Origin of the sequence: Streptantibioticus cattleyicolor NRRL 8057 = DSM 46488 (assembly GCF_000240165.1) — a bacterium.
Taxonomy (GTDB): Bacteria; Actinomycetota; Actinomycetes; order Streptomycetales; family Streptomycetaceae; genus Streptantibioticus; species Streptantibioticus cattleyicolor.
Genome location: NC_017586.1, coordinates 739,463 through 795,378 on the forward strand (window position 1 = coordinate 739,463; position 55,916 = coordinate 795,378).

Consider the following 55,916-nt stretch of genomic DNA (forward strand, 5'->3'; position numbering starts at 1 on the left):
CAGGACAAGGACAACTGCCAGCTCAGGACACGAACCGCTGCTGGAGTCCCAGGTCTGTGTTCACGTCGCCCGCCAGCCGCTCCACCGGCGCACCGTCACCTCCACCACCGGCCCGGCCGGCGCCCGATTCGCGTACTGGTCGCGGTACTTGGCGGTCAGCAGCGCCACGTGGTGGCCGGAGCGTGCGCATTCGGCGGCGGGGAGCAGTACGCGGGCGTCGCCGTCGGCGCGGGCCCACCACAGTCGGTCCCATTCCTCGTGGTAGCCGTCGGCGAGCAGGCAGACGGCGGGGTTGGCGGTGATGTTGGCGAGGCGTTTGAGGCGGATGGAGCGTTTGGGTTTGTGGTCGACGGCGAGGACGACGGTGTCGCCGGTGACCGCGAAGACCACGGGTACGAGATGGGGCCGGCCCGCCGGGTCGGCGGTGGCCAGCCGGGCGACCCGGGAGGCGGTGAACGCCTCCCGGGCCTGATGTGGTGTCAGTGAGGGCACCGGTTCACCGGAAGCGGGCGGCGGTCCGCGCCAGTTGGTCGAGCCGGGCCATGGTCGGCCCCTCGGGTTCGGTGGGCAGGTAGAACAGGACCCGTTCGACGCCGAGGCGCAGGTACCCCTCGACGGTCGTCGGGTCGTCGGGGATGGCGTAGACGGTCACCGGCACGTCGCGGTCGGCGCGTTGCCGCAACCGGTCGATGCGCTGGGAGAGTTGGTCCGGTGGCAGGCTGTTGGCGAGCCAGGCGTCGCCGAGTTCGGCGACGCGGTGGAAGGCCCCCTCGCCGCCGCCGACGTAGATCGGCGGATGGGGCCGCCGTACCGGCTTGGGCCACAGGTAGACGGGGTCGAAGTCGACGAACTCGCCGTGGAACTCGGCCTTCTCGGCGGTCCACAACTCCTTGATGGCACGCAGCCGTTCGTCGACCAGCCGACCGCGGGTGGCCGGGTCGGTGCCGTGGTTGGCCATCTCCTCGCGGTTCCAGCCGACGCCGATGCCGAAGACTGCCCGGCCGCCGGAGATCAGGTCGAGCGAGGCGACCTCCTTTGCCGTGACGATCGGGTCCCGCTGGGCCACCAGGGCGATCCCGGTGCCCAGCAGCAGCCGTTCGGTGACCGCGGCGACCGCGGCTAGGGTGACGAACGGGTCGAGGGTGCGGTAGTAGATGTCCGGCAGTTCGCCGCCACCCGGGTAGGGCGACCGGCGCTCGACGGGGATGTGGGTGTGCTCGGCGATGAAGAGCGAGTCGAACTCGCGCTCCTCCAGCGCCCGCCCCAGCTCGATGGGGCCGATGCCCTGGTCGGTGACGAAGGTCGAGATACCGAACTTCACGGAAGCGCTCCTCGGGTCCTCGGTCGGTCATGACGGTACGCAGGGGTGGCTACCCGTAATCGCACTGTTTCAACGCGTGACGCGCGGTCATCCGGTGTGGTGGCCGGTGCCCTCGTGGTCCGTCGGGGCGCCGCCCATCATCCGCAGCATCGCCGGGCCGCCGGTACGCAGGAACCGGACCACCAGGGCGGCGGCGACCAGCAGGAACGCGATGTTCAGCCAGGTGGTGTAGTTCCACCGCACGCCCGACACGGGCACGGCCGCGCCGGTCCGGCCGGGGACGAGGCCCGCGGCGCCGAAGACCACCTCGACCACGTACCCGGCGGCCACGGCGGCGGCGTAGAAGGAGGCGAGCAGGAACGCGGCCATCCGGGCGCCGTAGTACTTCCGGTAGATGGTGAGGATGGGCACGATGAGCAGGTCGGCGAAGATGAAGGCGACCACGCCGCCGAAGCTGATGCCGCCCCGCCACAGCACGACGGCCAGCGGCACGTTGCCGATCGAGCAGACGAAGGAGACCACCGCGACCACCGGCCCGATCAGCGGGCCCCAGACCTTGGCGGCCAGCGGATGCCCGTCGAAGAAGAAGGCACGCCAGAACGCGTCGGGCACCCAGGCGGCGATCGCGCCGGCCACCAGCAGCCCGAGGACCAGGTCCTTGAGGATCGCCGCCCATTCCATGACGAAGACATGGGCCACCGAGGTGAACCCCTCGCCGGAGAACAGCCGCCGGGCGAAGGAGCCCTCCCGCCGCACCGACATGTCCATCGCCGCGTGGCCCTCCATCGACCCGGCCACCCCGCGCTCGGCCTGCTCCCGCGCCGCACGCAGCAGCCCGGGCCGCAGCAGCAGCCGGAAGACCACCGCCAGCACCGCGATCATCACCGGTCCACCGGTGAACTCGGCCAGCGTGAACTGCCACCCCATCAGCAGCGCCAGGATGACGCCGAGTTCCACCACCAGATTGGTGGAGGCGATCTCGAAGGCCATCGCCGCGGTGAAGTCGGCCCCCTTGCGGAAGAGCGAACGGGCCAGCGCCACCGCCGCGTAGGAGCACGACGAGGAGGCGGCGCCGAGCAGCGAGGCGAGCGCCAGCGTGCGAGGCCGGGCGTCGCCCAGCAGCCGTACGACGGTGCCCTTGCGCACCACCGCCTGCACGACCGCGGAGAGGGCGAAGCCGAGGACGAGCGCCCAGGCGATCTCCCAGGCCATCGACCCGGTGATGGACAGTGCGTGCACGATCGCGGACATGCCGGCCGCCTTCCCCGGTGCGAGAGGTGTGACACCACGACGTTATGCCCCGGGCGGGTATCGCGGGGCGCCCCTCGCCGACGCCGCGGCGCGGTGCGCGGTCTCGGCGGCGGGGCGCACGTTGCGTACTGTTTTCGCGTTGATCCACCCGTGACGTCCCGTCACGCCCATCGGTCCCAAGGAGCGTCCATGAGTCATCAGGTCCGTGCCGTCGTCGCCCTGGAGAAGTCCGCACCGGTCACCGTCGAGACGATCGTGGTCCCCGATCCCGGACCGGGCGAGGCGCTGGTCCGGGTGGAGGCGTGCGGGGTGTGCCACACCGACCTGCACTACCGGGAGGGCGGTATCACCGACGACTTCCCGTTCCTGCTCGGACACGAGGCGGCGGGCCGGGTGGAGGCGGTCGGGGCGGGCGTCACCGAGGTCTCCCCCGGCGACTTCGTCATCCTCAACTGGCGTGCGGTATGCGGAAGTTGCCGCGCCTGCCGCAAGGGTGAGCCGTGGTACTGCTTCGCCACCCACAACGCCACGCAGAAGATGACGCTGACCGACGGCACCCCGCTCACCCCGGCGCTGGGCATCGGTGCCTTCGCTGAGCTGACCCTGGTGGCCGCCGGGCAGTGCACCCCGGTGGACCCGGCGGCCCCGGCCACCGCCGCCGGACTCCTCGGCTGCGGGGTGATGGCCGGGTTCGGCGCCGCGGTGAACACCGGGGGCGTCGGCCGTGGCGACTCGGTGGCGGTGATCGGCTGCGGCGGGGTCGGCACCGCGGCGATCGCCGGGGCGCGGCTGGCCGGGGCCACCACGGTGATCGCCGTCGACGTGGACCCCCGCAAGCTGGAACGGGCCGCGCGGATGGGCGCCACCCACACCGTGGACGCCAACCGTGAGGACGTGGTGGCCCGGGTACGCGAGCTGACCGGCGGCTTCGGCGCCGACGTGACGGTGGACGCGGTCGGCCGGCCGGAGACCTTCCGGCAGGCGTTCTACGCCCGCGACCTGGCCGGCACCGCGGTGCTGGTGGGGGTACCCACCCCGGATATGACGCTGGAACTGCCGCTGATCGATGTCTTCTCCCGTGGCGGTGCCGTCAAGTCCAGCTGGTACGGCGACTGCCTGCCCTCGCGTGACTTCCCGATGATCACCGATCTGTACCTCCAGGGCCGGTTCGACCTCGACGCCTTCGTCTCGGAGACCATCGCCCTGGACGACGTGGAGCGGGCCTTCGCCACCATGCGCGACGGCGACGTGCTGCGGTCGGTGGTGGTGTTGTGACGGTGGCGGCGCCGGGCGGCCCGATACCGACTTGACGGCCGGCCGCCCGACTTGGGCGCCTTGACACCGCTTCGGGGCCGCCACAACACTGGCCGGGACCTGTCGCGCACTGCGCAATACGTTGCGCAAGACGAATTCGTCATACACATCGAGGTGTCATGATGATTCCCGTGTGCCGCCTCGCGGTCCGTCCGCGCGGTGTTGTGGTTCCCGGTGGTGCGGCGTGAGATGCGTGGCCGTGGTGGGTGCGTCGCTGGCCGGGCTGTCGGCCGCGCGCAGCCTGCGCCGGCGTGGGTACGACGGGCGGCTGGTGGTGATCGGCGCCGAGCCGCACCGTCCGTACGACCGCTCGCCGCTGTCCAAGGGGTTCCTGGCCGGCACCACCGAGGCGGCCGGGCTCGCGTTGGAGGCCGACGGTGAGGAGTTGGCGGCCGAGTGGCTGCTGGGCACCGCCGCCGTCGGCCTCGACCGCCGCGACCGGGCGGTGCGCCTGGCCGACGGCCGCCGCATCCGGGCCGACAAGGTGGTGATCGCCACCGGGGCCGAACCCCGTACCCTGCCCAGCCCGGAACCGCTGGCCGGGGTGCATGTGCTGCGTACCCTGGACGACGCGGTGACGTTGCGTCAGGCGATGCGGCGCGGCGGCCGGCTGGTGGTGATCGGTGGCGGGCTGATCGGGCTGGAGGTCGCCGCCACCGCCCGGGCGCTGGGGCTGACGGTGACCGTGGTGGAGGCGGCACCCGCCCCGCTGGCCGGGCCGCTGGGTCCGCGGATGGGTTCGGTGGTGGCCGCCCTCCACGCCGACCACGGGGTACGGCTGTTGTGCGGGGCGGGGGTGCGGGCGGTGCGCGGCGCCTCCCGGGTGGAGGCGGTGGTGCTCGACGACGGCCGGCTGCTGCCCGCCGACACCGTGGTGGTGGGGATCGGCGCCCGCCCCTGTGTGCAGTGGCTGGCCGGTTCCGGGGTGGCGCTGCGCGGCGGTGTCTGCTGTGACGCCGCCGGGCGCACCAGCGTGCCCGACGTGGTGGCGGTGGGCGACTGCGCCGCCTGGTACGACCCGGCGACCGGCCGTCGGCGGCGGGACGAGTACTGGTCGTGCGCCCGGGAGCGTTCCGCGGTGGCGGTGGCCGCGTTGCTGCCGTCCGGCCCGCCTCCGCCGCGCAGGCCGCCGTACTTCTGGTCCGACCAGTACGGGGTGCGGATCCGGTTCGCCGGGGACGTGGCCGGGGCGGACGGGGTGTCGGTGGTGGAGGGCGACACCGGCAGCCGCAGTTTCGTCGCCGTCTACCGGCGGGGCGAGCGGCCGGTCGCGGTGCTGGCGATGGACCGGGCGCGGTCGTTCACCCGGTTCTGCGCGGAGCTGACGGCTGACCCGGCGGCGCGGACCCCGGAACCGGCCGGAAGCGGCGCGTAGTCCGCGGCTCAGCCGGGGTGGCCGAGCCGGTGGCCGATCTCGTCGGCGCCGTCGACCAGCAGCGGTGCCAGCAGGTGCATGCGTTCCTCGGTGAACCGGTAGCCGGGTCCGGAGGCGCTGAGCGCGGCGACCACCTCTCCGTCCCGGGAACGGATCGGCGCGGCCAGGGCGTTGAGCCCGGGTTCGAGTTCGTCGCGGGTGACGGCGTAGCCGCGGGTGCGGACGAGGGAGAGTTCGCGTTCGAGCGCCGCCGGGGCGGTGGCGGTGTGCGGGGTGAGCCGGCGCGGTCCGGCGGCGGCGAGCAGCCGGGCCCGGTGGTCGGCGGTGAGCTGGGCGAGGAGCACCTTGCCGGCGGCCGTGGCGTGCGGCGGGGTGAGCCGGCCCACCCAGTTGTGCGCGGCCACGGTGCCGGGGCCGCGCACCTCGTAGAGGTTGATCACATGGTGGGAACGGAGCACCACGAGGTTGACGGTCTCGCCGAGTTGTCCGGCGAGGCGTTCGCAGACCGGGCGGCTCTGCTGGGCGATGTCGAGCCGGGCGGTGACGGCACCGGCCAGCCGCACCAGGCCGAACCCGAGGCGGTACTTGCCGCGTTCCCCCGCCTGTTCCACCAGACCACGGCTCTCCAACGCGCCGAGCAGCCGGAACGCGGTCGACTTGTGCACCGCCAGCTCCCCCGCGACCTCGCTGACCCCGGCCTCACCGCGGCGGGCGAGGATCTCCAGCACGCTGATGGCCCGGTCGACGGACTGCACGCCGCCCGCCGACCGGTCCCCGGTGTCCACGGGCGCCGTGTCGTTCCCCATGGCGGCACTATAGGTGTGAACCACTCGCCCCCTTCACCGGTCCGCCCGGCCCAACCCGCCCTGATTCCAAGGGAGTTGATGCGCCACAGGGCGCCGGCCGCCCCGTCGGGTGGACGGGGCGGCCGGCGCCCTGCGCGGAAAGATACCGGTGGTGAATTATCCGGTCAGTACGCCGAATTGACGTTGTCGATCGAGCCGTAACGGTGGGCGGCGTAATTGCACGCGGCGGTGATGTTGGCCACCGGGTCGTAGATGTCCCACGAGGTGCCCGTGACGTGGTACGCGGTGAACGTCGGCTGGATCACCTGGAGCAGGCCCTTGGAGGGAATTCCCTTGGCCGCGTTGGAGTCGGTCAGGTTGATCGCGTGCGGATTCCCGCTGGATTCCCGCATGACGTTGCGCTTGATCCCGTTGTAGCTGCCGGGAATTCCGCGCTGCGCCATGACCGCGAGGGACTGGCGGATCCAGCCGTCGAGGTTGTCGGGGTAGACGGTGGCCTTGACCGGGGCGGCGGCCGGCGTCGTGGTGCGGGCGGCCAGCGTGGTGACCCGCAGCGCGGATCGGGTGACGGCGGGCTGGGCGGTGGCGCGCTGCTGGACGGCTGCCGCCGCCTGCTGCTGGGCGGCCTGGGCCTTGGCGGCCTCGGCGGCCTTGGCCGCGTCGGCGGCCCGCTGCCGGGCCTCGGCCGCGCGGTGCGCCCGCTGCTCGTCCCTGGCGCGGCGGCCGGCCTGGTCGGACTGGCGGGCGACGCCGTCGTGCTGGAGCTGGGCGCCGGTGGCGGGGGCCTCCCAGGCGATCGACTCGGTGGACACGGTGGCGGCCTGCTGCCGCGGCTGGGCGGAGCCCGGCGCGACGGCGAAGGCGAGCGAGGCCGCTCCGGCGACCGCGACGACGCCGGCCGCCGATATCTTGTGCGAACGCGTCCAACGGGCTCGGGCATGTCTGGGCATGGTGGGCCGTCCTCTTCCGGTGACTCGACCGCAGTCCCGAACCGAGTCGAGAAAGCGCCGCGCGCATCGAGTGCGGCGGCGCCCTGCGGGGGTGGCCAATGTTTAACGGCCGGTAAAAGCGGTTGGCAATGATGTGACCTACTACCGGCCTTCGTGAAAAGGACGTCCCGGGTCGTCCGGCGACCCTGTCGGTTTCCCGGGTTTATCGCGGAATCAGGCGTACTAGGCGGCTTCGTATGTGACCTGCGCCCTATGACCAGGGTCACGCGATCCGGCGCAACCGGAAGCGCGTCGGGGTGTTTACCGATCACGTTTCCCGGTGGTGCGGGTCAGGCGGCGCCGGGGGTCACCGCTGGAGCGACGCGCGGTCGCCCATGACGATCACCGGGTGGTCGGCCGGGTCGAGCGCCCTGAGCAGTTGCACCATGTGTTCGCCGGCGAGCGCGACGCAGCCGTGCGTGGGCCCCTGGTGGTCGACGTGCACCCAGATCCCGGAGCCGCGTCCGGCGCCGATCGGGGTGCGCGGGTCGAGCGGTGAGGTGCCGGGGACGCGGTTGTAGTCGATGGCGATCACGTAGTTGAAGGAACCGGCGAGCGGTTCGCCCTCGAACCCGGCGCCGACCGCCTGGAACGCGGAGGACTGCTCGTACGGCAGCCGGGTGCCGGGGTCGGGTTCGAGGCCGCCGGCCGCGGTGAGGGTGAAGACGCCGATGGGGCTGTGCAGGTCGCCCTCGTGGTGTTCGTCGGTCCAGCCGCGCAGCGCGTTGTGGGCGGGCCAGGTGGGGCCCTGGAGCCATACGCCGTCGTCGCCGCGGTGCCACAGGGTGGCGCTGGAGCGCCAGGAGCCGGCGCCCTCGCCGGTCACCACCAGGGCCTGCCGGGTGTCCGCCGGGATCTGCGCGCTGGTGCGGGGGCCGATGCCGGGCAGTTGGCGGGGGCGCAGGTTGGGGTCGGAGAGTGGTGCGCGCTGGCGCAGCGGACGCTCCGCGGAGCCGCCCGGGCCGCCGGGCGCCGCCGCGGCCGACGGCGCCGCGACGGAATCCGTCCCCCCCGGACTGCTCTGCAACGCGTTGGTCCCCAGCGCCCCCACCCCCAGCAACGCCAGCACCAGCAACGGCAACCGCGCTCGCCGAGGCGCCCGATGCCGCCGGACCCGCCCGCCCTGCGCTCGGGTTTGTGTTTGTGTTCGCGCTTGCGTTTGCGTTCGCAGGGTCCCCACCCCATAAGCGAGGCCGGAAGCCGGCGGACGGGACGTACCGGTCACGCCCGGGACGGAGTGGTCCGGGCGGGCGCCCTGCGGACGGGGTGCACCCGTGGCGTGGGCATGCGGCGCGGTGCCGGGGGCACCAGCGCTCCCCGGCGAGCCGGGAGCGGCCGGAGCGGAACCGGACGGACGGGTCGCACCGGTCGCACCGGGGACCGGGCGGTCCGAGCGGTTGCCCGGCACCGGGCCGGAGGCGGCAGCGCCGGTCGCCGGCGGGCGGGACGGACCGGCGCCAGCCGGGGTCCCCCCAGTCCCCGGCGAGCCAGGCGCGGCCGGGGCGGAACCCGGCAGACGGGACACACCGGTGACACCGGGCACGGAGTGGTCCGGCCGCATGCCCGACCCGGGGGTCCCGGGTGCCCCGGCGACACCCGGACCGGAGCCCATAGCGGCGCCACCGAAACCCGGCGGGCCGGACGCGCCCGTTACGTGGCCGTCCGGCGTGGCGCTAGGAGCACCCACGGTCCCCGGCGAGCCGGCAGCGACCGAGGAGGAACCCGGCAAATAGGACGCACCGGTCACACCGGGGACCGGGCGATCCGGACACACACCCGACGCGGGGCCGGAGACCCCGGAACCACCGGAACCCGGCAGGCTCGACGTCCCGGTCACGTCGGGGGTCGGACGGTCCGCGCGGGCGTCGGACGCGGTGCGAGCGCCACCGTCGGCCCCCGGCGAGTCGTCGGCGTCGTCGGCGCACCCCGGCAGGCGGGACGCACCGGTCAACGGCGACCCCGAGGCGGGGGCCGCCGCGGCACTGACGGAACCGAGCGGGCGGGACGTACCGGCCGAGCCGGACGCCGGTCGTTCCGCACGGCCGTCAGCGGCTGCGGGGGCGCCTGCGGTCCCCGGCGTCCCCGGGGCGGGGTGCGACGGGGCGCACGCCACGCCGTCGGAGGCACCCACGATCCCCGGCGACCCCGAGACAGCCGGGGCCGGGGCCTGGGCACCCGCGGGGTCCGGCGGGGCCGGGGCGGCGGCGGGGGGTGGGGAGGGCTCGTCGTGGGGGGTGGCGGGGGGATCCGGGGGTGGCGGGGGGGTCGGGTTGCCGGAGTCGCCCTGGGCCGTACGAACCGAAGGACTCACCGCGGACAACCCTCCCGATCAGCCGGGTTCCGGGCCCCCGGCACGTACCTCGCGTTCCATCCCGGACCACGCGAATGTTCACCATAAGGGCGGCTCGCCCGATCATCGGCACCACACGCCGACCTGCCCCACGGGCGGGGGCATTCGCGAAACCCACGGTGTTGACGCGGCGTCAACCCGCGTCACTGGGGCGGGGTGGCTCGGGTCCGTCGGGGCCCACGCGGACGAGTTGCTCCACCCGGACGACGCGGAAGCGGCGGCCACACACCCGTACCTCGTCGCAGCGTTCGGCGCCCAGCCGGCGCGCCGCAGCCTCGTACTCGCCGCCCGAGCCGCCGGGCAGCGCCCGTACGTAGCGGGCGAGGTGGTCGCGGGCGCTCTGCGGACCGGCGCCGGGGCAGCTCAGCGTCCGCCACCGACCGCCGGTCTCCTCGGCCACCGAGAAGCCGGTGGGCAGCAGGACGCCACCGGGGTGGGTGGCCAGCGCCCGGTCTGCGTCGGCGCGTACGTCCTCGTGGACGCGGCCGGGCGGGTGGACCAGCGGCAGCAGTTCCAGCCGGAGCAGCCCGCCGCTGGGTCCGGTGGCGGCGGCCGGGTCGATGACGAAGCCGGCGGTGCGGTCGGGCGCCCGGTGGCCCTGGCCCGCCGGGGCCCCGTCGGGGTCGGTGGGACGCGGCGGTTCGGGGCCGTCGGGGCCGGTACGGGCGTAGGCGTCGGCCCGGATGACCCGGAAGCGGTGGGCGCCGGCGGCGACCTCGTCGGCCGCGCCGCCGGCCAGTGGCTCGGCCGCCGCCGCGTAGGCCGCGCGGTCGGCCGGGGCCGCGGCGTCCTCGGCCAGCCGCAGCAGATGGGCGTGGAGCCGGCGGCGGGCGGAGCGCGCGGAGGGTTCGCCCGCCGCGATCACCCGCCAGTGGCGGCAGCCGTCGCGGTGGGCGGGGAGTTCGGCCAGCCCGAAGACCGGGCCGACCACGACGACCTCGGGGTAGGCGTCGAGCGCCCGCCACGCGTCGTCCTCGGTGACGGCCGAGACCGGGTCGCTCGCCTGCGTGATCCTGATCGTCAGATGCTCGGGCACGTCGCCGCGGCTGAAGGTCATGGCTTCATTGTGCGCACCGCGCGCTCCCCCGCCGGGGCGCCGGAGGACGGTGGCGCGGCGTTGCGCCATGCGGTGGTAGGGGCGGGTGTCGCGGGGTGGGCGCCGGGGCTCACGGGGCCGGCGCGGCCGGGGCGCGCAGCCCCAGTACGGTCTCCACGGTGTCGGCCTGGTCGGGCGTCTTGTCCTCCCGGTAGCGCAGCACCCGGGCGAACCGCAGGGTGACCCCCTCGGGGTAGCGCGGGGAACGCTGCACGCCGTCGAAGGCGACCTCCACCACCAGTTCGGGGCGGACCACGACGCCCCAGCGTTCGTCGTGCACCGTCAGCTCCTGCAGGCGCTCGGTCTGCCACTCCAGCATGGCGTCGGTGAGCCCCTTGAACGTCTTGCCGAGCATGGCGAAGGTGCCGTTGCGGCGGCGGGCGCCCAGGTGGAGGTTGGACAGCTTGCCGGTGCGCCGTCCGTGTCCCCACTCGGCGGCCAGCACCACCAGGTCGAGGGTGTGCACGGGCTTGACCTTCAGCCACGAGGCACCGCGCCGGCCCGCGCTGTACGGGGCGTCGAGCGCCTTGAGCACCACGCCCTCGTGGCCGCGGGCCAGGGTGGCCTCGGTGAACTCCTCGGCGGCGGCCCGGTCCGCGGGGGAACCCGGGTCCTCGGCGACGATGCGGCGTACCCGCAGCGGGACCGGCACCAGCGCGGCCAGTTCGGCGTGGCGATCGGCGGTGGACAGCTCCAGCAGGTCGCGGCCGTCGACGTAGAGCAGGTCGAAGAAGACCGGGAAGACCGGGAGCGCGGCCTGGGCGGAGGCCACGTCGAGCCGGGAGCCGACCCGTCCGGCGGTCTCCTGGAACGCCCGGGGGCGCCCGTCCTCGCCCAGCGCGATCACCTCGCCGTCGAGCACGGCCTGCCGCCCCGGCAACGCCCGGGCCTCGGCGACCACTTCCGGCAGCCGGTCGGTGATCTCGTCCAGGGAACGGGTGTAGACGCGTACGAGGTCCCCGTCGCGGTGCACCTGGACGCGGATGCCGTCGAGTTTCTCCTCCACCGCGCAGGGGCCGAGCCGGTCGAGGGCCTCGGCGACGTCCCGGGCGGTGTGCGCGAGCATCGGCAGCACCGGGCGGCCGACCTCCAGCCGGAAATCGGTGAGCGCCTCGGCGCCCCGGGCCAGCAACGCCTCGGCCACCGCGCCGAGCGAACCGCGCAGCATCACCGCGCGCCGCACATCGCCCGCCCCCACCCCGACGGCCGCGGCGAGCCCTTCGACGGCGAGCGCGTCGAGCGCGCCCTGCCGCAACTCCCCGGCGATCAACGCGACGAGGAACCGCTGCTCCTCCTCGGTCGCCGCGGCCAGCAACTCGTGCACCAGGCGCCGACGCTCGTGCTGGGCCCCCTGCCCGACGACCGAGGCGATCCGCCCCAACGCCAGGTGGACCTCCAGCACCGCGAGCCGCGGCTCCTCCGCCGCCGGCACCGGTTCCGACAACGTGCTCCAGCCCACCCCGATCCGCCGCTGCGGCAACCGCCCGGCCAAATACGTGATCACCACCGGCGCCTCGGACGGCTCCGCATCCCGGAAAAGACCCGACAACAACGAAATCTTCCGCGAGCGCGCACTCGTAGCCGCGACCTCACGGGACGTCCGAGCGACCTCGACGAACCGCATGTCACCCATCCTCACCCGGGCCCGAGGCACGAGGCACCCCCGGAACGCGGACCGCCGTCGCGGTATGACGCACGGCCCCGGTGCGAAGCCCGGCTCGGATGCGGAACGCGCTCGCGGCGCGAGCCGCAGTCCGAGCGCGAAGCGCGTCTTGGGCGCGGGGCGCGGCCCCGGTACGGGACGCGGTCGCGGCGCGGAGCACCGCCCTGGCGCGAGGCACGCCCGGAGCGCGCAGCCCGGCCGCGGTACGGAGCACGCTCCCGGCGCGCAGCCCGGTCCCGCCACGGGACACGGCCCCAGCACGGGACACGGCCCCGGCACCGAGCACGGCTCCGGCACGGGCCGTAGTCCCAGCGCGAAGCGCGGTCCCATCACCGGACACGGCCCCAGCACGGAGCCCGGTCCCAGCACAGGGCACGCTCCCGGCACGAAGCGCGGCTCCGGCGCCAGCCGCAGGCCCAGCGCCAAGCGCGGACCCATCACCGGACACGGCCTCGGCACCGAGCACAGCCCCGGCACGGGTCACGGCCGCGTCGCCGAGCGCAACCCTCACGCGCTCCACCGTCCCCGCGCGGAGCGCGCCCCCGGATCGGCGCGGAGCGCACCGCACTCCCCCGGGACGCTCGGTGCGGGCCGGGGGGTGGGGGGATGGGGCGGTCACCGGGGTCGGCCGGTTCTGGGGGAGTCGGGGTGGTCCTCGCCGGAGTGGCGTTGGGGGTCGGGGTCGCCGCCGGGTTCGGCGGCGGGGTTGGGGGTGATCGCCTCTCCGGCCTCGCCGCCGCGGCGGCGGCTCCAACGGCCGCTGAGCGGGTGTTGGCCGTACTCCTCCAGTTCGTTCACGATCTCGTCGAGGGCAGAGTCGTCCGGGTCGCGTTCGACGCGGTCGTTTTCCTGGCGCCCCATGGCGCGGCTCCTTCGGGTCGGTGGACAGGTCGGGCGTTCGGTCAGGCGGGGCCCCTGCCGCGCGGCGGGGGGCGGCGGACGGTTCCGGCGCGGCGCTCGCCGGCCCACCGGCAGACCACCCCGAAGGTGACCGCGACGGTGAGCACCCACAGCACCGCGAAGGCCCAGACGGCGGCGGTGGAGGCGAGCCGCACGCCGACGATGAGCAGCGACAGCGCCACCGTGCCGAGGGCCACGGCGATCTCACCTCGGCAGACCGCCCGCCACGCCGGGCGGTGGCCGGCCGGGTCCAGTGTCCGCAGCCGCCGGTCCAGGCCGGGGGCCTCTTCCTGGAGCATCTCCTCGATCTCGTGGAGTGACCGCTGTTCGCCGGGGGAGAGTCCGGGACCGTCCATCCTCACCACCTCCAGGCATCGGCGCCCAGGCCGTTCTTCCCCTGCCCTGCCGTCTGCCCCGCGGAGGGGATGTGTAACAGGTGCGGCCAGGGCGGACCGGGTGGCGTCCGGAGGGGTGAATGCCGGTGTGGCAATCGGATGATCAGGCGCGTCGCCGTGACGGACCAAGCGGGGCCGGGGACACGATGGCGCCACCCCTTCAGCTGAACCAACAGGAGATCCGGGAATGAAGAGAATCCTCACCTCCGTTGCCGTCGCCGTCGCCGGCTGTGCCGTCGCGGTCGCCGGCGCGGGTGTCGCCTCCGCCCACGACCACGGCCGGGACAAGGACCGTGGTCACGAAGAGTGCTGGGGCGGCCACGAGGACGAAGGGTACGGTGATCGCGGGTGCGGTCGTGAATACCATCACCACCACCATCACGACTTCCGCGAGTTCCGGCGCTTCGACCACAGCGGGGCGGAGGCGCAGGGCGCCGCGGTCGGCTCCCCCGGGGTGCTCTCGGGGAACACCATCCAGGTGCCGGTGAACATCCCGATCAACCTCTGCGGCGACACCATCGACGTGATCGGGTTGCTCAACCCGGCCTTCGGCAACGTGTGCGTCAACAAGTAGTCGGCGGTCGCACGTACGCGTCAGGGCACGGCGCCCCCGGGAGCACGCCTCCCGGGGGCGCCGCCGTACGGGCGCGCGTCGCGCACCGGCCGGTCAGGGGTGACGGGCCGACAGGTCTGGAACCCGTGCCGGGGCAGGCGGTGGTGGCTCCGCCCGGCACGGGTGACAGGGTGCGCCGCTCCCCTCCGACCGGCGCCCCAACAACTTGGCCTAGACCATTGCGGGACGTCAAGGGCTCCGCGGAAACGTCCGGTATCCCGGTGGTTCGTCACCCCGGCGGTGCGCCTACCGTTCCAGGACGACGGCGAGGCCCTGGCCGACGCCGATGCACAGGGCGGCCAGGCCGGTGCCGGATCCGGCGGCGGCGAGCTGGTGGGCCACGGCGCCGGTGATGCGGGCACCGGAGGCGCCGAGCGGGTGGCCGATGGCGATGGCGCCGCCGCGCGGGTTGACCGTGGCCGGGTCGAGGTCGGGCCATTCGGCCAGGCACCCCAACGCCTGCGCGGCGAACGCCTCGTTGAGTTCGAAGGTGGTCAGGTCGGCGAAGCCGCGGCCGGCCTTGGCGAGCGCGCGGCGTACCGCCTCCACCGGGCCGAGGCCGAAGTAATGGGGTTCGATGCCGGTGACGGCCGAGGCGCTGATCCGGGCGAGCGGTTCGCGGCCGGTGGCGCGCAGCCCTTCCGCGTCGGTGACGAGCAGCGCGGCGGCGCCGTCGTTGAGGGGCGAGGCGTTGCCCGCGGTGACGGTGCCGTCCTTGCGGAAGACCGGCTTGAGCTTGGCAAGCGCCTCCAGCGAGGTGTCGTCGCGGATGGTCTCGTCGCGCTGGAGGCCGGTGCCGTCGACGGGGACGACCTCGGCGTCGTAGCGGCCGTCCCGCCAGGCGCGGGCGGCCTTGTGGTGGCTGGCGAGGGCGAAGGCGTCCTGGGCCTCGCGGGTGATGGCGTGCCGGTCGGCGACGAGTTCGGCGCCCTCGCCGAGGGAGACGGTCCACTCGGCGGGCATGGCGGGGTTGACCATGCGCCAGCCGAGGGTGGTGGAGTACATCTCCTGGTGGCCGGCGGGGAAGCCGCGTTCCGGCTTGGGCAGCACCCACGGCGCGCGGCTCATCGACTCGACGCCGCCGGCGATCACGACGGAGGCGTCGCCGAGCGCCACCGCCCGGTACGCCTGGATGACCGCCTCCATGCCCGAGCCGCACAGCCGGTTGACGGTGCTGCCGGGCACCGTGACCGGCAGCCCGGCCAGCAGCACGGCCATCCGGGCCACGTCCCGGTTCTCCTCCCCCGCGCCGTTGGCGTTGCCGAGGACCACGTCGTCGACGCGGGCCGGGTCGAGGTCGGGGGTACGGGCGACGAGGGCGCGGACCACGTGGGCGGCGAGGTCGTCGGGGCGTACCCCGGACAGGGCGCCGCCGTACTTGCCGACGGGGGTGCGTACGGCGTCGACGATGTATACGTCGCGGAGGGTCATCGGGCGTCCTTTCCGGCGGCTTCGAGGGCGCGCGGGGCTGCGGGTTCGGCGGCGCGGGGTTCGGCAGTGGCCGGGTCGGGGCGCGCGACGCCGGGGCCGGTGCCGTGGCCGACGGTGGTGACGGAGTCGGTGCGGTCACCGGCCGTCGCCCCGGCGGTGTCGGCCGCGCTCAACTCCCCGGCGAGGAAGCCCGGTTCACGGACGCGGATCACCTCGTGGGCGGCGGCGGGCGGCAGACGGGTGAAGCCCTCCACCGCGACGGTGTCGCGCGGGGTACGGATGTCGGACATGGCCCTCGTACGTCTCTCGTGCGGCTTCCGGTGGCGCGGGGCGTCGCCGGACGGGACTTCGGGCTGGATGTCCCCGAGGCTTGCCTCTGCTGTGTTCGTCTGGTGAACTTTCGTTCATCATCGCGCTCGCGGCCCCGAGTCTCGCCCCGGGTCGCCGTCGTGTCAACGCCCTGGAGTGGAGATGTCCGTCCCCCCGCCGCCGCCCCGGGAGGCCGTCGGGCCGCTGGTCCGGGGGGTCGCCGTGCTGCGTGAGCTGGCGGCGGCCGGCGGGCGGAGCACGGCGGTGGAGCTGGTCCGCGCGACCGGGCTGGCGCGTTCCACCGTCGACCGGGTGGTGAGCACCCTGGAACGCGTCGGCCACCTGCGCGCCGAAGGGCGGGAGGTGGTGCTGACCCCGCGTGTGATGGAGCTGGGCAACGCCTATCTGACCGCCTCGGGCCTGCCCGATCTGCTCGGGCCGCACGCCGACCGGCTCGCCGGCGAGCTGGACGAGTCGGTCTCGCTGGCGGTGCCCGACGGCGAGCGGGTGCGCTTCGTCCACCAGGCCACCCGACGGCGCCGGATGTCGCTCGCCTTCCGGATCGGCGACGCGCTGCCGGCCGAACGCGGGGCGCCCGGCGCGCTCTTCGCCGCCGACTGGAGCGAGGAACAGTGGGCCCGCCACTCCGCCGACCTGGCCGGAGGCGACGTCCCCCCGCTGCCGCCCGCCCCGCCCGAGGCCACCGCCTCCTTCGAGGCCCGCGTCCGCGCCGCCCGTTCGGCCGGCTGGTCCGAGGACGACCAGCTGATCGAGGCCGGCCTGATCGCCCTGGCGATGCCGGTCCGGGACGCGGCCGGACGCCAGGTCTGCGCGGTCGCCGTGGTCAGCCACACCAGCCGGCACAGCGTGGCATCACTGCGCCGGGCCGTACTGCCCCGGCTGCGCGAGACGGTGACCGCGATGGAACGGACGCTCGCCACCGCCCCGCCCCGGGACGCCGGTGACGCGGCCGGTGCCACCACGGCGGGGTGGACCCGCGCCACCAAGCGGGAACTCGGCCCGGGGTTCGTCGAATCGCTCGCCCGGGGCCTGGCCGTGCTCACCGTCTTCGGCCAGGGCCACGCGGCGCTGCCGCTGACCACGCTGGCCGAGGCCGCCGGGCTGCCCCGGGCCACCGCCCGCCGCGCCCTGATCACCTTCGAGCACCTGGGGTACGTCGCCCACGACGGCCGGCTGTACCGCCCCACCGCCCGCCTGCTGGAACTCGGTTACCCCCAGCTGTCCGGGGTGACGCTGCCGCGGATCGCCCAGCCGCATCTGGCCGCGCTGGCCGCCCGGGTGCACGACTCGGCCTCCATGGCCGTGCTCGACGGCGACGACATCCGCTACGTCGCCCGGGTGCCCACGGTACGCATCATGACCGTCAACATCACCGTGGGCACCCGCTTCCCCGCCTACGCCACCGCCATGGGCCGGGTACTGCTGGCCGGTCTGCCCGCCGCCGAACGCGCCGCCCGGCTCGGCGGCACCGCGCTCCCGGCGCTCACCCCGCACACCGTCACCGACCCCGCCCGCCTCGCCACCGTCCTCGACCGCGCCGCGAACGACGGATTCGCCCTGGCGGACGAGGAGTTGGAGGAAGGACTACGGTCGATCGCGGTGCCGGTACGGGACCGGGCGGGACGCACCGTGGCCGCCGTCAACGTCTCCATGCACGCCAGCCGCCGCGGCCCCGGGCAGGCCCGCGAGGAACTGCTGCCGCCGCTGCGCGAGACGGCCGCCCGGATCGAGGCCGATCTCCACGTGGCCGCCCGGCACGCCCCCGTAGCGCTGGAGTGACGGCCGGTCCCGCCGGGGCCGTTCGCCGTGGCGTTCCCGTCCGTCGGCCCGGCGTTCACCCCCGGCGTGTTGGGTGGGACGGGGGCAGGGCGTGCCGGAGGAAGGGGTGAACGTGACGCACGAGGGGGCACCGGGGTTGGCGGCGGTGCTGTTCGACATGGACGGCACGCTGGTGGACACCGAGGGCGTGTGGTGGCGGGCGGTGGAGGCCACCGCGGCACGCCTGGGCCACCGGCTGACCGAGGCCGACGTCCCCGGCGTGCTCGGGCGTTCGGTGGACGACACCGCCGACCACCTGCTGAAGGTGACCGCCACCCCGCGTCCGCGCGCCGGGCTCGTGGCCGAACTCGGCACCAGGTTCACCGAGCTGGTGGCCGAGGAGGTGGTGCCCCGCCCCGGTGCCGTCGCGTTGCTGGACGCCCTGCGGGCCGAGGGGGTCCCGCTCGCCCTGGTCTCCGCCTCACCGCGACGCGTGGTCGACCTGGTGCTGCGCACGCTGGGCGCCGACCGGTTCGCCGTCACCGTCTCCGCCGACGACACCGCGCGCACCAAGCCGCATCCGGCGCCCTATCTCGCCGCCGCCCGGCTGCTCGGGGCGGACCCGGCCCGGTGCGTCGCCGTGGAGGACACCCCGACCGGGGTCGCCTCCGCCGAAGCGGCCGGCTGCCCGGTGCTCGCGGTCCCCTCCTCCGTCCCCGTCCCCACCGCACCCGGGCGCACGGTGCTGCCCGGGCTGGACGCGGCCGGCCCGGCGCTGCTGCGTTCCCTGGTGACGTCGGCCGGCTGACCCGGCGCCGGTGCCGCGTCAGCCGAGGTCCGCCGCGTCACGGCACCCGGACGGCGCAGCGCCGGTTGGGCGCCGGGCCCGGCGGGGAGGCTGGTGGGGTGTCCACGATCCCGAAGGTGACCCGTGCGGGCGACCGGCGCGGGGCGGTGTGGCGGGGCCGGCGGTGGCGCGGGCCGGGTGCGCGGTGGCGGCGTGGTGCGGCGGCGCTGGCCGCGGGGGCGGTGCCGGCGCTGGCCTTCCCGGCGCCGTCGTTGTGGTGGCTGGCGTACGTGGCGTTGGTGCCGCTGATCGTGCTGGTGCGGTCGGCGCCGGACGGGCGGCGCGCGGCCGTCGACGGCTGGCTGGGCGGCGCCGGTTTCATGCTCGCCGTGCACCACTGGCTGCTGCCGAGTCTGCATGTCTTCCTCGTCGTGCTGGCCGCGTTGCTGGGGCTGTTGTGGGTGCCGTGGGGGTGGCTGGTGTGGCGGCTGTTGGGCGGTTCGCCGGGGCCGGGCGCGGTGGCCGCGGCGTTGCCGCTGGTGCCGTCGGCGTGGCTGATGGCCGAGTTGGTGCGTTCCTGGCAGTACCTGGGTGGCCCGTGGGGGCTGTTGGGGGCCAGCCAGTGGCAGGTGGCGCCGGCGCTGCGGCTGGCGTCGGTGGGTGGCGTGTGGCTGCTGAGTTTTCTGCTGGTGGCGGTCAACACGGCGCTGGCGGCGCTGCTGACGCTCGCCCGGGCGCGGACGCTCGCGGTGGGGGCGCTGGCGTTGGTGGTGGCGGCCGGGGCGGCGGTCTGGCTGTGGGTGCCGGCCGCGCCGCGCGGCGCGACGCTGCGGGTGGCCGTGGTCCAGCCCGGCCTGATCGACCGGCCGGCGGACCGCTTCGACCGGGCGGTGGCGCTCACCCGCGAGCTGGCCGGGCAGCGTCTGGACCTGGTGGTGTGGGGTGAGAGCAGCATCGGCTTCGACCTGGCCCACCACCCCCGGCAGGGCCGGCAACTCGTCGCCCTCTCCCGGCTGCTCCACACCGATCTGCTGGTCAACGTGGACGCGCAGGGCGACGGCGAACGCGGCATCGCCAAGACCGCGGTGCTCGTCGGACCGGACGGCCCGACCGGTCCCGAGTACGCCAAGATGCGTCTGGTGCCGTTCGGCGAGTACATACCGCTCCGGTCGGCGCTGGGCTGGGCCACCGCGTTCGGCAAGGCCGCGGGGGTGGACGGGCGGCGCGGCCACCACCAGGTGGTGATGGACGTGGGGGCGGCCCGGGTGGGCCCGCTGATCTGCTTCGAGTCGGCGTTCCCGGACATGAGCCGGCACCTCGCGCGGATGGGCGCGCAGGTGCTGGTGGCGCAGTCGTCCACCTCGTCGTTCCAGGACAGTTGGGCCCCGGCGCAGCACGCCTCGCTCGCCGCGCTGCGGGCCGCGGAGACCTGGCGGCCCACCGTGCACGCCACGCTCACCGGGATCAGCGCCGTCTTCGACGCCCGTGGCCGGCCGGTCGGCCCCCGGCTCGGTACCCGCGAGAGCGCCGCCCGGGTCTACCCGGTGCCGCTGTCGGCCGGGTCGAGCCCGTACGTGCGGCTGGGCGACTGGGTGCCGCCGGCCGCGGTGGCGCTGCTGCTGGCCGGGGCGGCGTACGAGGGGGTGGCGGCGGTCAGGCGGAGGCGGCCACGGGAGGCCGGGGCGCCCCGGCGGCGTCCTGCCGTTCGATCTCGGTGACGATGTGCTCGCACAGCTCGTGGGTGCGCAGCGCGTCGCGGGCGTCGACCGGGGTACCGGTGCGGACGGCGTCGAGGAAGGCGAGGGTGATCTGCTCGATGCCGCGCCGCCGGGCGACCGGCGTCCAGTCGCCGCAGTCGGTGGTGGCCAGCCGGCCCGCCTCGTGGTCGGTGACCCGGGTCAGGGCGCTCACCTGGCGCTTGGTGCCCTCCCCCATCACCTCCAGGGTCTCCTCGGCGGAGCCGCTCATCCGGTTCATCACGCCGATCGCGCTGAACCCGGCCCCGGTCAGCTGGAGCACCACGTGGTGCAGCAGCCGGTCGCGGGTCCGGGCGGCGACGTGGACGTGCTCGACGGCGCCGGGGGCCAGGAAGCGCAGGGTGTCCACGACGTGGATGAAGTCGTCGAAGACCACGGTGCGCGGGTCCTCCGGCGAGGCGGGCCGGTTCTTCTCCATCACGATCAGGTCCCGTGGCCGGTCGGTCAGCGCCGCGTAGGCCGGTGCGTAACGGCGGTTGAAGCCGGTCATCAACGGCACCCCGTGGCGTTCCGCCAGCTCCACCAGGTGGCGGGCGCCGGCCAGGTCGGGGGCGAGCGGCTTGTCCACGTAGGCGGCGACCCCGGCGCGGATCAGCCGTTCGGCGATCTCCACGTGGGCGGTGGTGGGCGCGTGGACGAAGGCGGCGTCCAGGCCCTGGGCGAGCAGCGCGTCCAGGTCGTCGTGGCGGTGCGGGACGCGGTGGGCGTCGCCGACCCGGTCGAGGGCGGCGCGGGTGCGGGTGTGCAGGTGCAGCTCGACGCCGGGCTGGGCGGTGAGCACCGGCAGGTACGCCTTGGCGGCGATGTCACCGAGCCCGATGACCCCGATCTTCAGTGGCGCGGCGGCGGATCGCACGGTGTTGCTCCTGTCGTGTGGCGCGTGGTGCCCGGTAATCCTATGGCCGGGGCCCGCGCCCGCCGCCATGATGGCGGTCATGCCCGAGACGACCGAACGCACCGAACCGTCCACCACCGCCGGCGAACGCGAACAACTGGAGGGCTGGCTCGACTACCACCGGGCCACCTTGGCCATCAAGTGCCAGGGGCTGAGCGAGGAGCAGTTGCGCGAGGCCGCCGTGGCGCCGTCGGAGCTGACCCTGCTCGGTCTGGTGCGCCACATGGCCGAGGTGGAGCGCCACTGGTTCCGCAACACCTTCGGCGGCGCGGGGGACGACGGGATCTGGATCCACGACGGGGACCGCGACGCGGAGTTCCACGACCTCGAACGGGCCGACACCACCGAGGCGTTCGATGCCTGGCGGACCGAGATCGACCACGCCCGGGCCCTGGTGCGCGACCGTCCGCTGGACGACACCGGCACCCTGCGCCGCACCGGCGAACCCGTCTCGCTGCGCTGGATCCTGCACCACATGATCGAGGAGTACGCCCGCCACAACGGCCACGCCGACCTGCTGCGCGAACGGATCGACGGCTCGACCGGGGACTGATCAGGGCACCCGGATCCGGCGGTCGCGGTCACCCCGTGCACCGCCGGACCACCCCTGCGGGGAATACCCGAATCGCCGGATTTACGGCAGAGTTGGCCGGGTGCGTGGTATTTCCGTGGCGATGGCGCCGGTTGCGGTGGTGCTGGCGACGGCCTCGGTCGTCACCGGCTGTGTACGCGTCTCCTCCCGCCCGCCGGCCCCCGGCCACTCGTCCGCCGTGCCGCCGCCCGGCCGTGAGTTGCGTCCGCGTCCGGCGCACGAGTCGCTGACCGTGGTCGGGGCGGAGCCGTCCGCCGACGGCGCGGGGCGGGCGGAGGCACGTCACGGCACGGGCGACGGCGCCCCGGAGGCGGGCCAGCCCGGGGCGCACGGTCCCGGGGCGCGGGCCCCGGAGGCGCGGGAAGCCCCCGCCGGCCGCCCCGCCGGGGTGGAACGGCGAGGCGGCGGCCACCTCGCGCACCGTCCCGCCGCCGCTCCCCCGGCCCGGCTCCCCGTGGCGCCGCCCGCCGCCCCGCGCACCGTCGACGGCGTCTGCTCGCTGGGCCAGGCGTACGGCCACTGGGCCACCGGCAGCGAGGCCGACCGGGTGTGCCGTCAGGTGTACGGACGCTGACGGCACCCCACCCGGCACCGGGGTCACCCCCGGTACACCGCGGCGAGTTCCCCGGCCGCCGAGGCCACCGCCGCCCGCAGCTCGGGCGGCCCGGTCACCTCCGCCCCCGGCCCCAGCCGCAGCAGGTCGCCGACGGCCACCGGGACCGCCTCCACGGCGAGCCGCACCGCGAACCGGCCCCGCCCGTCCGGCCCCCGCGCGCCCTCCACCGCCTCCTGACCGGCGGTGCCGAACCGGGCGGGCAGCAGCGCCAACACCGTTGCGTCGACCAGCAGTTCGGCGAGCTGACTGCGGGACCACTCGGTCATCCGCTCGGTCGTCGCCCGCCAGTGGGCCGCGAGGTCGAACCCCGCCGGGCGTTCGAAGGTCTCGGGCAGCGGCAGGCATTCGACGAGCCGGGAGACGCGGTAGGTGCGCACCGACGACGACTCGTCCCCGGCGCCGTCCGCACCGGCGGGCCGGGCCGCCAGGTACCAGATGCCCGCCTTGAGCACCAGGCCGAGCGGCTGGAGTTCGCGTTCCACCTCGCCGCGCCAGCGCCGGTACCGCACCCGCAGCACCCGGGACCCCCAGACCGCCGCCGCCACCGTGGTCAGCAGCGGAACGGGGTCGGCGTCCCGGAACCAGGCGGTGGCGTCCAGATGGAACCGCTCCCGTGTGCGCCGGGCCTGCTCGCCGAGGCCGGCGGGGAGGGCCGCGTCCAGTTTCAGCTGGGCGGCGGCGAGCTGGGCGCCGAGCCCCAACTCGGCCGCCGCGCCCGGCAGTCCGGCCAGCACGAGCGACTGGGCCTCGCCGTCGGTGAGCCCGGTCAGCCGGGTGCGGTAGCCCTCGGTGAGCCGGTAGCCGCCGGCCGGGCCGCGGTCGGCGTAGACCGGCACCCCGGCCGCGCTCAGCGCCTCCACGTCCCGGTAGACGGTGCGCACCGAGACCTCCAGCTCGGCGGCGAGTTCCCCGGCGGTCATCCGGCCGCGGTTCTGGAGCAGCAGCAGAAGGGTGAGGAGGCGGTCGGCGCGCATACGGCCATCTTCCCGGCCACCGTTGCCCAGGTCGCCGCCGGTACCTGACAGAAGGTGTCAGGTACCGGCGGAAGAGTGGTGATCACGTCCCCGCGGCACGGTGCGCGGGGCCTCGAACGACGGGAGCACCCATGACCGAGCAGCCCACCGCCGGCACCTTCGCCTGCGACAACTGGCAGGAGAAGCCGGCCGCCGGCGAGGCGGACAACGGCGTCCGGACGGCCCGGGCGTCCTCCGTCAACATCTACCGCGGACTCGTCGAGGGCACCGGCCACTGCGAGTACACCCTGGTGTACCGGTCCGGCGGCGACGGCGTCTTCAGCGGGTACGAACGGATCACCGGCGCCGTCGCCGGACGCAAGGGCTCACTGGTGCTGGAACACCGGGGGACCTTCTCCGCCACCACGATCAGCTGCGCCCTGACGGTGGTGCCCGGCTCCGGCACCGACGAGCTGACCGGGGTGACCGGCTCCGGCGGCTTCACCGCGAGCCACGGCGAGGAGGCGACGGCGTACGCCTTCGAGGCGGAGTGGGCCGCCGCGGGGTGAACCGGGCGGCCCGGGGGCCTACTTCGCGCCGTCGGCGAGGTCGGGGATGCGCCAGTCGACCGGGTCGTGCCCCTGGGCCTTGAGGGCGGTGTCGATCTGGGTGAAGGGGCGGCTGCCGCGGAAGAGCTTGGCCGACAGCGGCGAGGGGTGGGCGCCCTGCACCACCGCGTGCCGCTCGGTGTCGATCAACGGGAGCTTCTTCTTGGCGTAGTTGCCCCACAACACGAAGACGGCCGGCTCGGCACGGGCGGACACGGCCTTGATCACCGCGTCGGTGAACTTCTCCCAGCCCTTGCCCTTGTGCGAGTTGGCCTCGCCCTGACGCACCGTCAGGACGGCGTTGAGCAGCAGCACGCCCTGCCGGGCCCAGGGCATCAGGTAGCCGTTGTCCGGCATCGGGTAGCCGTACTCGTCGCCCAGCTCCTTGAACACGTTGCGCAGCGACGGCGGAACGGTCACCCCGGGCCGCACCGAGAAGCACATCCCGTGCGCCTGCCCCGGGCCGTGGTACGGGTCCTGCCCCAGGATCAACACCTTGACCCGGTCGTACGGGGTCGCCTCCAGCGCCGCGAAGACCTCCTCGGCGGGCGGGAAGACCTGGTGGCGCCCGCGCTCCTCCTCGACGAACTCGGTCAGCTCCTGGAAGTACGGCTTCGCCAACTCCTCGCCGAGCACGGCCTGCCAGGACCCGGGCAGCATGGTGGACACCTGAAGAACCTCCGGTACGTGATCCGTCACTGCCCGAAACGTACCGGCACCCACTGACATTGATGCTGCCGAGGGGGCGGTGCCCGGCGCACCGCCCCCTCGGGCCCTCGGCCGCCGGGTCAGGCGACGCCGGCGTTGAGGAACAGGCCGCCGTCGATCACCAGGGTCTGCCCGGTGACCCAGCCGGCCTGGTCGGACAGGAGGAACGCCACGGCTCCGGCGATGTCCTCGGGGACGCCGAGGCGCCCGAGCGGGTAGCCGGCCGCGGCCTCCGCCTCACGGCCCTCGTAGAGCGCGGCGGCGAACTTGGTCTTCACCACCGCCGGGGCGATCGCGTTGACCCGCACCCCGGGCGCGAACTCGGACGCGAGCTGGAGCGTCAGGTTGAGCATGGCGGCCTTGCTCATGCCGTAGGCGCCGATGAAGGGCGAGGCGGCGACCCCGGCGAGCGAGCCGATGTTGACGATGGCGCCGCCGTGCTCGCGCTGCCACGCCTTCCAGGTCTGCTGGGCGAAGCCGAGCGCGGAGACCACGTTGGTCTCGAAGACCTTGCGGGCCACGTCGAGGTCGAGGTCGGCGATGGGGCCGAAGACCGGGTTGGTGCCGGCGTTGTTGACCAGGTGGTCGACGCGGCCGAACGCCTCCATGGTGCGGGCCACCGCCTCGGCCTGGTGGGCCACGTCGTGCGCCTTGCCGGCCACGCCGATGGCCCGGTCGGCGCCGAGCCGGGCCACGGCCTCCTTCAGCGCGTCCTCGTTGCGTCCGGTGACGCAGACCCGGTCGCCACGGGCGACCAGCGCCTCGGCGATGGCGTAGCCGATGCCGCGGCTGGCGCCGGTGACGAGCGCGACGCGCCCGCTGTCGGGGGTGCTCATGATGATGTGGTGCCTTTCGGTAGCGGGCGGCGGAACGTCAGTCGAGCGGGCCGCCGGCGACGTAGAGCACCTGGCCGGAGACGAAGCCGGCGTCCTCCCCGGTGAAGAAGGCGATGGCGTTGGCGATGTCCTCCGGCACGCCGACCCGCTGCACCGGGATCTGGCTCGCCGCGGCCGTCTTGAAGTCCTCGAAGTCCATCCCGACCCGGGCCGCGGTGGCCGCGGTCATGTCGGTGGCGATGAAGCCGGGGGCGACGGCGTTGGCGGTGATGCCGAACTTGCCCAGCTCGATCGCGAGGGTCTTGGTGAAGCCCTGCATGCCCGCCTTGGCCGCCGAGTAGTTGACCTGGCCGCGGTTGCCGAGCGCGGAGCTGGAGGAGAGGTTGACGATGCGCCCGAACTTCGCGTCCACCATGTGCTTCTGGGCGGCCCGGCTCATCAGGAAGGCGCCGCGCAGGTGGACGCCGAGCACCGTGTCCCAGTCGGAGACGCTCATCTTGAACAGCAGGTTGTCGCGGAGCACGCCGGCGTTGTTGACCAGGATGGTCGGCGCCCCGAGCGCCTCGACGACCTTGGCGACGGCCGCCTCGACCTGGGCCTCGTCGGAGACGTCCGCGCCCACCGCGACGGCCTTGCCGCCCGCCGCGGTGATCTTCTCGACGGTGTCCTTGCAGGCCGCCTCGTCGAGGTCGAGCACGGCCACCGCGCGCCCCTCGGCGGCCAGCCGTACGGCGGTGGCCGCGCCGATCCCGCGGGCGGCCCCGGTGACGATCGCGACGCGTTGCTCGGTGGTGGACATCTGGTCTCCTCGCCCTTGGAGTGGCGGCCACCCTCACATATGAGCGACCGCTTAGTACGTTCAGCATCCGAAACCGTAGGAGTGTCGTGACCCAGTGTCAACGGCACCGCGGCGGATGTGCGGAACGGCACGGCGCGCGGCGGGCCGCCCGGCGCCCGGCGCACCCGGTGGTGACACCGTTAACCTGGGCGGATGCTTCCAGAAGTGACCGCGATCCGGTACATCACGCCGTTGCGTGAGGGCGGATCGGTGCCCGGCCTGGTGGAGACCGACGACCTCGGGACCTACGTGGCCAAGTTCACCGGTGCCGCCCAGGGGCGCAAGGCGCTGGTGGCCGAGGTGGTCTCCGGCGAACTCGCCCGCCGGCTCGACCTGCGCATGCCCGACCTGGTACGGCTGCGCTTCGATCCGGTGATCGCCCGGGGCGAGCCGGACGAGGAGGTGCAGGCGGTCCTCAAGGCCAGCGGCGGGCTCAACCTCGGCATGGACTTCCTGCCCGGTTCGGTCGGGTACGACCCGCTGGCCTTCGGGGTGGAGCCGGCCGAGGCGAGCCGGATCGTCTGGTTCGACGCGGTGGTCAACAACGTCGACCGGTCGTGGCGCAACCCCAACATGCTGATATGGCACCGCAAGCTGTGGCTGATCGACCACGGCGCCGCGCTCATCTGGCACCACAACTGGCCCGGCGCCGCCGCCTCGGCCGGCCGCCCCTACAACGCCACCGACCACGCGCTCGCCCGCTTCACCGACCTGGACAAGGTGGCCTCGGCCGCCGCCGAACTGGCCCCGCGCGTCACCCCCGAGCTGCTGCGCGAGGTGACCGCGCTCATCCCCGACGAATGGCTCGACGGCGAGCCCGGGTTCGCCCGGCCCGACGAGGTCCGCGCCGCCTACGTGGACGTACTGACCGAACGGGCCGCCACGGTCCACGAGCGCGTGACGATGTCCGCGCCGCGCACCGCCGACGCGCCGCCGGAGTGGCTGCGCATCTGGGTGGAAGGGAAGAACAAGTGACCGCCCGGGACGTCTTCGAGTACGCGCTGGTACGTGTCGTACCCAGCATCGAGCGCGGCGAGCAGATCAACGCCGGGGTCCTCGTCTACTGCCAGGCGCGCTCCTTCGTGGCCGCCCGCGTCCACCTGGACGAGGCGCGGCTGCGCTGCCTGGACCCGCGGGCCGACGTGCTCGCGGTGCGGGCCGCGCTGCACGCCGTCGAATGCGTCTGCGCCGGCGGCGACCGGGCCGGCCAGGCCGCCGACGACGACCCCGGCCGCCGCTTCCGCTGGCTCACCGCCCCCCGCAGCACCATCGTCCAACCCGGCCCCATCCACACCGGCCTCACCCACGACCCCGAGGCCGAAGTAGACCGTCTCCTCACCCTCCTGGTGCGCTGACCCCCGGGGGCGCCCCGGAAGAGGTCTCCAGCCCAGGATCCAACGCCCGGCTGCGTGTGAGCGCCCCCGAGGTACGACCCCCGAGCCGGTTCCGGCGACTCCGGCGGAGCCGAGGAGACAGTCAGCGCCGGACACTCCGGCCCGGGGGCGGCTTTCCCTCGGCATGGGCTGACGGCGCCGCCGGCCACCCCGGCAAGGCTGGGACGCACGGCTCGCGCCGAGCCACCCGCCACAGCGCGGCCCCCGGCACGGGCACTCCGCATGGCGGCGGGGTCCGGCGGGAGCGGGTGGAGGGGCGGGGGGTGGGGGGCCTATGGTCCGGGGATGGAACTTGAGGTGTATCCGCGGCAGTTGGCTCGTACGGGGCGGTTTTCGTTCGGGGCGCCGAGGGCGTTCACGGTGGCTCCGGACGGTCGGCGGGTGGTGTTCCTGCGGACGCGGGCGGGGGACGATCCGGTGAGTTGTCTGTGGTGCTGGGACGCGGACGGTGGGGAGCGGTTGCTGGCCGATCCGGTGGAGTTGGGGGCGGGTGGCGGGGGCGCGGAGGGGGTGCCGCCGGAGGAGGCGGCGCGGCGGGAGCGGGCGAGGGAGCGGACGAGCGGTATCACCGGTTACGCCACCGACGCGGCGGTCGGTGTCGTGGCGTTCGCGCTGGCCGGGCGGTTGTGGACGGTTCCGGCGGACGGCGGTGGGGTACCGCGCGAGGTGCCGGTGGCCGGGCACGTGACCGATCCACGGCCCGACCCCACCGGCGCCCGTATCGCCTACGTCAGCGGCGGCGCGCTGCGGGTGACCGAAATCGACGGCACCGGCGACCGGGCGCTGGCCGAGCCGGAGGGGCCGGACGTGCGGTACGGCCTCGCCGAGCACGTGGCGGCGGAGTCGATGGGGCGGATGCGTGGTTACTGGTGGGCGCCGGACGGCGGCGGGCTGCTGGTCGCGCGGGTGGACGAGTCCGGGGTGGGCCGCTGGTGGATCGGCGACCCGTCCGACCCGGCGCGGCCTCCGCGTGCCGTGCGCTACCCGGCGGCCGGTACCGCCAACGCCGAGGTGACCGCCTGGGTGCTGGGCGTGGACGGCACCCGTACCGAGGTGGTCTGGGACCGCGCCGGCTTCGAGTACCTGACCGACGCGGCCTGGGACGGCCACGGCATCCGGCTCGCCGTGCAGAGCCGCGACCAGCGCACGCTGCGGGTGCTGGCGGCCGACCCGGCCGACGGCACCACCCGCACCGTGGACGAGCGGCGCGACGCCGCCTGGGTGGAGCTGGTCCCCGGCGCCCTGACCCGTACCGCGTCCGGCACCCCGGTGCACGTGGTGGAGGACGAGGAGACCCGGCGGCTGCGGATCGGGGCGGAGGCGCTCACCCCGCCGGGGCTCCAGGTGCGCGCGGTGCTGGGCGCGGACGGCGAGCGGGTGTTCTTCACCGCGAGCGACGAGCCGACCGAGACGCACGTGTGGTCGCACCACCCGGCGGAGGGGTTCACCCGGGTCAGCCGGGAGCCCGGGGTGCACTCGGCGACGGCGGCGGGCGGCACGCTGGTGCTGGACAGCCGTACCGAGTCGGGGGATTCGGTGACCGTGTGGCGGGACGGCGCCGTGGCCGGCCGGATCGCCTCGTCGGCCGAGGAGCCGCTGATCCGGCCGCGCCCGGTGCGGTTCCACTGCGGTGAGCGGGCCATCCGTACCGCGCTGTACCTGCCGTCCTGGTACGAGCCGTCGCGTGGTGCGCTGCCGGTGCTGCTCACGCCGTACGGCGGGCCCGGGATGCAGGTGGTGCGGCGGGACGGGGCGTGGGACGCGGGGCTGGCCCAGTGGTTCGCCGAGGCCGGGTTCGCGGTGGTGGTGGCCGACGGGCGCGGTACCCCGGGGCGCGGTCCGGCCTGGGAGAAGTGGTCCCACGGGGACAAGGTCGGCGCCGCGCTGGAGGACCAGGTGGCCGCCTTGCACGCGGTGGCCCGGGAGCGTCCGGAGCTGGACCTGTCGAGGGTGGCGATCCGTGGCTGGTCCTACGGCGGCCATCTCGCGGCGGCGGCGGTGCTGCGGCGGCCGGACGTCTTCCACGCGGCGGTCGCCGGGGCGGCCCCGTTCGACCAGCGCTGGTACGACACCCACTGGCAGGAACGATTCCTCGGCCACCCCGACGAGCACCCGGAGGCCTACGACCGTTCGTCGCTGATCGCCGAGGCGCCGGCGCTGCGCCGTCCGCTGCTGATGATCCACGGGGTGCTCGACGACAACGTGGCGGTGGCGCACACGTTGCGGATGTCGGCCGCGCTGCTGGCGGCCGGACGACCGCACTCGGTGCTGCCGCTGCCGGGTGCGACGCACCGGGTGACCGACGCGGCGCAGTCCGTGCGGCTGCACCGGTACGAGCTGGACTTCCTGCGGCGGGCGCTGGCCTCACCGGTCGTCTGAGCCGTCCCGCCAGCCGGCCAGCACGGCCTCGGTCGTGGTGACCGTCGCCACCAGGGCCAGGGTGTGCCGCAGGACGTCCAGCGCGTACTGGCGGGGCACCCCGGCCACCGCGTCGGCGGGGACCACGACCCGGTAGCCGAGGTTGACCGCGTCGAGGACGGCGTTTGTCACCGCGATGTTGACCGAGACCCCGGTGACCACCAGGGTGCGGACCCCCAGGTTGCGCAGGAGGGGGTCGGCCCCGGTGCCGTTCAGCGGGGAGAGGCCGTGCAGTCGGCGGAGGGTGAAGTCGGCCGGGTGGGACGGGAGTTCGGGGGCGAGTTCGGTGGCCGGGGTGCCGGTGAGCTGGCGTACCGGCAGGCGTTCGGCGGCCTGGAAGAGCCGGGCGTTGTGGTTGGCGCCGCGTCCGTCGGGGCGGCGTTCGGCGATGGCGTGCAGCACGGTGGCGCCGGCCTCGCGGGCGGCGGCCGTCAGGACGGCGATCCGGTCCAGGGTGCCGTCGGCGCGTACCGCCGCGGCGAGTTCGGGCAGCGCGGAGCCGGGTCCGACCACGCCGCGCTGGCACTCCACGGTGAGGACGGCGGTGGTGGCGGGGTCGAGTCCCACGGCGGCGGAGTTTAGCTGACGGGCCGTCAGGAAACCAGTTGTCCAGGGACCCGCGGGGAGGGAGACCGGCGATGACCGCGACGCAGCGGCGGGGCCGCAGGATCATGATGACCGGGCGGGAGCTGGACGCCTATCTCACCGGGCAGCGCACCTGCCGGGTGGCCACCGTCGCGGCGGACGGCACGCCGCACGCCGGCGCCCTGTGGTTCGGGTGGACCGGCGGCTCGCTGTGGCTGTACTCCCTGGTGCGCAGCCGCCGTTGGGCACACCTGCGCGCCGATCCGCGGATCGCGGTGCTGGTGGACGACGGCGAGGAGTACGGGGAGCTGCGCGGCGTGGAGCTGACCGGCACCGCCGTCTTCGTCGGCGAGGCACCGCGCACCGGGCTGCCCTGTCCCGAACTCCGGGCGCCGGAACGGGACTTCGCCGCCAAGTACTTCGGGGCGGACGCCATGCCGCACGACGGGCGCCACGCGTGGCTGCGGCTGACCCCCGACCGGATCGTGTCGTGGGACTTCCGCAAGCTGTGAGGGGCGCGGCCGGTCAGCCGGCGTTCAGCGCCGCCCCGCCGCGCGCAGGGCGGCCACCATGGCGCGGACGGCCGGCCGGCGGTCGGCGTCGGTGCGCCATATCGCGTAGACGTGGCGGTGCAGCGTGTGGCGTACCGGGATGACGCGCACCCCCTCGGGGACCGGGCCGCGGCCCAGGCGCGGGGTGACCGCGACGCCGAGTCCGGCGGCGACGAAGGCGAGCTGCGTCTGGTGTTCCCCGGCGAAGTGCGCGATGCGCGGTTCGATGCCCTTGCCGCGCATGGTGAACAGCAGGGATTCGTGGCAGAACTCGCCGGCCGGCCAGGCGATCCAGTCGTCGTCGGCGAAGTCGTCCAGGTCCACCTCGGCGCGGCCGGCGAGCCGATGGCCGCTGGGCACGGCGACGTCCACCACGTCGTCCAGCAGCTCGGCCTTGGCCAGCCCCTCGGGGCGGGGCAGCGGTTTGTTGTACCAGTCGAGGACCACGGCCAGGTCGATGTCGCCGCGCATCAGCCCGGGCACCGACTCGCTGGGCTCCATCTCGCGCAGGTGCGGGCGGAGCCGGGGGTGGTCGGCGCGCAGCGCGGCGAAGGCGGCCGGGAAGAGTCCGCGGGCGGCGGTGGCGAAAGTGCCGATGGCCAGGGTGCCCACGGCGGCGCCGCGGTGGGCCTCCAGTTCGGAGTGGGCCAGCTCGACCATGGACAGGATGCGCTCGGCGTGGCCGGAGAGCAGCCGCGCCGCGTCCGTCAGCCGCACCCCGCGCCCGCTCTTGACCAGCATCTGCTGGCCGGTCTCCTTCTCCAGCTTGCCCATCTGCTGCGAGATGGCCGAGGTGGTCACCCGCAGCGCCTCGGCGGCGCCGCTCACCGAGCCGTAGGTGTCGATGGCGTGCAGGACGCGCAGCCGCTCCAGACTCAACATATAAGCAATCCTACGCGATGCCGCTAAACAAAACTCGCTTGTGCTACGACGTCACGGCACGGCAAGGTAACCACCATGAGCGCGACCACCTCCCCCGATCCCGCCGGCGTCCCCACCGCCGCCTCCCCCGCCCCGGCCGCCGCGTCGTCCGCCGTTCCGCCGGTCACGGCCCCCGCCCGGCGGCGCGGGCTCGACTGGCGGGTGCGGTTCGCCGTGCTCTCCCTGATCTGGGGGTTCAGCTTCCTGTTCATCAAGGTCGGCACGGAGGCGTTCGCGCCGCTCCAGGTGACCTTGGGCCGCATGGTCTTCGGCGCGGCGGTGCTGGTGGTCACGCTCGTCGCCAAGCGGGAGCGGCTGCCGCGCGGGGCGCGGATCTGGGGGCGGCTGGCGGTGGCCGCGCTGCTGCTCAACGCCGTGCCGTTCTCGCTGTTCGCCTACGCCGAGCTGACGGTGCCGTCCACGCTGGCCGGCATCTGCAACGCCACCACCCCGCTGTGGAGCATGCTGCTGTCGGTGGTGGCGCTCGCCGAGGACCGGCCCACCCGGCGCCGGGTGGCGGGCGTGGCCATCGGGTTCGCCGGCGTCCTGGTGGTGCTGGGGGTGTGTGGCAGGGGTTCTCCGGCCAGGATCCGCTGGGCACCGGGCTCGCCCTGATCGCCTCGCTCAGCTACGCGGTGGGCTGGATATACGTCCGCCGCACGCTGAGCGACACCGGTTCCTCCAGCCTGTCGCTCTCCACCGGTCAGCTCCTCGTCGGCACCCTCCAACTCGCCGTCGTCACCCCGCTGTTCACCGCCGCGCCGACCGCCTGGCCGGTGACCTCCGTGCTGGCGGTGACGGCGCTGGGCGCGCTCGGCACCGGCTTCGCCTTCCTCCTCCAGTACGGCCTGGTCAAGGAGGCCGGCCCGACCATCGCCACCATGGTCACCTACCTCGTCCCGGTGATCGCCACCGCGGCCGGCGTCTTCCTGCTGCACGAGCACCTCAGCTGGAACGAGCCGGTGGGCGCCCTCGTCGTCCTGTTCGGCGCCGCGCTGACCCAGGCACGCCCCAAGCGGTAGCCGCCGCGTACCGAGGTCACCCCAGCCTGGTGCCGCCCCGGCGACGCACGGCCGCCGCGATCGCCTCGGCGAACGGCATGATCTCGGCGTCCGTCAGCGACGAGACGGTGATCCGGATCCCCGGCCCGGAGGCGACCCGGTACCGGCTGCCGGGGGCGGCCACCCAGCCGGAACGCAGCAGCGCGGTGACCGCGGCGGTCTCGTCGGGCACCGGGATCCACACGTTCATCCCGGTGCGCCCGAAGCCGGTGATCCCCCGCTGGGTCAGCGCCGTCAGCAGCGCGGTGCGGCGCGCTGTGTAGGAGGCGGCCACCCGCGCCACGTCCACCGCGCCCGAGCGCCACAGGTGGACCACGGCGCGCTGGAGCAGGTGGCTCACCCAGCCCGGTCCGAGGCGGTGCCGGCCCCGTACCCGGTCGATGGTGACGGGGTCGCCGGTGAGCACCGCGAGGCGCAGGTCGGGCCCGTACGCCTTGGCCGTGGAACGGGCCAGCGCCCAGTGCCGGGTGGCCCCGCCGACCGGGGCGAGCGGCACGTCGACGATGGCGTGGCCGTGGTCGTCCTCGACCACCAGGACGTCGGGGAAGCCGGACAGCAGGTCGCGCAGTTCGGCGGCGCGGGCGGGGGTGAGCGCGGCGCCGGTGGGGTTCTGCGCCCGCGCCGTGATCAGCAGCGCCCGCGCCCCGGACCGCAGCGCCCGGGCCACGTCCGCCACCACCGGCCCGTCGTCGTCCACCGCGACCGGTACGGTGCGCAGCCCCCAGCGCCGGCACCAGGTCGAGCAGGCTGCCCCAGCCGGGGTCCTCCACCGCCACCGCGTCGCCGGGACGCAGATGGGCGTCGAGGACCCGTTCGATCCCGTCCAGGGCGCCGCTGGCCAGGGTGACCGGGCCGGGCGCCACGCCGTCGGCGTCGAAGCCGGCCCGGGCCAGCCCGGCGAGTTCGGGGTCGACGCCGGGGGTGCCGTAGAGCACCGGGCGCCCCGCGAAGTCGGCCGCGGCGGCGGCGAGCGCGGCGTCCAGCGGCGGCAGCAGCGCGGGATCGGGGTTGCCGGTGGAGACGTCGCGGGCGTCCGGCGGCGCCGCCACCCCGACCTCCTCGCGCGCGGTGCTCGCGGGCCGGGAACGCACCCGGCTGCCGCGCCGCCCGGCGGTCTCGATCACCCCGCGGTCCCGCAGCAGGCGGTAGGCGGCGGCCACGGTGTTGGGGTTGACCCCCAGGTCCGCGGCGAGTTCCCGCAGCGGCGGCAGCGCCTGCCCGGGCGTCAACAGCCCTTCCCCGACCGCCCGTTCGACATCGGCGGCGATCTCCGTAGCGCGCCGACCCGCGATCCGATATTCTCCTAGCACAAAGAGCAGTATGCACTAGTACAAAACTCGGCGCAAGCCGGTGCCGGTGCAGCACAGCAGTGAGGAGTCCGCGCATGTCCGAGGCCGCCGCCCAGCCCGGGGCCAGCTATCCGGTCACCGAACGCAACGTGCCCACCCGCTCCCGGGACCGGGCCGACTACGACCGGACGATGGTCCACGCGATCCTCGACGAGGGGTACGTCTGCCACCTCGGCTTCGTGCGCGACGGCGCCCCGGTCGTGCTGCCCACCCTCTACGGACGGGTCGGCGAGCGGCTCTACGTGCACGGCTCCACCGGTTCCCGTCCGCTGCGCGCCGCCGGCGGCGACGAGGGGCTGCCGGTGTGCCTGACCGTGACGCTGGTGGACGGGCTGGTGCTGGCCCGTTCCGCCTTCCACCACTCGATCAACTACCGCTCGGTGGTCGTGCACGGCACCGCGTACCAGGTGACCGACCCGGCCGAACGGGCCCTCGCGCTCGACGCCCTCGTCGACCACGTGCTCCCCGGCCGCGCCGACGACTCCCGGCGCGCCGACGCCAAGGAACTGGCGGCCACCGCGGTGGTCCGCCTCGACCTGGAGGAGGTCTCCGCCAAGCTCCGTACCGGCGGCCCCAACGACGACCCGGACGACCTCGCCCTGCCCTACTGGAGCGGGGTCCTTCCGGTCACCCGCGGCTACGGCACCCCGATCCCCGCCGACGACCTCGACCCGGCCGTCCCCGCACCCGGTTACCTGACCAACGCCGCCGTGAGGTCCGGATGCTGATCCACCCCTGGGACGCGGCCAGCGACGACACCGAGTGGCAGACCTTCCTGGCCGGCCACGACTTCGGCCAGCTCGCGGTCAACGGGCTGCCCGGCGAGCCGCCGCACGTCCAGCCGCTGCACTTCGCCTACGACCCGGCCGCCGGTGACGTGGTGGGCCACCTCGCCCGCCCCAACCCGATCTGGGCCGCCCTGGAGGCCGACCCCCAGGTCGTGCTGAGCGTGGTCGACGACTACGCCTACATCCCCACCACCTGGCACGCTCCCGCCGACATCCCGCCCGAGCACGGTGTGCCCACCAGCTACTACGCCGCCGTCCAACTGCGTTGCACCGCGCACCTGGTGGACGACCCGGCGGACAAGGCCGCGCTCCTCACCCGCCAGCTCGGCCACTTCCAGCCGGCCGGCGACCACGGCGAACCGGCCCCCGACCACGGCCCGTACGCCCGCATGCTGCCGGGCATCCGCGGGCTGCGGCTGGACGTCACCGAGGTGCGGGCCAAGTTCAAGTACGGCGGCAACAAGCCCCGTGAGATCCAGTACCGGGTCAGCGAGTTGCTGGCCGACCGGGACGCCCCGCACGACGCGGCGGCCCGCCGCCACCAACTGCGCCGTCTCGGCGCCCGTTAGACCGGCGGACGCCGGTGGGTCCCGCCGCGCGACGGGGGTGGCGGGACCCACCGGCGAACCGTCAGCCGACCGGGGCGGTGCGCGCCTCGGCCACCGCCAACGCGGCCACCGCGCCGATCAGCACCACGGTGCCGACCACCGTGGTGACCGTCAGCTCCTCACCCAGCAGCGCCACCGCGATCACCGCGGTGGCCACCGGCTCGATCAACGCGACCACCGCCGCGGTGGCCGCCCGCACCACCGTCACCCCGGCGAAGTACAGCGCGTACCCCAACGCCGTCGGTATCGCCGCCAGATACCCGATGAGCGCCACCGTCCGCCCCAGGTCGGCGGTGTGCGGCCACAGCCCCTGCCACGCCGCGAGCGGCAGCAGGCAGACCGCGCCCACCCCGAACGCCCACGTGGTGGTCGCCAGCGGATCCTCGTCCGCGCCGCCGTCCCGGGCGAACCGGCTGCCCAGCGTCACCACCGCCGCCCCGGCCGCGGACAGCAGCGCCCAGCCGACCCCGGCCGGCCGCACCGCGCCCGCCCCTTGTCCGCCGCCCAGCATCAGCACCGCCAGCCCGGCGAGCGCGCCCAGCACCGCCGTCCAGCCGCCGCGCCCGAGGCGTTCCCCGAGCAGCGCCCGGGCGCCGATCGCCACCACCACGGGGTTGGCGCCCATCGTCACCACGGTGCCGACGGCCAGCCCGGTGTCCTGGACGGCCGCGAAGTAGGCCGTGTTGAAGACCGCCAGCCCGGCCCCGGTGACCAGCACGCGGCGTACCGCCGGGGGCCGACGCCACCCCCGTCCGGTCACCGCCCGCGCGGCCAGCAGCACGACGATGGCGCCCGCGTACCGCCAGAACGACAGGGCCACCGGCCCCAACTGCCCCTGCCGGAAGACCAGGGCCGCCGCGGCGCCCGCGGTACCCCACGACGTCGCCGCCAACGCCAGGCGCAGCAACCCCCGCCCGGCCGCCACCCCGGCCTGCGACGAACAGCCGTCCGCCGCCGCCTCTACGCGCGCGGGCGCGGCCGGAACACGGCCACGAGAAATGGACACGAGTGTTCTCCCACCGAAAAGAGTCCGGATGATCGCGTGCTCCGTCTGCGGGCAGCGTCGATCCGCCCGGGGCACCCCCGGGCCGGTCTCCTACGTGGGACGCGCCGCCCGCCCTAGACGGCAGGCGGCGGAAGAACAGTCGAATGCATGAGCAGCACCCTAGGCACCACCACGAGGGGCGGCAAGCGGATATCCACCCGATGAGACGCCGACAACACGGCGGGCAGGACCCCAGGTCTCATCGGGTCGGCGAGGTCTCGCCGGCCCGGCCGTCAGCGGCCCGGCGAACCGTCCGGCGCCGGCCGCGCGGCCTCCGCCACCGGCTCCGCCGCGACCGTGACCGAGGAACCGTCGGACGGGGCCGCCGTCTGCGCTATGAAGGCGCCGGTCAACACCAGCGCGCCGCCGACGAGTTGGGGGGCGCCCAGGTACTCGTGGAGCAGCAGCCAGGCGAGCACCGTGGCCACGACCGCCTCCAGGCACGCCACCACGCCGGCCACCTGCGGCGAGAGCCGGCGTACCGAGACCACCCCGGTCAGGTAGGCGACCACGGTGGCCACCAGGACGACCCAGCCGAGCAGCAGGATCGCCGGGACCGTCCGGCCGCCGAACGGCACCTGGTGGGCCAGGACGCTCCAGCGCATCTCCCAGGGGCGGGCCACCACGGTGAGTACGGCGGCGCCGACCAGCAGCCCGTACGCGATCACGGCCAGCGGATCCACCGCGTCCTCGCCGTCACCGCCGTGGTCGGCCAGGACGAAGTACCCGACCTGGCAGCAGGCCGCGCCGACCGCGAGCAGCAGCCCGAGCGCGTCGAACCGCAGCCCCTGCCACACCTCGACCACCCCGGCGAGCCCGGCCGCCGCCAGCACCACGCCGACCGCGGCCGAGCGGCTGACGTGCCGCCGCTGCACGAACCGCACCCACCCCAGCACCAGCGCCGGCGCGAGGTACTCCACCAGCAGCGCGACCCCGACCGGGATCCGGGACAGGGCCGCGAAGTAGCACGCCTGGACCCCGGCGACGGCCAGCAGCCCGAATCCGACGAGGAGTCCGGGGCGGCGCCGGGGCGCGTCCAGGTGGCGCAGCGCGACCGGCAGCAGGACCACGGCCGCGCCGGTCACCCGCAGCCATACCACGTGCAGCGGCCCGAGCCCCGCCTCGATCAGCGGTTTGGCGGCGACACCCGAACCGCCGAACGCCACCGCCGACACCAAGGCCGGCACCAGACCGGCCCTTCGCCCTGAAGCCCCATGCATCGGCTCATCATGTCAGCTCACGACAGGAGCGTCATCCGCGTCGCCCCTGGCAGTCGGGGTCGTACCCGCCGGTCGGCCGGGGTGTCAGCGCGGCCGGGTCGACACCGGCGGCGCGCAGCACCTCGGCCGCCCGGCACTCGGGGTCGGCGGCGAGGGCGGCCAGCAGATCGGCGCCGTCGGCGTGCGCGGCGCCCCGGTGCGCGGCGCGGGCGGCGGCGTCCCGCAACGCGGCGGTGGCCGCCGGGCTCCAGCCCGGCTCGGGGCGGGCCACGGCCACCGGGATCGCCCCGGAGTCCTCCACCGTGCCGCGCCACCGCATGCCGTAACCGATGGTGCGCTGCACCAGGTAGGCGAGGACCCGCACGAGCTGGCCCGGGCCGGCGCCGGCCGTCTCCCAGCAGCCGGGGTCGGTCTCCAGCAGGGAGTGCAGCAGATGGGCGGTGTCGGTCTGGCGGTCACCGTCCCGGGCGGCGCGGCGGCGGGCGCTGAAGACGACCGCGCCGAGCTGGGGCCCGTACCGCGGTCCGGCCGCGTCGGCCGCGGACGCGCCGTCACCGGCCGGGGGTGGCGGGGTCTCGCTGCTGGCCGGGTCCTCGGGCCGGATGTCGCTGTGCACCCTCCCACCCCATCAGCCGCTCGGGCCCGAAAGCATCCACGTCAGGAGGCATTCGCCCATCCGCCCGAGGAAGGGCACGAATGACCGACGTCTCATCCTTGGGGAGGATATCGACGGGTCGGCGGGTCAGGGCCACAGCAGGCCGGAGGTCCAGTTCCCGTCCTGCCGGTGGTAGCACAGTCTGCGGTGGAAGCGGGCCGGGTCGCCCTGGAAGAACTCCATCTCCTCGGCGCGCAGTTCGTAGACGGTGTGGCCGTCGGGGACCGCCTCCGGTTCGGCGGCGACCGTGCGGCGGGCCCGTTCCCGGGCATCGGCGTAGGCGCCTTCGCTCTCCAGCGGGGCGCTCATCGAACCGGTGAACCCCGAGATCCGCGACGCCTCGCCACGGCCGAGGAAGTCGGCCCGGGCGGCGGCCCGGTCGAGTACGGCGACCGGGCCCGCGGCGCGGATCTGCCGGCCGTGCCGGGGCCAGTACCAACTCAGCGCCGCGTACGGGTTGGCCGCCAGCTCGCGCCCCTTGCGGCTGGCCGCCTCGCTGGCGAACCGGAAGGCGCACCGATCCGGGTCGACGTCCCGCAGCATCAGCACCCGGGCGGAGGGGCGTCCCCGTTCGTCGGCGGTGCTCAGGGTCGTCACATGGGGTTCGGGGACGCCGTCGTCGAGCGCCTCGGTGAGCCAGCGCAGGAAGAGCGGCCCCGGGGCGGCCTCCGCCCGGGACACCTCGAACGCGGGGAAGGGCCCGGTCAGCGCCGGGGTGGTGCGCAGTCTGACGCGCAGCGCTTCGGCTTCGGTCCCGCTCACCGGGTCTGCTCCCTCCGTCGTGCCCGTCCGGATCACATCACATCACGGCGTACGACGGCGGTGCCCCCGTCCCGGGGTGGGGCGGGGGCACCTGGGTGGCCGTGAGGACGGGCCTCCGGGCGGGTCAGTCCTCCTCGGCGAGGATCATGTACAGCCGCTTGCGGGCCTCGTTGACCACGGCGACGGCCTTCTCCCGCTGGGCGGGGCTGCCGGTGGACCAGACCTGGCGGAAGGCTTCCACCAGGCCGAAGCCGGCCTGCCGGATCTCCTGCATCGCCTCCCAGTCGACGCCGCGCCCGGCCTCCTCCCAGGGGGCCTCGGGGCCCGCCGCGGCCTCCTCGCGGCCGGCGTCGGTGAGGGTGAAGAGCTTCTTGCCGCCCTCGGTGACGCTGTCGATCAGGCCCTCGTCCTCCAGCAGTTGCAAGGTGGGGTAGACCGAGCCGGGGCTGGGTTTCCAGGCGCCGCCGCTGCGTTCGGCGATCTCCCTGATCATCTCGTAGCCGTGCATCGGCCGTTCCTTCAGCAGGGCCAGGATCGAGGCCCGGACGTCGCCGCGGCGGGCGCGTCCCCGGCCGCCACCTCGCCCTCGGCCGCCGGGTCCGAAGAACCCGCCACCGCCGAAGTGTCCGCCGCCGCCGAACGGCGGCCCGAACGGCCCGAAGGCCGCGCGCCGCGACTCGTGCTCCCCGTGGCCCCGGTGGCGCTGTCCGCCCTCGTAGCCGTGTCCATGTCCGTTTCCGTGCGAACGCATGACGCGCTCCTTCCGTCGTGTGCGTCGGGTCCCCCGGCCCGCGTGTCATCCGCGGGCGACAGACCCGTGATCGCTCGTTGATCTGTCGTGATGCATCAACGATATATCGGCGAGTGTCGTCGAGCAAGAGACTGCCGAAAGGTTCCGCCGCGGTGCGGGCTTCGCCCGGAACGGCCACCTGGCGTGGCCGGAGGTCTGCCCCTGGCCACGGCCCGGCGGTCGCCGCGCCGCCGACGCCGCCGCCCGGGGTCGAACCCCGGTGCGGACCACCGGTGCCGGGCCGTACGCTCGCGGCCATGAGGATCCGTTACGTCGACGCCTTCGCCGAACGCCCCTTCACCGGCAACCCGGCCGCCGTGGTCGTGCTGGACGGCGACCGGTTCCCGGCCGAGGAGGGCATGCAGCGGCTGGCCGCCGAGGTCAACCTGGCCGAGACCGCCTTCACCCACCGGCTGCCCGAGGGCGGCCCGGCCGGGTGGGCGCTGCGCTGGTTCACCCCGGTCACCGAGGTCGCCATGTGCGGCCACGCGACGCTGGCCACCGCGCACGTCCTGCACACCACCGGCGCGGCCACCGGTGCCGTGCGCTTCGCCACCCGCGGCGGCGTACTGGGCGCGAGCGCGGCCGGGGACGGCCGGATCACCCTCGACTTCCCGGCGGCCCCGCTCACCCGGCTCGACCCGGTCCCCGCCGGGGTCGCCGAGGCGCTGGGCACGGCACCGCTGGCGGCCTACGACACCGGGCCCGACGTGGGCGACCTGCTGGTGGAGGTGGCCGACGAGGAGACGGTACGCGCGCTGGCGCCCGACCTGGCGGCGGTGGCGGCCCTGGAACACCGCGGAGTGATCGTCACCGCCCGCGCCGCCGACCGCGGTACGGGAGACGGAGCCGGGTACGACGTCGTCTCGCGGTTCTTCGGCCCCGCGGTCGGCATCCCGGAGGACCCGGTGACCGGCAGCGCCCACACCGCGCTCGCCCCGCTGTGGGCGCCCCGGCTCGGCCGAACGGAGCTGACGGGGTTTCAGGCGTCGGCCCGCACCGGTCTGGTGCGTTGCGCGCTGCGCGGCGACCGCGTCCTGTTGATCGGCTCCGCGGTCACCGTGATCGAGGGCGACCTGCTCGTCGCGTTGTGACCGCCGGCCGTCACGCGGTGGGCAGCCACCCCACCTTGCCGGCCAGCAGCGCGTACCCGACGAAGGCCACCGTGTCGATCAGCGCGTGCGCCGCCACCAGCGGACCGACCCGCCCCCACCGCCGGTACAGCAGCACGAAGACCACACCCATCACCATGTTGCCGACCAGCCCGCCGACCCCCTGGTACAAGTGGTACGAACCGCGTAGCACCGCGCTCGCGGCCGGCGCCGCCGCCGGGCTCCACCCCAGCCGGTCCAGCCTGCGCAGCAGATAGCCGACGACGACGACCTCCTCCAGCACGGCGTTCTCCACCGCCGCCAGTACCAGCACCGGGATCCGCCACCACACGTGCGGCAGCGACTCGGGCACCACGGTGAGGTTGAAGCCGGACGCCCGCGCACCGAGGTAGAGGCCGAGCCCGGTGCCGCCGATCACCGCCGCCACCAGCGCGCCCCGGGCCAGGTCGCCGATGGGCCGGCGCAGATCGAACCCGATCACCCGCAGCCCGGCGCCCTCCCGGGTGAGCAGATGGGCCACCAACGCCACCGGCACCAACGCGGTGGCGATCCCGAACACCTGCCACACCAGATCGAGCCACGGCCGCCCCGGCGCCGCCGAGGTCACCAACCGCGCCGCCTGGTTCTTCAACGGCCCCGGCCGCGTCAGGTCCCCGACGAAGCTGATCAGCGCCGACACCGCGCTCGCCCCCAGCGACAACGCCAGCACCAGCAGCGTCTCGTCGCGCAGCATGCGCCGATCGCTCACCCCGGACGCGGACGGAACGCCGTCCACCGCGCCCCCGCACCCCGTCGGATCCCCGATCCGCACCCGCCACCTCCCGCACAGCCGTCCCGTCCCGCCCACCGTATCCGGCCGGCGGGAACGCCCCTGGGGGACGGAGTGCCACGGCGCCGGGGATCAGGGGGGCGGGGCGTCCTGGGGCCAGGTGTGGACCGGGTCGCCGGAACGCATCAGTTCGCAGTAGCGACGCGTCATCGCGGCCAGCGCGGCGGGCCGGTCCAGACCGCGCTCGCGGGCGCAGTGGTAGACGGCGGCCTGCCAGGAGGCACCGTTGACGCGGCGGCGGCAGCGTTCCTCGATCACGCCGAGGTAGCGGTCGCGGTCGGCCGGGGCCACCCCCCAGGCGTCCAGCCCGGCGGCGGCCATGGGGAGCAGTTCGTCGCGCACCAGGCGTACCGCGGGCACCGTCACCACGCCGCCGCGTCCCGGCTTCGGCCAGCGCAGGTGCGCGTCGATGCCGAACCGGCAGGCGGCCTCGAAGTTGGCGGCGGCGGCGGAGAACGGCAGCCTGGTCCACACCGGCCGCGACGACTCGGCCAGGGCGCGCACCAGCCCGTAGTAGAACGCCGCGTTGGCCACCACGTCGGCCACCGTGGGCCCGGCGGGCAGCACCCGGTTCTCCACCCGCAGGTGCGGTACGCCGTCCACCACCGCGTACACCGGCCGGTTCCAGCGGTAGATGGTGCCGTTGTGCAGTTGCAGTTCCTTCAGCCGGGGCACCCCGCCCTCGTCGAGGACGCGCAGCGGGTCCTCGTCGTCGCAGATGGGCAGCAGCGCGGGGAAGTAGCGCACGTTCTCCTCGAACAGGTCGAGGACGCCGGTGATCCACCGCTCGCCGAACCAGGTGAGCGGGCGCACGCCTTGGGCCCGCAGTTCCTCCGGACGGGTGTCGGTGGCCTGCTCGAACAGGGCCGGGCGGGTCTCCCGCAGCAGCTCCCGGCCGAACAGGAACGGGGCGTTGGCGCCCAGCGCGATCTGCGGCCCCACCGCCGCCTGCGCCGCGTTCCACACCGCCGCGAACCGCCCGGGGGTCACCTGCAGATGCATCTGGGTCGAGGTGCACGCCGCCTCCGGCGCGATCGAGGCCGAGGTGCGGGTCAGGCGCTCCACGCCGTCGATGTCGAGGGCGATGTCCTCCCCGCGGGCGGCGAGCACCTGGTCGTTGAGGAGGGTGTAGCGGTCGCCGCGGGAGAGGTTGGCTTCCACCAGATGGTGTGCGTCCAGGGTGGGCAGAATTCCGATCATGACGATCCGGGCGCCGGCTTCCGCGGCCTTGCGGTCGGCGTAGCCGAGCCCGATCCGCAGTTCTTCGGCGAGTTGGTCCAGCACCCGGCCGGCGAGCCGGTGCGGGGCGATGTTGACCTCGATGTTGAACTGGGCCAACTCGGTCTGGAAATCCCGGCTGGCGATTCGCTCCAGCACCTCCTCGTTCATCATGCAGGGCTGACCGGCGGAATCCGCGAGATTCAATTCGATCTCCAGGCCCATCAGGTTGCGCGGGCGGTCGAACCGTTTCTCCGCCAGCAGCCGCTCCAGGCCCACCAGGCACTGCCGCAGCTTCCGTCGGTACCGTTGGCGATCGGACAGGTCGAACCCGCTGGCCACGACCTTTTCCCCCATCGAAGGGTCCCTCCTCGTGTGGGCCGTGCACCGATGATGCCCAGTCGAACAGATCGATAACGCCCCACGAACGGCGGGTCCGGAGTAGGCTCGAAGCAGCCGTCCGCTGGCACATTCCGACGGCATAGCACGATGTCCCGGGCACGGCGCAAAAGCCACAGAAAACCCGGGTCGAGAACCGGCCATCCGCGCCGCGGGCAAACCGGCAGGCCGGATAGCGGAGCGCATGGCGAATGCGGAGGAATCGTCGCCGATTTCCGACGCAAATGGATCTTGCGGTGTTTACCGGAGCGGAGTAGCCGAATCGCCCGCCGAACACGTTTCGTATAAACTTCGCGCACAGGCAGAGACTCCGCGGGCCGCCGATCGCGCAGTGCGCAGCCCCGGCCGCGGGAAAGGATCCGTATGCCACCGCCCAGTGCGCGCATCCATACCGTCCCGGACCACGGTCGTCCGGGCGGCTCTGCCAGGTAGCACCGCAAGCCCGACCCGGTACCACCGAGCACCACCCCGGCCCGGCCCCTCGGCCCGGCAGCACCTTCGCACCGCGCCCTTGCCTGCACTGCTGACAGCGTCGTCCGCAACAGCAAGCAGCACCCGGTCTCCAGCGAGAGGCGACCCAGACCATGCCGCTGTACGTACCTGATGCCCCCGCGCCCGCGCTGCGGAGCGTGCTGGCGGCTCTGTGCTCCCCCACCGCCGTCCGCGCCGCCCGTACGCCGTCGCTGCGCGACGCCCGCGGACCGCTGGTCCCGGACCACCCGCTCCCGCTCCATCTGCTCGACCCGGTGTCCTCGCGGGCCGGGGGGATACCGCGGGCCCGGCTGACCGGCTGGCGGTTCCTGATCCGGGGCGCGGAGGAGGGCGTGGTCGCCGCCGCGGAAACCATGATCACCCCGGACGGCTGGGCGTTCTCGTACTTCTGCGAGGGTCCCTACCTCGCCTCCACCGAGCGGGCGCTGCGCCAGGCGGAGGCGCTGCCCGCGCCGTACCAGCCGAGGCTGCTGTCCATCCCCGGGCTCTACATGCTCTGCCTGTGGCTGCACGGGGACGTCACCGACGGGGACGACGCCCAGCCGGCCCCGGCCGACGTGCTCATCCCGCTGGCGCCGGCGCCGCCCGGGATCGCCGCCCACCGGCCGCACCGGGCCGCCGATCTGCTGCCGGTGCTCACCCACCGGCTCACCCCGGCACCGCTGCTGCGCACCGTGGTGTAGTCACCGGCCCCGCGGCATGGCGGCGCCCCCTCGGTCGTTGGCCGAGGGGGCGCTGGTGTGCGGGCGCCGGATGCGGTATCTCGCTGTATCGGGTGAGTTCTCGTTACGGAAACCACCCGTCCGGGTGAAGCGTCTGCCACCAAGGGGGGTCGCTTGCCCGAAATTCCTGCGGGACGCGTTCCGTGGGGCAAGACTGGGGACCAGACCGAAGAAACGGGGGACGGCATGACCGAGCAGCCGCGTACCGTGGTGCGCACCGGTTCACCGCAGCCACAGCGAAAGACGACGTCCATGTGTCAGCACCAGCCGCCGTGTCCGTCCGCAGACTCCCCTGACCGGGAAGCCGCGCACCTCGTGGCGCACCACCCGGAGCAGGGCTGGAGCCTGTTGTGCAACGGCGTCCTGCTCTTCGAGGACACCGGGGAGCTGCTCCCCGACGGCAAGATCATCGCCCCGCACCGCCCGCTCGACGCGGCGCGCGTCGCCACCGCCGCCTGACGCGTTCGGGACGAAGGAGCGGCGGACGGGCCGGAGCCCGTCCGCCGTGCGATCAGCCCTCGTACTCCTCCAGCGGCGGGCAGGAGCAGACCAGGTTGCGGTCGCCGAAGGCGCCGTCGATGCGGCGCACCGGCGGCCAGTACTTGTCGGCCGCCGAGACCCCGGCCGGGAAGACCGCCTCCTGGCGCGGGTAGGCGTGCTCCCACTCGCCGCCGAGCATGGCGGCGGTGTGCGGGGCGTTGCGCAGCGGGTTGTCGTCCTTGGGCCACTCACCGGAGCCGACCCGGTCGATCTCCGCGCGGATGGCGATCATCGCCTCGCAGAACCGGTCGAGTTCGGCCAGGTCCTCGCTCTCGGTGGGCTCGATCATCAGCGTGCCGGCCACCGGGAACGACATGGTGGGCGCGTGGAAGCCGTAGTCGATCAGCCGCTTGGCCACGTCGTCCACGGTGACCCCGGTCGCCTTGGTGAGCGGACGCAGGTCGATGATGCACTCGTGGGCGACGAGGCCGCCCGGCCCGGTGTAGAGCACCGGGAAGTACGGCGCGAGCCGCTTGGCGAGGTAGTTGGCGCTCAGCACCGCCACCTGGGTGGCCCGCTTGAGGCCGTCGGCGCCCATCAGCCGGGCGTAGGCCCAGGAGATCGGCAGGATGCCCGCCGAACCCCACGGCGCCGCCGACACCGGCCCGACCCCGGTCCCGGGGCCCGCGGTCGGCTGGAGCGGGTGGTTGGGCAGGTACGGGGCGAGGTGGGCGCGGACCGCGACCGGGCCGACGCCGGGGCCGCCGCCACCGTGCGGGATGCAGAACGTCTTGTGCAGGTTCAGGTGGGAGACGTCGCCGCCGAACCGCCCCGGCCGGGCCAGCCCCACCAGCGCGTTGAGGTTGGCGCCGTCCACGTACACCTGGCCGCCCGCGTCGTGCACCAGGGCGCAGATCTCGCCGATGTGCTCCTCGAAGACGCCGTGCGTGGAGGGGTAGGTGACCATGAGCACGGCCAGTTCGTCGCCGTACTGCTCGATCTTGGCGCGCAGGTCGGCGGTGTCCACCTCGCCGTCCTCGCCGGTCCTGACCACGACCACCCGCATCCCGGCCATCACGGCGCTGGCCGCGTTGGTGCCGTGCGCGGAGGACGGGATCAGGCAGACGGTGCGCCCGGTGTCGCCGTTGGCCCGGTGGTAGGCGCGGACCGCCAGCAGCCCGGCAAGCTCGCCCTGGGAGCCGGCGTTGGGCTGGAGGCTCACCTTGTCGTAGCCGGTGATGGCGGCCAGCCGCTCCTCCAGCTCGTGGATGAGCGTGAGGTACCCCTCGGCCTGCTCGGCCGGGGCGAACGGGTGGAGCGAGGCGAACTCCGGCCAGGTGACCGGCTCCATCTCGGCCGTGGCGTTGAGCTTCATGGTGCACGAGCCCAGCGGGATCATGCCGCGGTCCAGCGCGTAGTCGCGGTCGGCCAGCCGGCGCAGGTAGCGCAGCATGGCGGTCTCGGAACGGTGCTGGTGGAAGACCGGGTGGGCCAGGAAGCCGGAGGTGCGCGCCAGCTCGGCCGGGAGCGCGTCGCCGGTCTCGGCGTCGAGGGCGTCCACGTCACCGGTGACCCCGAACGCCTGCCAGACGGCGGCGAGTTGGCCGCGTCCGGTGGTCTCGTCGCAGGAGACCCCGACCCGGTCGGCGTCGACCAGGCGCAGGTTGACCCCGGCGGTACGGGCGGCGGCCACCACCTCGGCGGCGCGTCCGGGGACGCGTGCCGTCAGGGTGTCGAAGAAGGCGTCGTGGGCCACCTCGACCCCGCCGGCCCGCAGCCCCGCGGCGAGCACGGCGGCATACCGGTGCACCTTGCGGGCGATGCCGGTGAGCCCGTCGGGGCCGTGGTGGACCGCGTACATCCCGGCCATCACGGCGAGCAGCACCTGGGCGGTGCAGATGTTGCTGGTGGCCTTCTCCCGGCGGATGTGCTGTTCGCGGGTCTGCAGCGCGAGCCGGTAGGCGCGGTCACCGTCGGCGTCCACCGAGACCCCCACCAGGCGCCCCGGCAGGCTGCGGGCGAACTGGTCGCGTACCGCCATGTAGCCGGCGTGCGGGCCGCCGAAGCCCATCGGCACGCCGAAGCGCTGGGTGGTGCCCACCGCGATGTCGGCGCCGAGTTCACCGGGCGGGGTGAGCAGGGTGAGGGCGAGCAGGTCGGCGGCGACGGTGACCACCGCGCCGAGTTCGTGGGCGCGCTCGATGACCGGGCGCGGGTCGCGTACCGCGCCGGAGGCCCCGGGGTACTGGAGCAGCACGCCGAAGACGCCGCGCTCGGCCACCTCGGCCGGGATGCCGTCGGTGAGGTCGGCGACGACCACCTCGACGCCGGTGGGTTCGGCACGGGTCTCGACCACCGCGACGGTCTGCGGGAAGCAGTCGGCGTCGACCAGGAAGACGCCGTCCTTGACCTTGCCGACCCGCCGGGAGAGCGCCATGGCCTCGGCGGCGGCGGTGCCCTCGTCCAGCAGCGAGGCGCCGGAGGTGGGCAGCCCGGTCAGGTCGGCCACCATCGTCTGGAAGTTGAGCAGCGCCTCCAGCCGGCCCTGCGAGATCTCCGGCTGGTACGGGGTGTAGGCGGTGTACCAGGCCGGGTTCTCCATGACGTTGCGCAGGATCACCGGCGGGGTGAAGGTGCCGTAGTAGCCCAGGCCGATCATGGAGGAGAGCACCTGGTTGCGGCCGGCCAGGGAACGCAGCTCGGCGAGGACGTCGGCCTCGGTACGGGCGGCGGGCAGCGCGAGCGCCTCGGCCGACTTGATGGCGTCCGGTACCGCCGCCGCCGTCAGCTCGTCCAGCGAGCCGTATCCGACGTGGGCGAGCATCTTCGCCTGGGCACCGGCGTCCGGCCCGATGTGGCGCTCCTCGAAGGGGGTGCCGCGCTCCAGGTCGGCGAGGGGGATGCGGTTGGCGGTCATCTGAGGGGGCCTCCTGGTCGGTACGACCTGTGGGGGGCACCTCGGCGCGGGGTGCCCGGTCGGCCTCCCCCTCTGTCATGAACCTGAGAGTTTCACCGCTCCGCGGTACGCGGTCACGGCTTTCCCCGTCGGTGAGGAGGGGCCCCGGCCGTGTCGCGCGCCGCCGGCACCTGCCTGCTTTCCAGAGTGACCTCGTCCGTGCGGTACGGATGCCTGAGAGATTCCGGGGAGGATTTGCTCCTTCGGCGCCGGAGCCAGTGCTTCCACTGTCTTCCGGACTCTCCCGCACGGGGTCAGCAGCCGTTGCCACAGTACCAGCGCGTTGACGTCCGCGGTTGGCTGCTGCCCGCCGCTTTGGACAGCCCCGATTCGACATGCTCGGGAATGTGGCTTTTGGTGATTGTGTTGGACCGTTGCGATCCCCCTGGAGGAGCCGTGCAGACCGACATCGATCCGCGCACCCTGATCGGCCGCAAGGCGCTCGACCGCAACGGCGTCAAGATCGGCACCGTCGACGAGGTCTACCTCGACGACGCGACCGGCGAACCCGAATGGGCCGCGGTGCGCACCGGACTGTTCGGCCGGGACGCCTTCGTTCCGCTGGAACCGAGCGAGCTGCGCGACGACTCGCTGCGGGTGCCGTACGACAAGTCGCTGGTCAAGAGCGCCCCGGACTTCGGGGTGGGGCGCCATCTCTCCCCGGAGCAGGAGCTCCAGCTCTACCACCACTACGGCCTGAAGGTGCCGCCCCCGGAGGCCGAGTCCGGCTCGGCCCCGGGTGAACTGCGCGATGCCGGGCGGCTGGCGGGCGATCCCGGCGAGCGGTCATGACGCGGTGGCGGACGGGCCCGGCACCGGGAACCCCGGCACCAGCGGCAGCGGTTCGGACGGGGTGAGCGCCGGGTCGTCCACCGCGAAGGTGCGGACCCGGCCCGGTTCGCCGCCGGGCACCTCGAAGCGCACGGTGACCCGGCCGACCCCGCTGCCCTGGACCCAGCCGGGGCCGTACTCCTCGTGGGTGACGTCGTGTCCGGGGTGCCAGCGGCGGACCGGCGGCGGTGCGGCGACGGTCGCGGGCGCGGCGTCCTCGGAGTGCTCCGGGTCGCCGGGGTCGGCGGCGGACCCCTGCGCGGCCTGGGCGAAGAGATCCTCCTGGGTGAAGTCGGCGAGGCCGGCCACGCCGACCCCGAGCAGCCGCACCCCGCCGGTGGTGTCGACGCCCTCGATGAGCCGGCCGGCGGTCTCCCGGACCACTGCGGGGTCGTCGGTGGGGGCGCGGAGCGTTTCGGACCGCGTCAGCGTGGTGAAGTCGTAGCGGCGCACCTTGAGCACCACCGTGCGCCCCGAACGTCCCGCCGCGCGCAGCCGTTGGACACAGCGGTCGGCGAGCCGTCCGACCTCGGCCCGCACCCGGGCGCGGTCGGTCAGGTCGACGTCGAAGGTGTCCTCCACCGATATGGATTTCACGTCCCGTTCCGCCACCACCGGCCGGTCGTCCTGGCCGGTGGCCATGGCGTACAGCGATGCGCCGTGCGCCTTGCCCAGCAGCCGCACCAGCTCCGCCTCGCCCGCCTCGGCCACCTCGGCCACCGTGCCGATCCCGGCGCGGCGCAGATGGTCGGCGGTGGCCGGGCCGACCCCCCACAGGGCGCGTACCGGGAGCGGGCCGAGGAACGCGTCCTCGGTGCCGGACTCGACGACGACCAGGCCGTCCGGCTTGGCGGCGTCCGAACCGATCTTGGCCAGCAGCTTGGAGCCCGCGATGCCGACGGAGGCGGTGAGCCCGGTGGCCGCGCGGATCGCCGCCCGCAGCTCCTCCCCCACCACGCGCACCTCGGCGCCGACAGCGTGCGAGGGCAGCCCGGCCAGCCGGTCGCGGCAGGCCCCGACGGCCAGGTCGACGAAGGCCTCGTCCAGGCTGAGCGGTTCCACCAGCGGGGAGAGTTCGTGCAGCAGCCCCATGACCACGTCACTGACCTGGCGGTACAGCGTGAACCGGGGGGTGAGGTAGGCGGCGTTGGGGCACAGCCGCCGGGCGTGCGCCATCGCCATCGCCGAGTGGACCCCGTGCACCCGTGCCTCGTAGGAGGCGGTGGAGACCACCCCGCGCGGCCCGAGCCCACCGACCACCACGGGCTTGCCGCGCAGGCTCGGCTTGGACGCCTGCTCCACGGAGGCGTAGAAGGCGTCCATGTCGAGGTGGAGGATGGTCGGAGCGGTTCTCACACCCTCGATGCTGCCGCACGCCTCGGACAATCGCCGTACAGGCGTACGGTGGGCGGCGCGGCGGTCAGCCGGCCCGGTTGCGGCGCCGGGCGAGTTCGTCGGCCGGGCTGGGGGCGTAGAGCGTCTCGCCGGTGTCCACCCGTTCGCCGGGCAGCCGGGACAGGCTCTCCGCCACGTCCCGCCAGACCACCCCGACGGCGATGCCGAAGACCCCCTGGCCGCCCTGGAGCAGGCTCACCACCTCGTCCGGGGAGGTGCACTCGTACACCGTCGCGCCGTCGCACATCAGGGTCGTGCGGGCCACGTCGGCCGAGGACCAGGTGGACAGGTGGCGTACCGCGGTACGGATGTTGGGCAGCGCCACCCCGGTGTCCAGCAGCCGTTTGACGATCTTGAGGACGACGACGTCCCGGAGGCTGTAGAGCCGTTGCGAGCCGGAGCCGTAGGTGGTGCGCACGCTGGGCTCCACCAGACCGGTGCGGGCCCAGTAGTCGAGCTGACGGTAGGTGATGCCCGCGGCGGCGCAGGCGGTGGGCCCGCGGTATCCGACGAGCTCCGACCCCTCGGGCGGCCGGGGGCCCGGCCCGGGGCCGCCGTCGTCCACCGCGAGGTGAGAGGGGCGGGACACGGTCCCGCGGACCGGAAACGAACCGCCAGCGGCCCTGTCGCCGGTGCTTCTCACGCCGACCTCCGTCCCTTCACATCCCGGTGCGCGGGGGCGCAGGCCCGGCGTCCACCGCCGACGCGGCGCACGGGGACATGGGCCTTCCAGGACTCTTCCACCCGACGGTAGGCAGTCACTCCGAGTGCGTCAACGATCGCCACACTCGGCACGCCGAGTGATTTCCACCCCGAGAGTGGTTTGCCGTGACCCTGGAGGGGGAATGACTGGCCGAATGGCTGCGGCGCGGACCGCTCACTGGTTGCTCGTGCCGAAGTCCTCCGGCGAGATCTGGTCGAGGAACTCGCGGAACTTCTCCACCTCGTCCTCCTGCTCGTCCGGGATCGCGATCCCCGCGTCGTCGAGCACACCGTCGCTGCCGTAGATCGGCGTCCCGGTGCGCAGGGCGAGCGCTATGGCGTCGGACGGGCGGGCGCTGACCTCCACTCCGCTGGCGAACACCAGCTCGGCGTAGAAGACGCCTTCGCGCAGATCGGTGATGCGCACCTCGGTGAGCCGCTGGCCGACCGCCTCGAGGACGTCCTTGAACAGGTCGTGGGTCAGCGGGCGCGCGGGCGTCATGCCCTGCTGGGCGAAGGCGATCGCGGTCGCCTCACCCGGTCCGATCCAGATGGGGAGGTACCGGTCGCCTCCTACTTCCCGCAGAAGCACGATCGGCTGGTTGGAGGGCATTTCCACCCGGACACCCACGACGTCGAGCTCATTCACACAGCAACCCTAGGCTCTCAACGGAGTCTTTGGGTAGTCGGGCATTCCGCAACTCGGACAGCAGGGGGTCACGGCTGTCGCAGCCGCAGCGCCGAGCGGACCAGCGCGGCGTGCAACCGGACGGACAATCCGGCCAGCTCACGCGCGGTGGCCTCGGCGTGCGCCCGGGTCTGCGGGTTGCGGTGCCGGCGCAGCGGCGCGACGACCTGCTCCACCAGGCTGACGTCCCGGTCGGCGGCGGCCTTGACGGCCCGCAGATGGCGCGGCTCCAGCCCGAACCCGGCCAGTTCCGTGATCAACTTGGCGACCTGGATGCTTTCCGGGTCGTAGCCGCCGTCGGCGCCCGGCTCGATCAGCCCGTAGGACTCCCACTGGGCCAGGTCGCTCTCCTCGGCGCCGGTGGCGTTCAGCAGGTCGGCGCGGCTGATGCGGCCGGTGGCGGGCGGCGGGTCGGCGTCCGCGTCGAGGGCCCCGGCCAGCGGGTCGGGCGGCTCGGCGGGGGCGGGCAACGCGACCGGGGCGCCGGCGTCCAACGCCTCCAGGTGCTCGCGGATGACCTTCAACGGCAGGTAGTGGTCGCGCTGCATGCGCAGCACCTGCCCCAGCCGCTCGACGTCACGCGGGCTGAACTTGCGGTAACCGGAGGGCGTCCGCTGCGGCTCCACCAGGCCCTCCGCCTCCAAGAAGCGGATCTTGGAGATGGTGACCTCGGGGAATTCGTCGCGCAGCAGGGCGAGCACCGCGCCGATGCTCATCAGCCGTCCGTCCGCGGCGGCGGCGCCTGATGTGGCACCGCCCGACGGTGTACGAGGCATGAACCTTCTCTCGCCGGTCGCGCCGTTGCCAACGGGGCCCGTCCGGCGGCGCGGACCCCCGAGGGGCCGCCCCGCCGGACGCGGCTTGCCGAGCGCGTCAGTAGGTGCGCGGGCTGCTGTAGAACACCATCCGGTACTTGCCGATCTGCACCTCGTCGCCGGCCGCGAGCGGCACCGAGTCGATCTGCTCGCGGTTGACGTAGGTGCCGTTGAGGCTGCCCACGTCGGCCACGGTGAAGCGGCCGTCGGGCCCTCGGCGGAACTCCACGTGGCGCCGGGAGACGGTGACGTCGTCCAGGAAGATGTCGCTCTCCGGGTGGCGGCCCGCCGTGGTCACCTCGGCGTCCAGCAGGAAGCGGCTGCCGGAGTTGGGGCCGCGGCGCACCACCAGCAGCGCCGAGCCGTGCGGCAGCGCCTCCACGGCCGCCTGCAACTCGGGGGTGAGCAGCGGCACCGCGGTCTGGCCGGTGGCCTCGGCGTCGTACGCCTCCAGGCCGGAGATGGAGATCGTGGAGGTGGTCTCCGAGGCGCGCTCGGGGGCCACTCCCGGGTGCAGCGGCGCACCGCAGTTGGAGCAGAAGCGGCTCGCCTCCGCGTTCCGGTGCCCGCACCTGCTACAAACCGGCAAGGCCGCCATGGGCTGTGCCTCCTGCCGCGGCTGACCCGCGGGGACGTCCGATGGGTCCTGGAAACCTATGCGGCCCGACGCGGCAGGGTCAACAGAAACCTGTCCAGGACCACCCGAAATGTCACCGCCCGGAGCAACCGCCTCGTCACGGAAGAGCGGACGGCCCCGGTCCGCCCCCTCCCCCTGCGCCTCGCGCGGCGCCCGGTGACGCGCCGTAGCGGGATCCGCGGCCCGCTGCCGAGCGCTCTTGCCGAACAATTTCCCAAACAACTTCACGGGCGATTCCCCTTGAAAGAAACAGACCCGCCCGTGGGGCAGGACGAACCCTCGCAACACCGACCGGCCGGTCCGGACATCCGGACAACGAACCAGGTCACTCCACAGTTTCCACCACGCATCACCCTCGCCGCGCGCCGACCCCCCGCACGGTCCTGCCCTCCCCCGGTCCACTCCATGCTCTACCGCCTCACTGGCCCGACGACCGAGCGTAGTCAGGCTGTTTCGCCTGCCGCAAGGCGTCCACAACGATCTTCTGGGACCGTACAACGGTCACCGTGGCCTGCTCCTTCTCCAAGGTCTGTACCACGCCGCCGGGGATGTTCAACGCCGGTTCCAGGTCCGGCGGATTGCCCACCACCTTGAAGACGTAGGGCTGGGCGAGCCGGTGCCCGTCCACCTGGACGCTCCCGGGGCCGGCGTCCGTGAAGTAGGTGCCGGCCACCGCCCGGACGTCGTTGATCTGGATCGCCTCGGCCCCGGCCGCCCGCAGCTCCTGGAGGGTGTCGAGGAGTTCGTCCGCCGACACCGCCCCGTGCGCGTCACGGATGGTGAGCGTGATCCCTGGCCCCTGGGCTGCCACCGTACCGGCGAGGACGCCGAGTTGGCGGGCCTTCTGCTCGGTCTGGCGGCGCGCCTCGGCGGCCTGGTTGGAGCTGTTGCGCAACTGGGTCAGCTGGTTGTCCAGACCGCGCTTCTCGTCCTCAAGACGCTGGGTACGCGCGTCCAGTTCCGACAGGATGCGGACCAGATCCTCCTGGCGGGCGCCGCGCAGCGCGCCGTTGTCACTGGTGGAACGGACCTGGATGGCCAGGCCCAGTCCGAGCACGAACAGCAGCAGCGCGACGATGAGTTGGGCGCGGGTCAGCCGCGGCGGCCACAACCCCTTCACCAGCCGCTGGCGGCCGGTGAGTTGACCGTCGGAGCCGTCACCGGAACCGGGATCGGCATCGGGACCGGATCCGGACGCGGGCGGCGCCGGGACCTCGTCGGGCAGCGGCCGGCGCACCGGTGGCTCACCGGGGCGCGGGGTCTCCTCGGGACGCGGCGTGTCGTCGCTGCTCATCACCGCATCACGCCCGGAAGATGTGGCGGCGGATGGCCGCCGCGTTGGAGAAGATCCGGATGCCCAGCACCACGACCACGCCGGTCGACAACTGGGCGCCCACCCCCAGCTTGTCGCCGAGGAAGACGATGAGCGCCGCCACCACCACGTTGGACAGGAACGACACGACGAACACCTTGTCGTTGAAGATGCCGTCCAGCATGGCGCGTACCCCGCCGAAGACGGCGTCGAGCGCGGCGACCACGGCGATCGGCAGGTAAGGCTCGACGGCCGAGGGAACCACCGGCCGGATCACGAGCCCGACCACCACTCCGACGACGAGGCCCAGTACGGCGATCACTTGTTGCCCTTCCCTGTTGCGGCGGCACCCGGGACGGCACCGCCCGGAGCCGGTGAGGCGACGCGCAGCACCAGGCTCGGCGCGGCCGGCAGCCGTACGTCGTCCTGGACCGAAACGCTCGCCCGGATACCGTAGTTCTGCTGGAGCTCGTGGAGGTACCGGCCGTCGGCGCCGTCCTGGAAGGCCGTGCTCAGCCGGCGTCCGTCGCCGACGGCGAGGACGGTGTAGGGCGGCGCCAGCGGTTTGTTGTCGACCAGTATGGCCTGGCCCGCCGCGCGGATCGCGGACAAGGAGGTCAGCCGTTGTCCGTTGACGGCGATCGCCTCGGCCCCGGCCGCCCACAGGCCGTTGACCACGCGCTGCATGTCCCGGTCGCGAACGCGTCCGGTGTCGGAGAAGCCGCTGCTCTCGCGCGGTCCGCCGCCTTGGCCGCCGGTGGCCTCCTTGGCGTCGTCCACCACCAGCCGCAGCCCCGGACCGTGCACCGCGGTGGCGCCGGCCAGCAGCGCGGCCAGGTCGGCGTCGCCGTTGCCGCCCGGGAGCGCCTGGCGCTGCTGCGTGCCGACCTGGCCGCGCAGGGCGTCGACGTCGTGCTGGAGGGCGTCGGCGTGGTGCGACTCGGCGCCGATGCGGCCGATCAGCTCCTGGCGCTCCTTGGCCAGCGTGGGCGCCGAGAA

54 protein-coding genes, 2 pseudogenes and 1 riboswitch (1 of these 57 cut by a window edge) are annotated in these 55,916 nt (G+C 74.2%); of the genes and pseudogenes, 20 read left to right on the top strand and 36 right to left on the bottom strand.

Annotated features, from left to right (window positions below; genetic code table 11):
* Positions 1-60: 60 nt before the first annotated feature.
* The 3 genes from SCATT_RS02970 to SCATT_RS02980 all read right to left on the bottom strand — a co-directional run bounded on the left by SCATT_RS02970 (position 61) and on the right by SCATT_RS02980 (position 2,572).
* A complete protein-coding gene (locus SCATT_RS02970) occupies positions 61-492 on the bottom strand; it encodes a TIGR03668 family PPOX class F420-dependent oxidoreductase (protein ID WP_014141433.1) in 432 nt (143 codons plus the stop codon).
* A 4-nt stretch (positions 493-496) separates the two neighbouring features.
* Positions 497-1,321, bottom strand: coding sequence for an LLM class F420-dependent oxidoreductase (locus SCATT_RS02975; protein ID WP_014141434.1), 825 nt, complete (start codon positions 1,319-1,321; stop codon positions 497-499).
* A gap of 87 nt (positions 1,322-1,408) precedes the next feature.
* Positions 1,409-2,572: a permease gene (locus SCATT_RS02980; protein ID WP_014141435.1), complete on the bottom strand. Its 1,164-nt coding sequence runs from the start codon at positions 2,570-2,572 to the stop codon at positions 1,409-1,411.
* Positions 2,573-2,761: 189 nt separating this feature from the next.
* Here SCATT_RS02980 and SCATT_RS02985 point away from each other — a divergent pair, with 189 nt between their 5' ends.
* Complete coding sequence (locus SCATT_RS02985; RefSeq protein WP_014141436.1) at positions 2,762-3,847, top strand: S-(hydroxymethyl)mycothiol dehydrogenase; 1,086 nt, start codon at positions 2,762-2,764, stop codon at positions 3,845-3,847.
* A gap of 223 nt (positions 3,848-4,070) precedes the next feature.
* On the top strand, positions 4,071-5,261 hold the full coding sequence (locus tag SCATT_RS02990) for an NAD(P)/FAD-dependent oxidoreductase (RefSeq protein ID WP_042507552.1): 1,191 nt from the start codon (positions 4,071-4,073) through the stop codon (positions 5,259-5,261).
* An 8-nt stretch (positions 5,262-5,269) separates the two neighbouring features.
* Here the strand turns inward: SCATT_RS02990 and SCATT_RS02995 are convergent, their stop codons facing one another.
* The 7 genes from SCATT_RS02995 to SCATT_RS03025 form a co-directional block, all read right to left on the bottom strand.
* Entirely contained in the window at positions 5,270-6,067 is a 798-nt protein-coding gene (locus tag SCATT_RS02995) for an IclR family transcriptional regulator (RefSeq protein ID WP_014141438.1), read from the bottom strand.
* A gap of 164 nt (positions 6,068-6,231) precedes the next feature.
* A complete protein-coding gene (locus SCATT_RS03000; protein WP_014141439.1) occupies positions 6,232-7,017 on the bottom strand; it encodes a transglycosylase SLT domain-containing protein in 786 nt (261 codons plus the stop codon).
* A 346-nt stretch (positions 7,018-7,363) separates the two neighbouring features.
* Positions 7,364-8,137: a L,D-transpeptidase family protein gene (locus SCATT_RS03005; protein ID WP_014141440.1), complete on the bottom strand. Its 774-nt coding sequence runs from the start codon at positions 8,135-8,137 to the stop codon at positions 7,364-7,366.
* Positions 8,138-9,539: 1,402 nt separating this feature from the next.
* Complete coding sequence (locus SCATT_RS03010) at positions 9,540-10,463, bottom strand: DUF5954 family protein (protein ID WP_014141441.1); 924 nt, start codon at positions 10,461-10,463, stop codon at positions 9,540-9,542.
* Positions 10,464-10,572: 109 nt separating this feature from the next.
* Positions 10,573-12,126 carry an ATP-dependent DNA ligase gene (locus SCATT_RS03015; RefSeq protein ID WP_014141442.1) on the bottom strand — a complete coding sequence of 518 codons (1,554 nt, stop codon included), beginning with the start codon at positions 12,124-12,126 and terminating at the stop codon, positions 10,573-10,575.
* Between the two features lie 654 nt (positions 12,127-12,780).
* Positions 12,781-13,026, bottom strand: coding sequence for a hypothetical protein (locus tag SCATT_RS03020; RefSeq protein ID WP_014141443.1), 246 nt, complete (start codon positions 13,024-13,026; stop codon positions 12,781-12,783).
* Between the two features lie 41 nt (positions 13,027-13,067).
* Positions 13,068-13,421, bottom strand: coding sequence for a DUF3040 domain-containing protein (locus SCATT_RS03025; protein ID WP_014141444.1), 354 nt, complete (start codon positions 13,419-13,421; stop codon positions 13,068-13,070).
* A gap of 226 nt (positions 13,422-13,647) precedes the next feature.
* Here SCATT_RS03025 and SCATT_RS40555 point away from each other — a divergent pair, with 226 nt between their 5' ends.
* A complete protein-coding gene (locus SCATT_RS40555; protein WP_014141445.1) occupies positions 13,648-14,034 on the top strand; it encodes a chaplin in 387 nt (128 codons plus the stop codon).
* Positions 14,035-14,319: 285 nt separating this feature from the next.
* Here SCATT_RS40555 and SCATT_RS03035 read toward each other — a convergent pair whose 3' ends face one another.
* Both SCATT_RS03035 and SCATT_RS03040 read right to left on the bottom strand, forming a co-directional pair.
* Positions 14,320-15,504 (bottom strand): thiolase family protein, encoded by a 1,185-nt coding sequence (locus tag SCATT_RS03035; RefSeq protein WP_014141446.1) that lies wholly within the window; start codon positions 15,502-15,504, stop codon positions 14,320-14,322.
* Complete coding sequence (locus SCATT_RS03040; RefSeq protein ID WP_014141447.1) at positions 15,501-15,794, bottom strand: hypothetical protein; 294 nt, start codon at positions 15,792-15,794, stop codon at positions 15,501-15,503. The genes SCATT_RS03035 and SCATT_RS03040 overlap by 4 nt, the downstream gene beginning before the upstream one ends.
* A gap of 181 nt (positions 15,795-15,975) precedes the next feature.
* Between SCATT_RS03040 and SCATT_RS03045 the strand changes: the two genes are divergently transcribed.
* The 3 genes from SCATT_RS03045 (at position 15,976) to lnt (ending at position 20,097) form a co-directional block, all read left to right on the top strand.
* Positions 15,976-17,613: an IclR family transcriptional regulator domain-containing protein gene (locus SCATT_RS03045; RefSeq protein WP_014141448.1), complete on the top strand. Its 1,638-nt coding sequence runs from the start codon at positions 15,976-15,978 to the stop codon at positions 17,611-17,613.
* Positions 17,614-17,725: 112 nt separating this feature from the next.
* Entirely contained in the window at positions 17,726-18,400 is a 675-nt protein-coding gene (locus SCATT_RS03050) for an HAD family hydrolase (protein WP_041825009.1), read from the top strand.
* A 98-nt stretch (positions 18,401-18,498) separates the two neighbouring features.
* A complete protein-coding gene (gene lnt / locus SCATT_RS03055; RefSeq protein ID WP_014141450.1) occupies positions 18,499-20,097 on the top strand; it encodes an apolipoprotein N-acyltransferase in 1,599 nt (532 codons plus the stop codon).
* Here the strand turns inward: lnt and SCATT_RS03060 are convergent.
* A complete protein-coding gene (locus SCATT_RS03060; RefSeq protein WP_202446879.1) occupies positions 20,033-20,971 on the bottom strand; it encodes a Gfo/Idh/MocA family protein in 939 nt (312 codons plus the stop codon). The genes lnt and SCATT_RS03060 overlap by 65 nt on opposite strands.
* A gap of 100 nt (positions 20,972-21,071) precedes the next feature.
* Between SCATT_RS03060 and SCATT_RS03065 the strand changes: the two genes are divergently transcribed.
* Together SCATT_RS03065 and SCATT_RS03070 are read left to right on the top strand one after the other, a co-directional pair.
* Positions 21,072-21,584 (top strand): DinB family protein, encoded by a 513-nt coding sequence (locus SCATT_RS03065; RefSeq protein WP_014141452.1) that lies wholly within the window; start codon positions 21,072-21,074, stop codon positions 21,582-21,584.
* Between the two features lie 100 nt (positions 21,585-21,684).
* The gene (locus tag SCATT_RS03070; protein WP_231905034.1) at positions 21,685-22,197 is read left to right on the top strand and encodes a hypothetical protein; all 513 of its coding nucleotides are present in this window, start codon (positions 21,685-21,687) and stop codon (positions 22,195-22,197) included.
* Positions 22,198-22,220: 23 nt separating this feature from the next.
* Here the strand turns inward: SCATT_RS03070 and SCATT_RS03075 are convergent, their stop codons facing one another.
* Entirely contained in the window at positions 22,221-23,213 is a 993-nt protein-coding gene (locus SCATT_RS03075; RefSeq protein ID WP_014141454.1) for a helix-turn-helix transcriptional regulator, read from the bottom strand.
* 131 nt (positions 23,214-23,344) lie between these two features.
* Here SCATT_RS03075 and SCATT_RS03080 point away from each other — a divergent pair, with 131 nt between their 5' ends.
* Complete coding sequence (locus tag SCATT_RS03080; protein ID WP_014141455.1) at positions 23,345-23,761, top strand: DUF3224 domain-containing protein; 417 nt, start codon at positions 23,345-23,347, stop codon at positions 23,759-23,761.
* Between the two features lie 18 nt (positions 23,762-23,779).
* Here SCATT_RS03080 and SCATT_RS03085 read toward each other — a convergent pair whose 3' ends face one another.
* From SCATT_RS03085 to fabG, 3 genes are all read right to left on the bottom strand, one after another.
* A complete protein-coding gene (locus SCATT_RS03085; RefSeq protein WP_014141456.1) occupies positions 23,780-24,460 on the bottom strand; it encodes a uracil-DNA glycosylase in 681 nt (226 codons plus the stop codon).
* Positions 24,461-24,588: 128 nt separating this feature from the next.
* Positions 24,589-25,344 carry an SDR family oxidoreductase gene (locus tag SCATT_RS03090; RefSeq protein WP_014141457.1) on the bottom strand — a complete coding sequence of 252 codons (756 nt, stop codon included), beginning with the start codon at positions 25,342-25,344 and terminating at the stop codon, positions 24,589-24,591.
* A gap of 37 nt (positions 25,345-25,381) precedes the next feature.
* Complete coding sequence (gene fabG / locus SCATT_RS03095; protein ID WP_014141458.1) at positions 25,382-26,143, bottom strand: 3-oxoacyl-ACP reductase FabG; 762 nt, start codon at positions 26,141-26,143, stop codon at positions 25,382-25,384.
* Between the two features lie 192 nt (positions 26,144-26,335).
* On the opposite strand from fabG, the gene SCATT_RS03100 reads away from it, so the two are divergent.
* From SCATT_RS03100 to SCATT_RS03110, 3 genes are all read left to right on the top strand, one after another.
* Complete coding sequence (locus SCATT_RS03100) at positions 26,336-27,157, top strand: HipA family kinase (RefSeq protein ID WP_173405617.1); 822 nt, start codon at positions 26,336-26,338, stop codon at positions 27,155-27,157.
* Positions 27,154-27,537, top strand: a complete 384-nt coding sequence (locus SCATT_RS03105) for a DUF3037 domain-containing protein (protein ID WP_014141460.1) — start codon at positions 27,154-27,156, stop codon at positions 27,535-27,537. The genes SCATT_RS03100 and SCATT_RS03105 overlap by 4 nt, the downstream gene beginning before the upstream one ends.
* 324 nt (positions 27,538-27,861) lie before the next feature.
* Positions 27,862-29,955, top strand: a complete 2,094-nt coding sequence (locus SCATT_RS03110; protein ID WP_014141461.1) for a S9 family peptidase — start codon at positions 27,862-27,864, stop codon at positions 29,953-29,955.
* Here the strand turns inward: SCATT_RS03110 and SCATT_RS03115 are convergent.
* Positions 29,941-30,561: a cysteine hydrolase family protein gene (locus tag SCATT_RS03115; protein ID WP_014141462.1), complete on the bottom strand. Its 621-nt coding sequence runs from the start codon at positions 30,559-30,561 to the stop codon at positions 29,941-29,943. The genes SCATT_RS03110 and SCATT_RS03115 overlap by 15 nt on opposite strands.
* Before the next feature lie 71 nt (positions 30,562-30,632).
* On the opposite strand from SCATT_RS03115, the gene SCATT_RS03120 reads away from it, so the two are divergent.
* Positions 30,633-31,091 carry a pyridoxamine 5'-phosphate oxidase family protein gene (locus SCATT_RS03120; RefSeq protein WP_014141463.1) on the top strand — a complete coding sequence of 153 codons (459 nt, stop codon included), beginning with the start codon at positions 30,633-30,635 and terminating at the stop codon, positions 31,089-31,091.
* A 24-nt stretch (positions 31,092-31,115) separates the two neighbouring features.
* On the opposite strand, the gene SCATT_RS03125 is transcribed toward SCATT_RS03120, so the two are convergent.
* Positions 31,116-32,012 (bottom strand): LysR family transcriptional regulator, encoded by an 897-nt coding sequence (locus tag SCATT_RS03125; RefSeq protein ID WP_014627416.1) that lies wholly within the window; start codon positions 32,010-32,012, stop codon positions 31,116-31,118.
* Positions 32,013-32,087: 75 nt separating this feature from the next.
* Here SCATT_RS03125 and SCATT_RS03130 point away from each other — a divergent pair.
* Positions 32,088-33,073 (top strand): annotated as a pseudogene (locus SCATT_RS03130) (DMT family transporter).
* Between the two features lie 16 nt (positions 33,074-33,089).
* Here SCATT_RS03130 and SCATT_RS03135 read toward each other — a convergent pair.
* Positions 33,090-34,422, bottom strand: a pseudogene (locus SCATT_RS03135) (aminotransferase class I/II-fold pyridoxal phosphate-dependent enzyme).
* Between the two features lie 74 nt (positions 34,423-34,496).
* Here SCATT_RS03135 and SCATT_RS03140 point away from each other — a divergent pair.
* Together SCATT_RS03140 and SCATT_RS03145 are read left to right on the top strand one after the other, a co-directional pair.
* Positions 34,497-35,189: a pyridoxamine 5'-phosphate oxidase family protein gene (locus SCATT_RS03140; protein WP_014141468.1), complete on the top strand. Its 693-nt coding sequence runs from the start codon at positions 34,497-34,499 to the stop codon at positions 35,187-35,189.
* Positions 35,183-35,818 carry an FMN-binding negative transcriptional regulator gene (locus tag SCATT_RS03145; protein ID WP_014141469.1) on the top strand — a complete coding sequence of 212 codons (636 nt, stop codon included), beginning with the start codon at positions 35,183-35,185 and terminating at the stop codon, positions 35,816-35,818. The genes SCATT_RS03140 and SCATT_RS03145 overlap by 7 nt, the downstream gene beginning before the upstream one ends.
* Positions 35,819-35,879: 61 nt before the next feature.
* On the opposite strand, the gene SCATT_RS03150 is transcribed toward SCATT_RS03145, so the two are convergent.
* The 5 genes from SCATT_RS03150 to SCATT_RS03170 form a co-directional block, all read right to left on the bottom strand.
* Positions 35,880-36,782 (bottom strand): DMT family transporter, encoded by a 903-nt coding sequence (locus SCATT_RS03150; RefSeq protein ID WP_014141470.1) that lies wholly within the window; start codon positions 36,780-36,782, stop codon positions 35,880-35,882.
* Positions 36,783-37,135: 353 nt separating this feature from the next.
* Positions 37,136-38,122, bottom strand: coding sequence for an EamA family transporter (locus tag SCATT_RS03155; RefSeq protein WP_041824383.1), 987 nt, complete (start codon positions 38,120-38,122; stop codon positions 37,136-37,138).
* 31 nt (positions 38,123-38,153) lie between these two features.
* Positions 38,154-38,738 carry a Clp protease N-terminal domain-containing protein gene (locus tag SCATT_RS03160; protein WP_014141472.1) on the bottom strand — a complete coding sequence of 195 codons (585 nt, stop codon included), beginning with the start codon at positions 38,736-38,738 and terminating at the stop codon, positions 38,154-38,156.
* A 126-nt stretch (positions 38,739-38,864) separates the two neighbouring features.
* Positions 38,865-39,539 carry a pyridoxine/pyridoxamine 5'-phosphate oxidase gene (locus tag SCATT_RS03165; protein ID WP_014141473.1) on the bottom strand — a complete coding sequence of 225 codons (675 nt, stop codon included), beginning with the start codon at positions 39,537-39,539 and terminating at the stop codon, positions 38,865-38,867.
* 124 nt (positions 39,540-39,663) lie between these two features.
* A complete protein-coding gene (locus SCATT_RS03170; protein ID WP_014141474.1) occupies positions 39,664-40,290 on the bottom strand; it encodes a PadR family transcriptional regulator in 627 nt (208 codons plus the stop codon).
* Between the two features lie 296 nt (positions 40,291-40,586).
* Between SCATT_RS03170 and SCATT_RS03175 the strand changes: the two genes are divergently transcribed.
* The gene (locus SCATT_RS03175) at positions 40,587-41,423 is read left to right on the top strand and encodes a PhzF family phenazine biosynthesis protein (protein WP_014141475.1); all 837 of its coding nucleotides are present in this window, start codon (positions 40,587-40,589) and stop codon (positions 41,421-41,423) included.
* 10 nt (positions 41,424-41,433) lie between these two features.
* Here the strand turns inward: SCATT_RS03175 and SCATT_RS03180 are convergent, their stop codons facing one another.
* Positions 41,434-42,174, bottom strand: coding sequence for a CPBP family intramembrane glutamic endopeptidase (locus SCATT_RS03180; protein WP_231905191.1), 741 nt, complete (start codon positions 42,172-42,174; stop codon positions 41,434-41,436).
* A 168-nt stretch (positions 42,175-42,342) separates the two neighbouring features.
* Positions 42,343-43,845 (bottom strand): glutamate--cysteine ligase family protein, encoded by a 1,503-nt coding sequence (locus tag SCATT_RS03185; protein WP_014141477.1) that lies wholly within the window; start codon positions 43,843-43,845, stop codon positions 42,343-42,345.
* 626 nt (positions 43,846-44,471) lie between these two features.
* Here SCATT_RS03185 and SCATT_RS03190 point away from each other — a divergent pair.
* Both SCATT_RS03190 and SCATT_RS03195 read left to right on the top strand, forming a co-directional pair.
* Entirely contained in the window at positions 44,472-45,062 is a 591-nt protein-coding gene (locus SCATT_RS03190) for a hypothetical protein (protein ID WP_014141478.1), read from the top strand.
* 291 nt (positions 45,063-45,353) lie between these two features.
* Positions 45,354-45,560 (top strand): DUF5999 family protein, encoded by a 207-nt coding sequence (locus tag SCATT_RS03195; protein WP_014141479.1) that lies wholly within the window; start codon positions 45,354-45,356, stop codon positions 45,558-45,560.
* 52 nt (positions 45,561-45,612) lie between these two features.
* Here the strand turns inward: SCATT_RS03195 and gcvP are convergent, their stop codons facing one another.
* Complete coding sequence (gene gcvP, locus SCATT_RS03200) at positions 45,613-48,498, bottom strand: aminomethyl-transferring glycine dehydrogenase (RefSeq protein ID WP_014141480.1); 2,886 nt, start codon at positions 48,496-48,498, stop codon at positions 45,613-45,615.
* Between the two features lie 191 nt (positions 48,499-48,689).
* Positions 48,690-48,794: riboswitch (glycine riboswitch) on the bottom strand.
* 139 nt (positions 48,795-48,933) lie between these two features.
* On the opposite strand from gcvP, the gene SCATT_RS03205 reads away from it, so the two are divergent.
* A complete protein-coding gene (locus SCATT_RS03205; protein WP_014141481.1) occupies positions 48,934-49,329 on the top strand; it encodes a PRC-barrel domain-containing protein in 396 nt (131 codons plus the stop codon).
* On the opposite strand, the gene SCATT_RS03210 is transcribed toward SCATT_RS03205, so the two are convergent.
* The 8 genes from SCATT_RS03210 to SCATT_RS03245 all read right to left on the bottom strand — a co-directional run.
* The gene (locus SCATT_RS03210) at positions 49,324-50,724 is read right to left on the bottom strand and encodes a DNA polymerase IV (RefSeq protein WP_014627423.1); all 1,401 of its coding nucleotides are present in this window, start codon (positions 50,722-50,724) and stop codon (positions 49,324-49,326) included. The two genes, SCATT_RS03205 and SCATT_RS03210, sit on opposite strands and share 6 nt — an antisense overlap.
* Before the next feature lie 64 nt (positions 50,725-50,788).
* The gene (locus SCATT_RS03215) at positions 50,789-51,328 is read right to left on the bottom strand and encodes a MerR family transcriptional regulator (protein WP_014141483.1); all 540 of its coding nucleotides are present in this window, start codon (positions 51,326-51,328) and stop codon (positions 50,789-50,791) included.
* Positions 51,329-51,640: 312 nt separating this feature from the next.
* On the bottom strand, positions 51,641-52,114 hold the full coding sequence (locus tag SCATT_RS03220) for a bifunctional nuclease family protein (RefSeq protein WP_014141485.1): 474 nt from the start codon (positions 52,112-52,114) through the stop codon (positions 51,641-51,643).
* A gap of 68 nt (positions 52,115-52,182) precedes the next feature.
* Positions 52,183-52,929, bottom strand: a complete 747-nt coding sequence (ftsR, locus tag SCATT_RS03225; RefSeq protein WP_014627426.1) for a transcriptional regulator FtsR — start codon at positions 52,927-52,929, stop codon at positions 52,183-52,185.
* 97 nt (positions 52,930-53,026) lie between these two features.
* The gene (locus SCATT_RS39320; protein ID WP_231905192.1) at positions 53,027-53,929 is read right to left on the bottom strand and encodes an FHA domain-containing protein; all 903 of its coding nucleotides are present in this window, start codon (positions 53,927-53,929) and stop codon (positions 53,027-53,029) included.
* Positions 53,930-54,023: 94 nt separating this feature from the next.
* The gene (locus SCATT_RS03235) at positions 54,024-54,899 is read right to left on the bottom strand and encodes a DUF881 domain-containing protein (RefSeq protein ID WP_014141488.1); all 876 of its coding nucleotides are present in this window, start codon (positions 54,897-54,899) and stop codon (positions 54,024-54,026) included.
* A gap of 7 nt (positions 54,900-54,906) precedes the next feature.
* Positions 54,907-55,239 carry a small basic family protein gene (locus tag SCATT_RS03240; protein ID WP_014141489.1) on the bottom strand — a complete coding sequence of 111 codons (333 nt, stop codon included), beginning with the start codon at positions 55,237-55,239 and terminating at the stop codon, positions 54,907-54,909.
* Positions 55,236-55,916: the 3' portion of a DUF881 domain-containing protein gene (locus SCATT_RS03245; RefSeq protein WP_173405619.1), read on the bottom strand. The gene runs 240 nt beyond the window's last position; 681 of the gene's 921 nt are visible here — the last part of the coding sequence; its start codon lies off the right edge, out of view — the gene reads right to left on this strand; its stop codon occupies positions 55,236-55,238. The genes SCATT_RS03240 and SCATT_RS03245 overlap by 4 nt, the downstream gene beginning before the upstream one ends.

Coding starts and splice junctions, on each gene's coding strand:
- ftsR (WP_014627426.1), bottom strand. CDS start 52,929: ATGCCTCGTACACCGTCGGGCGGTGCCACATCAGGCGCCGCCGCCGCG.
- SCATT_RS40555 (WP_014141445.1), top strand. CDS start 13,648: ATGAAGAGAATCCTCACCTCCGTTGCCGTCGCCGTCGCCGGCTGTGCC.
- SCATT_RS02980 (WP_014141435.1), bottom strand. CDS start 2,572: ATGTCCGCGATCGTGCACGCACTGTCCATCACCGGGTCGATGGCCTGG.
- SCATT_RS03015 (WP_014141442.1), bottom strand. CDS start 12,126: ATGCGGTTCGTCGAGGTCGCTCGGACGTCCCGTGAGGTCGCGGCTACG.
- SCATT_RS03035 (WP_014141446.1), bottom strand. CDS start 15,504: ATGACCCTCCGCGACGTATACATCGTCGACGCCGTACGCACCCCCGTC.
- fabG (WP_014141458.1), bottom strand. CDS start 26,143: ATGTCCACCACCGAGCAACGCGTCGCGATCGTCACCGGGGCCGCCCGC.
- SCATT_RS03110 (WP_014141461.1), top strand. CDS start 27,862: ATGGAACTTGAGGTGTATCCGCGGCAGTTGGCTCGTACGGGGCGGTTT.
- SCATT_RS03045 (WP_014141448.1), top strand. CDS start 15,976: ATGTCCGTCCCCCCGCCGCCGCCCCGGGAGGCCGTCGGGCCGCTGGTC.
- SCATT_RS03185 (WP_014141477.1), bottom strand. CDS start 43,845: ATGGGGGAAAAGGTCGTGGCCAGCGGGTTCGACCTGTCCGATCGCCAA.
- SCATT_RS03085 (WP_014141456.1), bottom strand. CDS start 24,460: ATGCTGCCCGGGTCCTGGCAGGCCGTGCTCGGCGAGGAGTTGGCGAAG.
- SCATT_RS03140 (WP_014141468.1), top strand. CDS start 34,497: ATGTCCGAGGCCGCCGCCCAGCCCGGGGCCAGCTATCCGGTCACCGAA.
- SCATT_RS03180 (WP_231905191.1), bottom strand. CDS start 42,174: ATGCTGCGCGACGAGACGCTGCTGGTGCTGGCGTTGTCGCTGGGGGCG.
- SCATT_RS03235 (WP_014141488.1), bottom strand. CDS start 54,899: ATGAGCAGCGACGACACGCCGCGTCCCGAGGAGACCCCGCGCCCCGGT.
- SCATT_RS03175 (WP_014141475.1), top strand. CDS start 40,587: ATGAGGATCCGTTACGTCGACGCCTTCGCCGAACGCCCCTTCACCGGC.
- SCATT_RS03090 (WP_014141457.1), bottom strand. CDS start 25,344: ATGAGCACCCCCGACAGCGGGCGCGTCGCGCTCGTCACCGGCGCCAGC.
- SCATT_RS03025 (WP_014141444.1), bottom strand. CDS start 13,421: ATGGACGGTCCCGGACTCTCCCCCGGCGAACAGCGGTCACTCCACGAG.
- gcvP (WP_014141480.1), bottom strand. CDS start 48,498: ATGACCGCCAACCGCATCCCCCTCGCCGACCTGGAGCGCGGCACCCCC.
- SCATT_RS03195 (WP_014141479.1), top strand. CDS start 45,354: ATGTGTCAGCACCAGCCGCCGTGTCCGTCCGCAGACTCCCCTGACCGG.
- SCATT_RS03000 (WP_014141439.1), bottom strand. CDS start 7,017: ATGCCCAGACATGCCCGAGCCCGTTGGACGCGTTCGCACAAGATATCG.
- SCATT_RS03065 (WP_014141452.1), top strand. CDS start 21,072: ATGCCCGAGACGACCGAACGCACCGAACCGTCCACCACCGCCGGCGAA.
- SCATT_RS03190 (WP_014141478.1), top strand. CDS start 44,472: ATGCCGCTGTACGTACCTGATGCCCCCGCGCCCGCGCTGCGGAGCGTG.
- SCATT_RS03145 (WP_014141469.1), top strand. CDS start 35,183: ATGCTGATCCACCCCTGGGACGCGGCCAGCGACGACACCGAGTGGCAG.
- SCATT_RS03075 (WP_014141454.1), bottom strand. CDS start 23,213: ATGCGCGCCGACCGCCTCCTCACCCTTCTGCTGCTGCTCCAGAACCGC.
- SCATT_RS03080 (WP_014141455.1), top strand. CDS start 23,345: ATGACCGAGCAGCCCACCGCCGGCACCTTCGCCTGCGACAACTGGCAG.
- SCATT_RS03100 (WP_173405617.1), top strand. CDS start 26,336: ATGCTTCCAGAAGTGACCGCGATCCGGTACATCACGCCGTTGCGTGAG.
- SCATT_RS03020 (WP_014141443.1), bottom strand. CDS start 13,026: ATGGGGCGCCAGGAAAACGACCGCGTCGAACGCGACCCGGACGACTCT.
- SCATT_RS03010 (WP_014141441.1), bottom strand. CDS start 10,463: ATGACCTTCAGCCGCGGCGACGTGCCCGAGCATCTGACGATCAGGATC.
- SCATT_RS03125 (WP_014627416.1), bottom strand. CDS start 32,012: ATGTTGAGTCTGGAGCGGCTGCGCGTCCTGCACGCCATCGACACCTAC.
- SCATT_RS03170 (WP_014141474.1), bottom strand. CDS start 40,290: ATGCGTTCGCACGGAAACGGACATGGACACGGCTACGAGGGCGGACAG.
- SCATT_RS02985 (WP_014141436.1), top strand. CDS start 2,762: ATGAGTCATCAGGTCCGTGCCGTCGTCGCCCTGGAGAAGTCCGCACCG.
- SCATT_RS03155 (WP_041824383.1), bottom strand. CDS start 38,122: ATGCATGGGGCTTCAGGGCGAAGGGCCGGTCTGGTGCCGGCCTTGGTG.
- SCATT_RS02995 (WP_014141438.1), bottom strand. CDS start 6,067: ATGGGGAACGACACGGCGCCCGTGGACACCGGGGACCGGTCGGCGGGC.
- SCATT_RS03120 (WP_014141463.1), top strand. CDS start 30,633: ATGACCGCGACGCAGCGGCGGGGCCGCAGGATCATGATGACCGGGCGG.
- SCATT_RS03040 (WP_014141447.1), bottom strand. CDS start 15,794: ATGTCCGACATCCGTACCCCGCGCGACACCGTCGCGGTGGAGGGCTTC.